48 protein-coding genes and 2 pseudogenes (2 of these 50 running past the window's edge) are annotated in these 56735 nt (G+C 72.2%); 20 read left to right on the plus strand and 30 right to left on the minus strand.

The features are described 5' to 3' along the window. A protein-coding gene (locus AMK21_RS27980) for an AMP-binding protein (protein WP_073881959.1) crosses the window boundary here: on the minus strand, positions 1–388 show its 5' portion. 1298 nt of this gene lie to the left of the window's left edge; 388 of the gene's 1686 nt are visible here — the first part of the coding sequence; its start codon is at positions 386–388; its stop codon lies beyond the left edge, outside the window. Next, complete coding sequence (locus AMK21_RS27985; RefSeq protein WP_073881960.1) at positions 385–1161, minus strand: SDR family oxidoreductase; 777 nt, start codon at positions 1159–1161, stop codon at positions 385–387. The genes AMK21_RS27980 and AMK21_RS27985 overlap by 4 nt, the downstream gene beginning before the upstream one ends. Positions 1162–1379: 218 nt before the next feature. On the opposite strand from AMK21_RS27985, the gene AMK21_RS27990 reads away from it, so the two are divergent. Continuing rightward, on the plus strand, positions 1380–2645 hold the full coding sequence (locus AMK21_RS27990) for an exo-beta-N-acetylmuramidase NamZ domain-containing protein (RefSeq protein ID WP_073881961.1): 1266 nt from the start codon (positions 1380–1382) through the stop codon (positions 2643–2645). 49 nt (positions 2646–2694) lie between these two features. Here the strand turns inward: AMK21_RS27990 and AMK21_RS27995 are convergent, their stop codons facing one another. Beyond that, a complete protein-coding gene (locus AMK21_RS27995; protein WP_073881962.1) occupies positions 2695–3177 on the minus strand; it encodes a GNAT family N-acetyltransferase in 483 nt (160 codons plus the stop codon). 277 nt (positions 3178–3454) lie between these two features. Between AMK21_RS27995 and AMK21_RS28000 the strand changes: the two genes are divergently transcribed. Together AMK21_RS28000 and AMK21_RS28005 are read left to right on the plus strand one after the other, a co-directional pair. Next, positions 3455–4078, plus strand: coding sequence for a hypothetical protein (locus AMK21_RS28000; protein WP_073881963.1), 624 nt, complete (start codon positions 3455–3457; stop codon positions 4076–4078). A gap of 84 nt (positions 4079–4162) precedes the next feature. Beyond that, entirely contained in the window at positions 4163–4903 is a 741-nt protein-coding gene (locus tag AMK21_RS28005; protein WP_073882111.1) for a 3-keto-5-aminohexanoate cleavage protein, read from the plus strand. A gap of 157 nt (positions 4904–5060) precedes the next feature. Here the strand turns inward: AMK21_RS28005 and soxR are convergent, their stop codons facing one another. Next, positions 5061–5552 (minus strand): redox-sensitive transcriptional activator SoxR, encoded by a 492-nt coding sequence (soxR, locus tag AMK21_RS28010; protein ID WP_073881964.1) that lies wholly within the window; start codon positions 5550–5552, stop codon positions 5061–5063. A 134-nt stretch (positions 5553–5686) separates the two neighbouring features. Here soxR and AMK21_RS28015 point away from each other — a divergent pair, with 134 nt between their 5' ends. Then, positions 5687–6148: a MaoC family dehydratase gene (locus AMK21_RS28015; RefSeq protein WP_073882112.1), complete on the plus strand. Its 462-nt coding sequence runs from the start codon at positions 5687–5689 to the stop codon at positions 6146–6148. 150 nt (positions 6149–6298) lie between these two features. Here the strand turns inward: AMK21_RS28015 and AMK21_RS28020 are convergent, their stop codons facing one another. The 3 genes from AMK21_RS28020 to AMK21_RS28030 form a co-directional block, all read right to left on the minus strand. Next, entirely contained in the window at positions 6299–6928 is a 630-nt protein-coding gene (locus AMK21_RS28020) for a TetR/AcrR family transcriptional regulator (protein WP_073881965.1), read from the minus strand. 88 nt (positions 6929–7016) lie between these two features. Beyond that, positions 7017–7307 carry a YiaA/YiaB family inner membrane protein gene (locus AMK21_RS28025; RefSeq protein ID WP_015607581.1) on the minus strand — a complete coding sequence of 97 codons (291 nt, stop codon included), beginning with the start codon at positions 7305–7307 and terminating at the stop codon, positions 7017–7019. A 97-nt stretch (positions 7308–7404) separates the two neighbouring features. After that, positions 7405–8556, minus strand: coding sequence for an acyl-CoA dehydrogenase family protein (locus tag AMK21_RS28030; RefSeq protein ID WP_073882113.1), 1152 nt, complete (start codon positions 8554–8556; stop codon positions 7405–7407). A 92-nt stretch (positions 8557–8648) separates the two neighbouring features. On the opposite strand from AMK21_RS28030, the gene AMK21_RS28035 reads away from it, so the two are divergent. From AMK21_RS28035 to ppk2, 4 genes and pseudogenes are all read left to right on the plus strand, one after another. Further along, positions 8649–9326 carry a TetR/AcrR family transcriptional regulator gene (locus tag AMK21_RS28035; RefSeq protein ID WP_073881966.1) on the plus strand — a complete coding sequence of 226 codons (678 nt, stop codon included), beginning with the start codon at positions 8649–8651 and terminating at the stop codon, positions 9324–9326. Positions 9327–9332: 6 nt separating this feature from the next. Next, a pseudogene (locus AMK21_RS36960) lies at positions 9333–9515 on the plus strand (hypothetical protein); the annotation flags it as partial. A 140-nt stretch (positions 9516–9655) separates the two neighbouring features. Continuing rightward, a complete protein-coding gene (locus AMK21_RS28040) occupies positions 9656–10639 on the plus strand; it encodes a DMT family transporter (RefSeq protein ID WP_073881967.1) in 984 nt (327 codons plus the stop codon). After that, positions 10605–11642 (plus strand): polyphosphate kinase 2, encoded by a 1038-nt coding sequence (gene ppk2 / locus AMK21_RS28045; protein ID WP_234422064.1) that lies wholly within the window; start codon positions 10605–10607, stop codon positions 11640–11642. Before AMK21_RS28040 ends, ppk2 begins: the two co-directional genes overlap by 35 nt. A gap of 4 nt (positions 11643–11646) precedes the next feature. Here the strand turns inward: ppk2 and AMK21_RS28050 are convergent, their stop codons facing one another. From AMK21_RS28050 to AMK21_RS28075, 6 genes are all read right to left on the minus strand, one after another. Then, entirely contained in the window at positions 11647–12726 is a 1080-nt protein-coding gene (locus AMK21_RS28050) for a Zn-dependent alcohol dehydrogenase (protein ID WP_073881968.1), read from the minus strand. 35 nt (positions 12727–12761) lie between these two features. Then, positions 12762–14156, minus strand: a complete 1395-nt coding sequence (locus AMK21_RS28055) for an aldehyde dehydrogenase family protein (RefSeq protein ID WP_073881969.1) — start codon at positions 14154–14156, stop codon at positions 12762–12764. Positions 14157–14311: 155 nt separating this feature from the next. Further along, positions 14312–15700: an ABC transporter ATP-binding protein gene (locus AMK21_RS28060; protein WP_073881970.1), complete on the minus strand. Its 1389-nt coding sequence runs from the start codon at positions 15698–15700 to the stop codon at positions 14312–14314. Between the two features lie 468 nt (positions 15701–16168). Then, complete coding sequence (locus AMK21_RS28065) at positions 16169–17578, minus strand: CitMHS family transporter (RefSeq protein ID WP_073881971.1); 1410 nt, start codon at positions 17576–17578, stop codon at positions 16169–16171. Positions 17579–17717: 139 nt separating this feature from the next. After that, a complete protein-coding gene (locus AMK21_RS28070) occupies positions 17718–19919 on the minus strand; it encodes a molybdopterin-dependent oxidoreductase (protein WP_073881972.1) in 2202 nt (733 codons plus the stop codon). Between the two features lie 162 nt (positions 19920–20081). Beyond that, on the minus strand, positions 20082–20693 hold the full coding sequence (locus tag AMK21_RS28075) for a TetR/AcrR family transcriptional regulator (RefSeq protein ID WP_199863301.1): 612 nt from the start codon (positions 20691–20693) through the stop codon (positions 20082–20084). Between the two features lie 195 nt (positions 20694–20888). Between AMK21_RS28075 and hmgA the strand changes: the two genes are divergently transcribed. The 4 genes from hmgA (at position 20889) to AMK21_RS28095 (ending at position 25748) form a co-directional block, all read left to right on the plus strand. Beyond that, on the plus strand, positions 20889–22208 hold the full coding sequence (gene hmgA / locus AMK21_RS28080) for a homogentisate 1,2-dioxygenase (protein ID WP_073881973.1): 1320 nt from the start codon (positions 20889–20891) through the stop codon (positions 22206–22208). Between the two features lie 60 nt (positions 22209–22268). Beyond that, complete coding sequence (locus tag AMK21_RS28085) at positions 22269–23129, plus strand: GntR family transcriptional regulator (protein ID WP_383850100.1); 861 nt, start codon at positions 22269–22271, stop codon at positions 23127–23129. A gap of 93 nt (positions 23130–23222) precedes the next feature. Next, positions 23223–24494: a type ISP restriction/modification enzyme gene (locus AMK21_RS28090; protein ID WP_073881975.1), complete on the plus strand. Its 1272-nt coding sequence runs from the start codon at positions 23223–23225 to the stop codon at positions 24492–24494. Positions 24495–24551: 57 nt separating this feature from the next. Beyond that, positions 24552–25748 carry a CaiB/BaiF CoA transferase family protein gene (locus tag AMK21_RS28095; protein ID WP_073881976.1) on the plus strand — a complete coding sequence of 399 codons (1197 nt, stop codon included), beginning with the start codon at positions 24552–24554 and terminating at the stop codon, positions 25746–25748. An 80-nt stretch (positions 25749–25828) separates the two neighbouring features. Here the strand turns inward: AMK21_RS28095 and AMK21_RS28100 are convergent, their stop codons facing one another. Continuing rightward, positions 25829–26092 (minus strand): hypothetical protein, encoded by a 264-nt coding sequence (locus tag AMK21_RS28100; RefSeq protein WP_073881977.1) that lies wholly within the window; start codon positions 26090–26092, stop codon positions 25829–25831. 241 nt (positions 26093–26333) lie between these two features. Continuing rightward, on the minus strand, positions 26334–27143 hold the full coding sequence (locus AMK21_RS28105; protein WP_073881978.1) for an SGNH/GDSL hydrolase family protein: 810 nt from the start codon (positions 27141–27143) through the stop codon (positions 26334–26336). 256 nt (positions 27144–27399) lie between these two features. Here AMK21_RS28105 and AMK21_RS28110 point away from each other — a divergent pair. Beyond that, positions 27400–28360, plus strand: a pseudogene (locus AMK21_RS28110) (DUF5925 domain-containing protein). A 32-nt stretch (positions 28361–28392) separates the two neighbouring features. Here the strand turns inward: AMK21_RS28110 and AMK21_RS28115 are convergent. Beyond that, entirely contained in the window at positions 28393–28812 is a 420-nt protein-coding gene (locus AMK21_RS28115; RefSeq protein WP_073881979.1) for a GntR family transcriptional regulator, read from the minus strand. Positions 28813–28895: 83 nt separating this feature from the next. On the opposite strand from AMK21_RS28115, the gene AMK21_RS28120 reads away from it, so the two are divergent. Beyond that, positions 28896–29816, plus strand: coding sequence for a GNAT family N-acetyltransferase (locus AMK21_RS28120; protein WP_073881980.1), 921 nt, complete (start codon positions 28896–28898; stop codon positions 29814–29816). Beyond that, positions 29797–30309 (plus strand): DUF402 domain-containing protein, encoded by a 513-nt coding sequence (locus AMK21_RS28125; RefSeq protein ID WP_073881981.1) that lies wholly within the window; start codon positions 29797–29799, stop codon positions 30307–30309. Before AMK21_RS28120 ends, AMK21_RS28125 begins: the two co-directional genes overlap by 20 nt. Positions 30310–30339: 30 nt before the next feature. Here AMK21_RS28125 and AMK21_RS28130 read toward each other — a convergent pair whose 3' ends face one another. Next, positions 30340–31833, minus strand: a complete 1494-nt coding sequence (locus AMK21_RS28130; RefSeq protein ID WP_073881982.1) for a trifunctional class I SAM-dependent methyltransferase/NUDIX hydrolase/VOC family protein — start codon at positions 31831–31833, stop codon at positions 30340–30342. Between the two features lie 324 nt (positions 31834–32157). Here AMK21_RS28130 and AMK21_RS28135 point away from each other — a divergent pair, with 324 nt between their 5' ends. Further along, positions 32158–33234 carry a lytic polysaccharide monooxygenase auxiliary activity family 9 protein gene (locus AMK21_RS28135; RefSeq protein ID WP_073881983.1) on the plus strand — a complete coding sequence of 359 codons (1077 nt, stop codon included), beginning with the start codon at positions 32158–32160 and terminating at the stop codon, positions 33232–33234. A 109-nt stretch (positions 33235–33343) separates the two neighbouring features. On the opposite strand, the gene AMK21_RS28140 is transcribed toward AMK21_RS28135, so the two are convergent. From AMK21_RS28140 to AMK21_RS28150, 3 genes are all read right to left on the minus strand, one after another. Continuing rightward, on the minus strand, positions 33344–34240 hold the full coding sequence (locus AMK21_RS28140) for an esterase/lipase family protein (RefSeq protein ID WP_073881984.1): 897 nt from the start codon (positions 34238–34240) through the stop codon (positions 33344–33346). 210 nt (positions 34241–34450) lie between these two features. After that, a complete protein-coding gene (locus AMK21_RS28145) occupies positions 34451–35461 on the minus strand; it encodes a DNA polymerase Y family protein (RefSeq protein ID WP_073881985.1) in 1011 nt (336 codons plus the stop codon). Next, complete coding sequence (locus AMK21_RS28150) at positions 35458–38970, minus strand: DNA polymerase III subunit alpha (RefSeq protein WP_073881986.1); 3513 nt, start codon at positions 38968–38970, stop codon at positions 35458–35460. The genes AMK21_RS28145 and AMK21_RS28150 overlap by 4 nt, the downstream gene beginning before the upstream one ends. Before the next feature lie 185 nt (positions 38971–39155). Here AMK21_RS28150 and AMK21_RS28155 point away from each other — a divergent pair, with 185 nt between their 5' ends. Next, a complete protein-coding gene (locus AMK21_RS28155) occupies positions 39156–40205 on the plus strand; it encodes a DUF3533 domain-containing protein (RefSeq protein WP_073881987.1) in 1050 nt (349 codons plus the stop codon). Positions 40206–40212: 7 nt separating this feature from the next. On the opposite strand, the gene AMK21_RS36355 is transcribed toward AMK21_RS28155, so the two are convergent. The 3 genes from AMK21_RS36355 to AMK21_RS36365 form a co-directional block, all read right to left on the minus strand. Further along, positions 40213–40599, minus strand: coding sequence for a hypothetical protein (locus AMK21_RS36355; RefSeq protein ID WP_234422065.1), 387 nt, complete (start codon positions 40597–40599; stop codon positions 40213–40215). 379 nt (positions 40600–40978) lie between these two features. Continuing rightward, complete coding sequence (locus AMK21_RS36360) at positions 40979–42430, minus strand: hypothetical protein (protein WP_234422066.1); 1452 nt, start codon at positions 42428–42430, stop codon at positions 40979–40981. Positions 42431–42548: 118 nt separating this feature from the next. Next, positions 42549–42977: a hypothetical protein gene (locus tag AMK21_RS36365; RefSeq protein ID WP_234422067.1), complete on the minus strand. Its 429-nt coding sequence runs from the start codon at positions 42975–42977 to the stop codon at positions 42549–42551. A 272-nt stretch (positions 42978–43249) separates the two neighbouring features. Here AMK21_RS36365 and AMK21_RS28165 point away from each other — a divergent pair, with 272 nt between their 5' ends. Further along, positions 43250–43747: a phospholipase gene (locus tag AMK21_RS28165; RefSeq protein ID WP_073881988.1), complete on the plus strand. Its 498-nt coding sequence runs from the start codon at positions 43250–43252 to the stop codon at positions 43745–43747. A gap of 58 nt (positions 43748–43805) precedes the next feature. On the opposite strand, the gene AMK21_RS28170 is transcribed toward AMK21_RS28165, so the two are convergent. Further along, on the minus strand, positions 43806–44891 hold the full coding sequence (locus AMK21_RS28170; protein ID WP_073881989.1) for a S1 family peptidase: 1086 nt from the start codon (positions 44889–44891) through the stop codon (positions 43806–43808). 350 nt (positions 44892–45241) lie between these two features. Here AMK21_RS28170 and AMK21_RS28175 point away from each other — a divergent pair, with 350 nt between their 5' ends. After that, positions 45242–46150 carry an alpha/beta fold hydrolase gene (locus AMK21_RS28175; protein WP_073881990.1) on the plus strand — a complete coding sequence of 303 codons (909 nt, stop codon included), beginning with the start codon at positions 45242–45244 and terminating at the stop codon, positions 46148–46150. A gap of 43 nt (positions 46151–46193) precedes the next feature. Here the strand turns inward: AMK21_RS28175 and fxsT are convergent, their stop codons facing one another. The 4 genes from fxsT to fxsA form a co-directional block, all read right to left on the minus strand. Next, the gene (gene fxsT / locus AMK21_RS28180; RefSeq protein ID WP_073881991.1) at positions 46194–50126 is read right to left on the minus strand and encodes an FxSxx-COOH system tetratricopeptide repeat protein; all 3933 of its coding nucleotides are present in this window, start codon (positions 50124–50126) and stop codon (positions 46194–46196) included. Continuing rightward, positions 50123–51469: an FxsC protein gene (fsxC, locus tag AMK21_RS28185; RefSeq protein ID WP_158070733.1), complete on the minus strand. Its 1347-nt coding sequence runs from the start codon at positions 51467–51469 to the stop codon at positions 50123–50125. Before fsxC ends, fxsT begins: the two co-directional genes overlap by 4 nt. Before the next feature lie 112 nt (positions 51470–51581). Further along, positions 51582–53897 carry a radical SAM/SPASM protein FxsBH, inactivated beta-hydroxylase extension form gene (fxsBH, locus tag AMK21_RS28190; protein WP_073881993.1) on the minus strand — a complete coding sequence of 772 codons (2316 nt, stop codon included), beginning with the start codon at positions 53895–53897 and terminating at the stop codon, positions 51582–51584. Positions 53898–53949: 52 nt separating this feature from the next. After that, on the minus strand, positions 53950–54117 hold the full coding sequence (gene fxsA, locus AMK21_RS28195; RefSeq protein ID WP_073881994.1) for an FxSxx-COOH cyclophane-containing RiPP peptide: 168 nt from the start codon (positions 54115–54117) through the stop codon (positions 53950–53952). A gap of 241 nt (positions 54118–54358) precedes the next feature. Between fxsA and AMK21_RS28200 the strand changes: the two genes are divergently transcribed. Further along, positions 54359–55258, plus strand: a complete 900-nt coding sequence (locus AMK21_RS28200) for a DUF4231 domain-containing protein (RefSeq protein WP_073881995.1) — start codon at positions 54359–54361, stop codon at positions 55256–55258. A gap of 7 nt (positions 55259–55265) precedes the next feature. Here the strand turns inward: AMK21_RS28200 and AMK21_RS28205 are convergent, their stop codons facing one another. Together AMK21_RS28205 and AMK21_RS28210 are read right to left on the minus strand one after the other, a co-directional pair. Continuing rightward, positions 55266–55745 (minus strand): hypothetical protein, encoded by a 480-nt coding sequence (locus tag AMK21_RS28205; RefSeq protein ID WP_073881996.1) that lies wholly within the window; start codon positions 55743–55745, stop codon positions 55266–55268. A 192-nt stretch (positions 55746–55937) separates the two neighbouring features. Beyond that, positions 55938–56735, minus strand: the 3' portion of a protein-coding gene (locus AMK21_RS28210) for a S1 family peptidase (protein ID WP_073881997.1). The gene runs 102 nt beyond the window's last position; the window shows 798 of its 900 coding nt (coding positions 103–900); the start codon falls outside the window, past its right edge; its stop codon occupies positions 55938–55940.

A 56735-nucleotide genomic window follows, 5' to 3' on the forward strand; every position in this document is an offset into this window, starting at 1 on the left:
CGGCGTCCTTCAGTACGTGCCCGACCTCGCCGGCCTTGTACATCGGATTCAGCGGTACGACGGTGGCCCCCGCCTTCCACGCGCCGAGGAGCGCGAGGACGAAGTGCGGGCTGTTCTGGAGCATGATCGCGACCCGGTCGCCGCGCCGCAGGCCCCGGGCGGCGAGGTGTCCGGCCACCGAGTCGGAGAGCGTGTCGGTCTCGTCGTAGGTCAGGCGCCCGTCGAAGTAGGCGAGGGCCGGGTGGCCCTCGGGGGCCCGGCCGACCGCGTCCCGGAAAGCGTGGAGCACGGTCTCGGCGGGGTGTACTTCGGCGCGCTGGGCGTCGCTGAGGAGGGCGAGCCACGGCTTGGCCGCGTATCGGGAGACACCGGATCCCGTCTCGCTCATGCGCCGCTCACCTCCTCCCACTTCTGCTGGAGGCGGTTCATGTTGCCCATCCAGCGGTCGGGATCGGCGGCGCGCGCCTGGTAGTACCCGGCGACCTCGGGGTGCGGCAGGACCAGGAAGCGGTCGGCCTCCATCGCGTCGAACAGCGCGTCGGCGACGGCGTCCGGCTCGATCGCGCCGGGTGCGAGCACCAGCTCGCCGGCCGAACCGGCGGCGGTGAGCATGTCCGTACGCACGCCCTGCGGGCAGATGGCGTGCACCTTGATGCCGCGGTGGCGGTAGGTGAGCGAGAGCCACTCGGCGAAGGCGACGGCCCCGTGCTTGGTGACGCTGTAGGGGGCCGCGCCGATCATCGTCAGCAGCCCGGCGGCGGACGCGGTGGTGACGAAGCGACCGCTGCCGCGCTCCAGCCACTGCGGCAGCAGGGCCTTGGCCGCCCGCACATGGGCCATCACGTTGACGTCCCAGGCGGCGGCCCAGACCTCCTCGTCGGCGAACGCGTCGCCGGGCGAGGCGAGTCCGGCGTTGGCGCAGTAGACGTCCACCGTGCCGCCCAGCGCGTCCCTGGCCGCCTCCACGACATCCGACGCGTCCCCGGCGACGGCGGTCCCGCCGATCTCCTTCGCGAGCGGCTCGATGCGCGCGAGGTCCAGGTCGTTGACGACCACCCGCGCGCCCTGCTCGGCGAACCCGCGGGCCAGAGCGGCGCCGATGCCGCCTCCGGCCCCTGTGACCACCACGCCGGCGTCTCGCACCGTATCCGCCGTAACCATCGTCGTCCCGCCTTCCGTATGCCTGCTCCGCGGCCCCCCGCATCGGCAGACTAACCGGTCGGTATGTGATCGGGGAAGGGTCGGGAAGCGCCCCGGGCAGGTCGGCGGGGGCGGCGGTCCGGCTCGGGGAACCGGCGCGGCCCGGGTCGTTCCGTGCAGCCTGCGGTCGCGCTAGCGTGCGGGGCCATGACAGTCGGCGCGCTTATGGAGGTAGCGGAATGAGCCTGTCCCGACGTGGTGTGCTGGCCGTGGGAGCGCTCGCGGCGACGGCGGCCGGCACCGGTGGAGCCGCCGCTGCCGCACGTGGCCCCGGGCCGCGACCCGGGCGCGACCGGGTCCGTACCGGCTTCGACCGGCTGGCGGCCGACGGCTACCGGCTGCTGCGGGGCCAGAAGGTCGGCATCGTCACCAACCCGACCGGCATCACCGCCGACGTACGGCACATCGTCGACGTGATGCACCCCGACCCCCGCGTGAACCTGACCGCCGTCTTCGGCCCCGAGCACGGCTTCCGGGGCACCGCGCAGGCGGGCGGATCGGAGGGGCGGTACGACGACCCGGCGACCGGGCTGCCGGTCTACGACACGTACCTCAAGAGCGGGCAGCCGCTCGCGGACGTCTTCACCGCGTCGGGCGTGGACACGGTCGTCTTCGACATCCAGGACGCGGGCGCGCGCTTCTACACGTACATCTGGACGCTGTACGACTGCATGGAGGCGGCCGCGCTCGCGGGCAAGCGCCTGGTGGTGCTGGACCGGCCGAACCCGGTGACCGGGCGGGCGGCGCTGGGGCCGGTGCTGGATCCGGCGTTCGCCACCTTCGTCGGCCGCCGGGAGATCGCCCAGGCGCACGGGATGACGGTGGCGGAGCTGGCGCTGTTCTTCAACGCGGAGTTCCTGCACGAGAACCCCGCGCGGCTGGAGGTGGTGACGATGTCGGGGTGGCGGCGCTCGGACTTCTTCGACGCCACCGGGCTGCCGTGGGTACCGCCGAGCCCGAACATGCCGACGCCGGAAACGGCCCTCGTCTACTCCGGCACCTGCCTCTTCGAGGGCACGAACCTCTCCGAGGGCCGGGGCACCACACGGCCCTTCGAGCTGCTGGGCGCGGAGGGCATCGACCACCGCTGGGCGGCCGCCGCGAACGCGCTGCGGCTGCCGGGGGTCGCCTTCCGTGAGGCGTACTTCGCGCCGACGTTCTCCAAGTTCCAGGGGAAGACGGTGGGCGGGGTGCAGGTGCACGTCCAGGACCGGGAGGTCTTCGACCCGGTCCGTACGGGCGTCGCCCTGCTGGTGACGGCGAAGCGGACGTGGAGCGGGTTCGCCTGGCGCCCGGACCACTGGATCGACAAGCTCACCGGCAACACCAGGGTCCGCACCATGATCGACGCGGGGGCGGACACGGACGAGGTGGTGAACGCGTGGCGGGCGGACCTGACGGCGTTCCGGGCGAAGCGGCGGAGGTATCTGCGGTACGGGGGGTAGTGCGGGCGGGGCCGGGGCGCTCGCACAAACGCGCCCCGGCCTGCCTGTCTCAGCCCGTGAGGTCCAGGTCGCCGAGGTACTCGCCGTCGTCGGTCAGACCCCGCTTGCGGTAGCCGAGCTTGAGGTAGAACTCCTCCGGGCCGCCCTCACCGGGATGCCAGGTCACGGTCGAGACCGTCCCGCCGCGCCGGCGGATCTCCTCGTTCACCGCGCCCACGGCGAACCGCCCGTACCCGCGGCCCTGCTCCCCGGCGGCGACGGCGAGCCGCCAGAGACCGGAGCGCCGCGGGGCGTCCGGCACGTCGGCGTCGTAGTCGAACGTGACGTCGAAGAAGGCCATCACGAAGCCCACGACGCGGTCACCGTCACGGATCAGCCGGGGCCAGGCGACGTCGGGATGCACGTAGGCCTCGGCCAAGGACTGCGCGACCGGCGAGACGAACTTTCGCTGCGCGGGCGCGACTTCCAGCCGACAGGCGTCGAGCACCGTGTCGGGCGTGACCTCTTCCAGGCGGGGAGAGACTGCTGTCATAACGGCACCCAACCGCACCCGCCCGGGCCTCGGCCACCGATTTCCCTGGTCGGTGGGTGGCTGCGAACGGCTGCCGGGTGCCGGAGCCCCGACGGCCCCCCGCACGGCCGCGCGCCGTCGCACCACCCGTCCGCGCGCCGTTCCGCTTCCGTCCGTGGTCCCCGCCCGACATGGGGAGTCTCAGCCAATGGACGGTTTCCATCTTTCGATGGAGCCGAAACGGGCAGGCGTACGTCCACTCCTTGACGCCGACGGACGAACGACGGAGGTGGCAGACGTGGCCGGTTTCCGGAGTCTGGCGAGACAGGTCCGTGATCCGCTGGGCGATCTGGCGCTGCGGCGGTACTCGCTGCGCAAGTGCCTGGAGAGGTTCGCCCCGTACGGTCACCGGGCGACCTGGGACCATCTGTGCGCCCGGCACGGGATCGATCCCGAGGACCGGGCACCCGATCCGGCGCGCCTGCTGGACGCCCTGGAGGAGCTGGAGGAGGCGCGGGCCATCTGGCTCGCCTACGAGGCGGGGTTCGCCGAGCGGCGGCGGCGCGAGAAGCACGAGGGCCTGCGGCGGCCCGGCGCCTTCGACGACTGGCACCGCCGGACGTGGGGTGGCCACGGGGTGGCGCGCTGCGCGGATCCGGGGGTCCACCCGAGCGAGCCGCTCGCCGAGGTGCTGCGCCGGCTGATCGCGGCGCTCGGCTCCGGGCCCGGCTCCGCATGCCCGGTCTGTGCGGACACCGGGATCGAGTGGCGCCAGGAGAGGGAGCGCGGGCACGAGCCGTGGTCGGGTCCGGTGTGCACGGCGTGCGGGATCGCGGTGCCGCAGCCGGTGCTGACGGACCGCACGCTGGCCAGGGCCCGGCTGGTGCGGCACCGGAGGCTCGCCGCGGCGGCAGCGGTGTAGGACACGTCCCCGGGCTGCCGGGAGGACGTCACCGGGACCTGAGTATCAGCATCAATGTCAGTGGCGGATGTCACCATCGGGGACATGATCCAGGTCTGCCTGAACGGCCGGCGCGGTGCGGATGCCTCGGCGGCCGTGCCCCCGTCCCCCGAAGCGCTGGCCCGGTCGGCGGCCGAGGCCGTCGCCGCCGGTGCCACCGACATCCATGTGCATCCGCGGACCCCCTGTGGGCGGGACACGCTCTCGCCCCGGGCGGTGGCCGCGACGCTGACGGCGATACGGGCGGCGGTGCGCGTCTCGGTCGGGGTGACGACGGGCGCCTGGGCCGAGCCGGATCCGCGACGCCGGGTGGAGCGCGTACGGGCGTGGTCGGTGCTGCCCGACCACGCCTCGGTCAACTGGCACGAGCCGGGCGCCGAGGAGCTGGCCGCCGCACTGCTGGAGCGGGGCGTGGGCGTGGAGGCCGGGCTCTGGTCGGGCACGGAGGGGCACCGCCTCTTCCGCCGGTCCTCCCTGGCACCCCGGGTCCTGCGGGTGCTGGCCGAGGTCACCGACACCGACCCGGCGACGGCGACCGGCTCGGCCCGGCTGCTCCTGGCCGAGGTGGGCACCGCGCACGGCCGCCCGGTGCTGCTGCACGGGGAGGACGGCGGCGCGTGGCCGGTGGCGGCGCTGGCCTTCCGGCTCGGCCTGGGGGCACGGATCGGCGCGGAGGACGTGACGGTGCTGCCGGACGGCCGCCCCGCGCGCTCGAACGCGGAACTGGTCGCCGCGGCGGTGCGGTTACAGCAGGCGGCATCCGGGAACGGCCGCGTGGCCCACTAGGGTCCTTCGTTTGGATCAGGCCGGATCAGCGAGCGGGGTCCGGGCGTGCAGCTGCAAGGCGGAGGATCGAGGCATGGCGGAGCCATGGTGATTGACGACAACGCGGCAGATGTGCGTGCCGGGGCCCGCGAGCCCGGCCTGATCCAAACGAGAGGCCCTAGGCCCCGTGCTCCTGCTCCTCCGTCAGGTCCGGCCTGCGCTCGGGCATCAGGCGCGAGCCGGTGATCCGTTCACCGGAGATGTCGTCGGGGTTGGACAGCACGCAGTTCTCCAGCGACAGACAGCCACAGCCGATGCAGTCGGTCAGATGGTCGCGCAGCCGGTGCAACTGCGTGATCCGCTGGTTTAGTTCCTGGCGCCAGGCCTCGGAGAGGCGGGCCCAGTCCTCCCGGTTCGGTGTGCGCTCCTCGGGCAGGGAGGCGAGGGCGTCCCGGATCGTGGCCAGCGGGATGCCGACGCGCTGGGCCGCCCGGACGAAGGCGACGCGGCGCAGTGCGTCGCGCGAGTAGCGGCGCTGGTTGCCGCTGGTGCGGCGGCTGCTGATCAGGCCCTTGGACTCGTAGAAGTGCAGAGCGGAGACCGCGGCGCCGCTGCGCGCCGAGAGCTGGCCGACCGAGAGCTCGTGGAGTGTCTGTGGGATCTGTGGCACTCCTCAGACCCTACTGCTCCCCCGGCGGACGCCACCCCGGATCGTTGACAGGAAGCCACCGCGCAAGGATGCTGAGCAAGCGCTTAGACATCGCGCCGGACGGCGCGGCGAGCCGGAAGGCAGGGACCCGGAACATGGCAGAGCCGAAGATCTTCACGTCCGCACAGGAGCTGCGCGACGGAGTGGGCGAGCAGCTCGGACACAGCGACTGGCTGGAGGTCGACCAGAAGCGGATCGACCTGTTCGCCGACGCTACCGGCGACCACCAGTGGATCCATGTGGATCCGGAGCGCGCGGCGGCCGGGCCGTTCGGCACGACCATCGCGCACGGCTATCTGACGCTCTCGCTGCTGCCCGCGCTGGTGCCGCAGGTGATGCGGGTGGAGGGCATGAAGATGGGCATCAACTACGGGACCGACAAGGTCCGTTTCCCCTCCACCGTCCCGGTCGGCTCACGGCTGCGGGCCACCGCGGTGCTCACGAGCGTCGAGGAGGCCGGGGGCGGCGTGCAGATCACCGCGCTCGTCACGGTCGAACGCGAGGGCAGCGAGAAGCCGGCCTGTGTGGCCGAGTCGGTGTCGCGCTACTACTTCTGAGCAGCGCCGCGGACGTTCCGGGAGGCGCTCACACGCTCACCGCCTCCCGGACCGCCCGCGCCCGCGCCCCCTCCCCCTCCCCCGACGACGTGACCCGGCCCGCCTCCATCACGTAGTACGCCCCACCGTCCGCCCGGGCCAAGACAACCCTCAGAGTTGAGGCGGGGCTCCGACCATCCGCAGGACGAGGCCGGCGTAGAGCGCGCCGACCTCGTCGGGCGTGCGGCTGCCCTGGGCGTTGAACCAGCGGGCCACATCGATGCAGAGGGACAGCACGGCGAGGGTGGTGCCGGGGATGTCGGGGACGTCGAACTCCCCCGCCTCCACCCCCTCGCTGATGATCCGGCGCACCACCGCGTCGCTCCTGCGGCGCAGTTCGACGATCTCGGTGCGGTGCCCGGGGCCGAGGGCGTCGAGCTCGTACTGGACGACGCGCGCGGTGGTGTGGCGCTCGGCGTGCCAGCGGACGAAGGACCGTACGGCTCCGGCGAGCCGGTCGGCCGCCGTGCCGTCCCGGTCGGCCTCGGCCTGGAGGACGTGGAGCGCCCGGTCGTGGCCGATCTTGCTGATCCGGTGGAGCAGCTCTTCCTTCGTCTTGTAGTGGATGTAGAGCGCGGCCGGGCTCATCCCGGCCCGGCCGGCGATGTCGCGGGTGGTGGTCGCGTGGTACCCGCGCTCGGCGAAGGCGTCGACCGCGGCGACGAGGAGCCGTCTGGCCGCCTCGGGCGTGACCTCGCCCCAGGGAGCGTCGTCGCCGCTCGTCTCCTCCGCCGTACTCATCTCCCAGAGCCCCTCTCCGTCAACAGGACGAACACCATACCCCGAACCTGAGCAAGCGCTTAGGGGCGTCTCATGGGGCGGTGCGGATTCAGAGCTTCTGGAAGGGGTCGTGCTCGGCGAGGATCTTCTCCAGGCGGGCCTGGTCGACCCGGCTGACGATCTGCCCGGCCTCCTGCCGGTCCCTGATCACCTTGGCCAGGGTGAAGCAGGAGGTCACGAGGTAGAGCACCCCGATGGCGAGGAAGCCGCGCACCCAGGCGTCGGCGTCGAGGAAGAAGATACCGAGGGCCACCGCGCCCATCGCCACCAGGAAGGAGGCGACGGCCTGACCGTAGAAGGCGGCGGTGCTCTGCTGCTTGACCGATGTCGTGTCACTCATGGGCTCAGCATCCGCCGACGTGGCGTGCGCCACATCCGTGCGCGTACTCAGCCGGGTACTCAGACAGGCGTGCGAGCCGGGGTGGCGGCGGTTGCGGTCAGAACGCGGAGACTCCCGTCAGCGCGCGGCCGATGATGAGCTTCTGGATCTGGCTGGTGCCCTCGTAGAGCGTCATCACGCGGGCGTCGCGGAGCAGCTTGCCGACCGGGTACTCGTCGATGTAGCCGTAGCCGCCGAAGACCTGGATGGCGTTGTTGGCGCAGCGGACGGCGGCCTCGGAGGCGTACAGCTTGGCCTGGGAGGCGGCGGTGGCGAACTCCTGGCCCCGGTCGACGAGGTCGGCGACCCGCCAGGTGAGCATCCGGGCCGCCTCGACGTCCACGGAGATGTCGCTGAGCAGCTCCTGGACGAGCTGGTGGCCGGCGATGCCCTTTCCGAACTGCTCGCGCTCACCGGCGTACCGAACGGAGGCGTCCAGGGCGGCCTGGGCGATGCCCACGCAGCCCGCCGCGACCGACATCCTGCCCTTGGCGAGGGCCGACATGGCGACGGTGAAGCCCTTGCCCTCGGAGCCGAGGAGGGCGGTGGCCGGTACGCGGACGTCCTGAAGGACCAGTTCGGCGGTGGCCTGGCCACGCAGGCCGAGCTTGCCGTGGATGGTGCGGCGGGCGAGGCCGGGGGTGTCGGTGGGGACGAGGAAAGCGGAGACGCCGCGGTGGCCGGGTGCGTCGTTCGTACGGGCGAAGAGCAGAACGACGTCGGCCCAGGTGCCGTTGGTGATGAACATCTTGGTGCCGTTGATGACGTAGTCACCGCCGTCGCGTACGGCCCTGGTGGCGAGGTTCCCGGCGTCCGAGCCGGTGCCGGGCTCGGTGAGGCCGAAGCAGCCGATCGCCTCGCCGGAGGTGAGCCGGGGCAGCCACTGCCGCTTCTGCTCCTCGCCACCCCAGGACGCGATGGCCTTGGCGACCAGGCCGAGCGAGACGGAGACGATGCCGCGCACGGAGGAGTCGCCGCGGCCGAGCTCCTCGGTGACCAGGCAGTACGTGAGGTGGTCGCCGCCGGAGCCGCCGTACTCCTCGGGGACGGTGAGGCCGAGGAAGCCGAGCGCGCCGAGCTTCTTCACGATCGACCTGTCGACGTTCTCGGCCCGGTCCCAGGCGACGGCGTGCGGCGTGACCTCACGGGCCACGAACTCCTCGGCCAGCCGCCGGACGGCTTCCTGCTCCTGGCTGAGCTCCAGGTTCATCGCGCGCCACCCCACCTTCTCGTCCACCACTTCTCGTGGACCACTTAATTAGCACTGCTAGTTTCTTGTTCGCAGCGCCTACTATGAGCCGCATGGCCCGACCGCGCAAGCCCCTCCTCAGCAGAGACCGCATCATCGAGGCGGCGAGCGCGCTCGTGGACGCCGAAGGGCTCGACGCCGTCTCCACGCGCCGGCTGGCGGCCGTGCTGGGGGTCAGCGGGCCATCGCTCTACAACCACTTCCGCAACAAGGACGAGATCCTCGACGCGGTCGCCGACGCCGTCTCCGTACAGGTCGACCTGTCGATGTTCGAGGCGTCGGACCCCCGCGACTGGAGGGAGGCCCTGCACGACTGGGCGCTCTCCTACCGGGCCGCCCTCGCCGCGCACCCGCACATCGTCCCGGTCCTCGCCCGGGGCCCGGGGCGCCGCCCGGCGGGGCTGCGGGTCGCCGACGCGGTGTTCGGGGCGATGGTGGGGGCGGGGTGGCCGCCGGCGCAGGCGACCCGGATCGGGGCGCTGATGCGGTACTTCATCACCGGGTCAGCGCTGGGCTCCTTCGCCGGGGGCTTCGTCGACGACGAGAGTGCGTACGACCCGGCCGACTACCCGCACCTGGGCCAGGCGCACCTGCTGGCCGACCACCGCCGCCAGGTCGACGAGGGGGCGTTCGAGACGGGGCTGCGGGCGCTGCTGGACGGGCTGGCGCTCCAGTACGAGGAGTACGCGCGGCCCACGGAAACGGTTCGGCGGGCGCCCAACCGTCCTTGACGCGCCCTGGGCCCATGGACCGTTCACCACGACCCGCCGGCCGCCGGCCGCCCGACGTGGGCCCGCCCGCATGACGCCACCGCGACGCGCCTCGCCGCGCCGGCCGCCCTGCTCGCGGACGGGACCCGGGCCTCCTTCTGCCTCGCCCTGCTCGACGGCCGGGCCTGGACCGCCGGGGAGCCGGCCCGGTGAGAGGGTCGCGCACCTGCTGGAGGAGCTGGCCTCGCACGTGCTGCCCGGCGCGGGCGAGCCGGGAGGGGCGGCCCGTCGATTGACGGTCCCCGGCAATTCGGTGGGGGACGAAGCGTTTCGGCTTTACGGTCGTGGCCATGACGACGACCTCGGCCGCCCCGGCCGAATCCGCCCCCGCCCGATCCTGGCGCGCCACCGCCGCCGCCTGCACCACCGTGGTCCTGTGGGCCTCCGCCTTCGTCTCCATCCGCAGTGCGGGCGAGGCCTACTCCCCCGGCGCCCTGGCCCTCGGGCGGCTGCTGTCGGGCGTGCTGGTGCTCGGGGCGATCCTCCTCGTGCGCCGCGAGGGGCTCCCCGGACGCGGGGCCTGGCGCGGGATCATCACGTCCGGGGTGCTGTGGTTCGGGCTCTACATGGTGGCGCTCAACTGGGGCGAGCAGGAGGTCGACGCCGGGACGGCCGCGATGCTGGTGAACATCGGGCCGATCCTGATGGCGCTGATGGGCGCCCGGATGCTCGGCGAGGGGCTGCCCCGCCGCCTGCTGCTGGGCATGGGCATCTCGTTCTCCGGCGCTGTCGTCGTCGGCCTCGCGATGTCCGGGCACGGCAGCTCGTCCGTGCTGGGCGTGGCGCTCTGCCTGCTGGCCGCCGTGGTGTACGCGCTGGGCGTGGTGAGCCAGAAGCCGGCGCTCGCGTACGGTTCCTCGCTCCAGATCAACACCTTCGGCTGCCTGATCGGCGCTGTCGCCTGCCTGCCGTTCACCGGGGTGCTGATCTCCGAGGCGGCCGACGCGCCGATGTCCGCCACGCTGAACATGATCTACCTGGGCGTCTTCCCGACCGCGCTGGCCTTCACCACCTGGGGCTACGCGCTGGCCCGGACCACCGCGGGCCGGATGGGCGCCACCACGTACGCGGTGCCGGCGATCGTGGTGCTCATGGCGTGGGTGCTGCTGGACGAGGTGCCGACCCTGCTCGGTGTTCTCGGCGGGCTGCTCTGCCTGGCCGGGGTGGCGGTCTCCCGGAGCCGTCAGCAGACTGGGCCCACACGCGGAAATCCGGCCCGGCCGGTGGAGGGAAACCGTCATGACGCGGAGTACCGGGGAGCACGGCGACCGTAGCGGCCGTAGCAGCAGTGACGACCGTTACGGGACGAAGAAGAAGGCCGCCCGCGAGGAGGCCGCGCGGGCGGCCCGCTACGGCGGGCCGTACCTCGACGGCTTCCGCGTGGCCGACAGCGGTGACGACGACCCGGTCCTGGTCGAGCCGGACGGCCACGCCCGGGACGCGTGGCGGGAGGACTACCCGTACGCGTACAAGCTCCGGCGCCGCGACTACGAGAACGCCAAGCGCGCCCTCCAGATCGAGCTGCTGAAGCTCCAGCACTGGGTGAAGGAGCGCGACGAGCGGCTGGTGATCCTCTTCGAGGGGCGGGACGCGGCGGGCAAGGGCGGCACGATCAAGCGGTTCACCGAGCATCTCAATCCGCGTGGTGCCCGAATAGTGGCGCTGGAGAAGCCGACCGAGCGTGAGCGCACCCAGTGGTACTTCCAGCGGTACGTGGCGCATCTGCCGAGCGCGGGGGAGATCGTCCTGTTCGACCGCTCCTGGTACAACCGGGCCGGGGTGGAGCGGGTGATGGGGTTCTGCACGACCCGTGAGTACCTGGAGTTCATGCACCAGGCGCCCGGGTTCGAGCGGATGCTCGCCCGGGACGGCATCCACCTGGTGAAGTTCTGGTTCTCCGTCTCCCGCAACGAGCAGCGCAACCGGTTCATGATCCGGCAGATCGACCCCGTACGGCGGTGGAAGCTGAGCCCCGTCGACCTGGCCTCGCTGGACAAGTGGGACGAGTACACCGAGGCCAAGGAGCTGATGCTCTTCCACACCGACACGGCCGACGCGCCGTGGACGGTGGTGAAGAGCAACGACAAGAAGCGGGCCCGGCTGGAGGCGATGCGGCATGTCCTGGACCGCTTCGACTACCCGGGCAAGGACCCGGAGGTGGTCGGGGTGCCGGACCCGCTGATCGTGGGCCCGGCCTCCCGGCTGTTCGAGGAGGGCGAGATGGACGCCCGGCTGCTGGGGCCGGTGACGTCGACGTCCCGGACGACGGACTTCTGAGCGCTTAGAAGACCACCAGTGCCCGGCCGCCCTTGCCCGCGATCATGTTGTCGAAGGCGGCGGGGATGCCGTCCAGGGCGATGCGTTCGGTGACCATCATCGACAGGTCGAAGCGGCCCGCGCGGATGTGGTCGGCCAGCGCCGGCAGATCGCGGGCCGGGTCGCTGTTGCCGTAGACGCAGCCCGTCAGGGACCGGCCCCAGTGGAAGATCTCCAGGGCGTTGAAGGTGACCTCCTGGTCCTTGCCGCCGATCCCGACGACCGTCGTACGTCCGCCGCGCCGGGTGGACTCCCAGGCGGCCCTGATGGTCGCGGGCCGGCCGACGCACTCCACGGCGACGTCCGTGCCCTGGCCGCCGGTGAGTTTCCGGATCTCGCGCGGGGTGGTGGCGGAGGCGATGACGTAGTCGGTGGCTCCCGCCTGCCGGGCCAGCTCCTCCTTGGCCGGGGAGACGTCGACCGCGATGATCCGGGAGGCGCCCGCGATCCGGGCCGCCTGGAGCACGGCGAGGCCGACGCCGCCGATCCCGAAGACGACCACGCTCTCGCCCTCGCGGACCTTGGCGCTGTGGTGGATCGCCCCGTAGCCGGTGAGGACCGCGCAGCCGAGGAGGGCGGCGTCGGTGAGCGGGATGCCGTCGGGGGCGGGGAGGACGCAGTTCGCGGCGACGACGGTCTCCTCCGCGAAGGCCGCCACGTTGAGGCCGGGGTGGAGGTCGGTGCCGTCGGCCGTACGGGCGTGGAGGTTGGCGGTCCCCTTCAGGGCGTCGGCGCAGAGCCAGACCTCGCCGATCCCGCAGTGGAAGCAGGCGCCGCAGGAGGGCGCCCAGTTGAGGACCACGCCGTCGCCGGGGACGACATGCGTGACGCCCTCGCCGACCGCCAGGACCGTACCGGCGCCCTCGTGGCCGAGGACTGCGGGCACCGGCACCCGCATGGTGCCGTTGGTCAGGGACAGGTCGGAGTGGCAGACCCCCGCCGCGGCGAGCGCGATGCGCACCCGGCCGGGGCCGGGCTCGGGCAGGACGATGTCGGTGATCTCCAGCGGAGCTCCGACGGCGGGCAGTACGGCGGCGCGGACCACGAGCAGACTCCTTGTACGGGGAGGGATGCGGGCGTTCAGAACTGGAGCGACTTGGTCTGGAGGTACTCCGCCAGACCGTGCGGACCCAGCTCGCGGCCGACGCCGGACTGCTTGTAACCGCCGAAGGGGGCCAGGGGGTTGAACCGGCCGCCGTTGATGTCGACCTGTCCGGTGTCCATCCGGCGGGCGAAGGCCACCGCTTCCTCGTCGTCGGCCGCCCACACGGCTCCCGCGAGCCCGTACACGGTGTCGTTGGCGATACGGAGGGCGTCGTCCACGTCCTCGTAGCGGAGGATCGAGACCACCGGGCCGAAGATCTCCTCCTGGGCGATGGTCATGTCCGGGGTGACGTCGGCGAAGACGGTGGGGCTGACGTAGTAGCCGGTCTCCAGGGGCGCGTCGGGGCCGCCCGCGACCAGCCGCGCGCCCTCTTCCATGCCCTTGCGGATGTAACCGCTCACCCGGGCCTGCTGCTTGGCGTTGACGAGCGGGCCGACCCGCTCGCCGGGGGCGTACTTGAGGACGGCGTGGGCCGCGAGCTCCACGGCCTCCTCGTACCGCTCGGAGTCGACCAGCATCCGGGTCCAGGCGCTGCACGTCTGGCCGGAGTTGGTCATCACGTTGGCGATGCCGACGTTCACCGCCTTGGCGAGGTCGGCGCCGGGCAGGATCACGTTGGCGGACTTGCCGCCGAGTTCGAGGGCGACGCGCTTGATCGCGGCTCCGGCGGTGGCGCCGATCTGCCTGCCGACGGCGGTCGATCCGGTGAACGAGACCAGGTCGACGCCCTCGTGTTCGGCGAGCGCCTGGCCGGCGACCGGGCCGAGGCCGGTGACGAGGTTGAAGACCCCGGCGGGCAGCCCGGCGGCCTCGGTGGCCTCGGCGAAGAGCTGGGCGGTGAGCGGGGTGTCCTCAGCCGGCTTGAGGACGACCGTGCAGCCGGCGGCGAGCGCGGGGGCGACCTTGGCGACGATCTGGTGGAGCGGGTAGTTCCAGGGGGTGATCGCGCCGACGACCCCGACCGGCTCCAGCAGGACGGTGGAGTTGCCGATCCTCTCCTCGAAGGCGTACGAGGCGGCCAGTTCGGCATACGAGGCGGCGACCAGGACCGGGACGCCCGCGTGGACCATCTGCGAGAGCGGCAGCGGCGAGCCCAGCTCGGCGGTGATCGTCTCGGCCAGCTCGTCCTTGCGGGCGGCCAGCGCGTCACTCAGGGCGGAGAGCCGGGCGGCGCGTTCGGCGGGCGGGGTGGCGGCCCAGCCGGGGAACGCGGCGCGGGCGGCCTTCACCGCCGCGTCGACGTCCTCGGCCGTGCCCGCCGGCACGTGGCCGATGAGCTGCTCGTCGGCCGGGTTCACGACCGCGATCGTGTCCTGGCCGATGGCGGGCCGCCACGCGCCGCCGATGTACATCTGGTCGTGGGCCTTCATGGCTGTTTCCTCCCGGACGGGCTGTGCCGGCGCTCTGGCGGGTACGAGGTGCCCTCGCACCCGCCCCCAAACTAGCGCCGTTAGTTTTCCGGCGCCAGGGAGCTTCCGGAGACGCCGGTCACGCCGGGAGACGCGCCCGGTCCGAGGGGGAAGCCTCAGCCGTCCAGCCCTGGCACGTCCTGCGGCAGCGGGCAGATGCGGCGGCCGTAGTGGTCGAAGACGTACAGGTGGGCCAGGTCCACCAGCAGCGGCACCTGGCCGCCGGTCCGCAGCCGCATGTCGGGGCCGGTGCGCACCACCAGGTCACCGGCGATCACCGAGGGCCGGTCCGGGCTGCGGACCGCGGTGGGCTCCGGGGCGGGTTCGTCGAGGGCGACGACCGGGCCGCTGATCCGCGCCCCGGCCCGCCCCTTCAGCCGGTCCAGGACACCGAGGCCTCCGAAGCCGCCGAGGCCGCCCTGGCTGCCGCCGGAACGGCCCGCCGCGGCTCTGCGGCGGCGGGGCGTGGCGCGGGGCTGGGCCGATTCGAGGTCCGGAACGATGGCGGCCTGCGAACCCGTGTTGAGGTGGACCAGCGCCTCGTGCCCCTGGTACTCGACGTGCTCCACGATCCCGCTGAGCGCCACCTCGCCAGGGCGGGCATGGCTGGGCGGGGCGATCCGGACCGCCTCCGAACGCAGCCCGACGATGATCCGGCGGCCCTGCTGGATGCGGAGCAACTGGTGGTCGGGGCTGAGGGGTTCGGGCAGGGCGAGGCGCTGCCGGCCGAGGTCGATCGACATCCGCCCCTCCAGCGGGGCGTGGACGACGGCCTGGAGAAGGTTGATCCGCGGGGTGCCGATGAACGCGGCCACGAAGACGTTCTCCGGCAGCGCGTAGACCTCCCTGGGCGGGCTGACCTGTTGCAGGACGCCGCCGCGCATCACGGCCACCCGGTCCCCGAGGGACATCGCCTCGGCCTGATCATGCGTCACGTAGATGGTGGTGACGCCCAGTTCCCTGGTGAGCAGGGCGATCTCGGCGCGCAGATGACTGCGGAGCTTGGCGTCCAGGTTGGAGAGCGGCTCGTCCATCAGGAAGACGGAGGGCCTGCGGGAGACGGCCCGGCCCATCGCCACCCGCTGGCGCTCGCCGCCGGAGAGCTGAGCCGGGTAGCGGTCGAGTACGTGCTCGACGCCGAGCATCCGGGCCGTGGCCTCGATCCGTGCGCTGTTGTCCTCGCGCGGGCTCTCCAGCTTCAGCGGGAAGCCGATGTTGGCGCGGTTCGTCATGCTCGGGTACAGCGCGAAGTTCTGGAACACCATCGCCATACCGCGTGTCCGCGGCGGCATGTGGTTGGCGAACTCGCCGTCGAGCAGCAGCTCGCCCTCGCTGATCTCCTCCAGCCCCGCGATCATGCGCAGCACGGTCGACTTGCCGCAGCCGGAGGGGCCGAGCAGGACGACGAACTCGCCGGGGTCGATGGAGAGCGTCAACCGGTCGACGGCACGCCGGTCCCGGCCGTAGCTCTTGCTGACGTGGTGCAGGGAGATGGCGCGCGTCATGAGGTGTCCCCGGGATGAAGGTGTACGAGGTGTACGTCGCGGTGGGGAGCGGCTGTGGAGGGAAGTTAGCCCACCGGGCGGGGTGTGGGAATGACTCGCGCGAAGGTTGGGACGTGTGGGGCGTACGGGGTTGGGTGGGGCTGTGTCGCGGACGCGGTTCCGGTTGGCCAGGGACGCGTGGTCAACCTGTTCCCTTTTTCCCGGTCGCGTACGGGCATGGGCTCCGCCGGTGCGGAGGAGGCCCGGGCCGCTCGTCCGCCGCGCAGGCCCAGCCCCGCCGCCGCCAGCAGCAGGCCGCCGAGCAGGGCGAACGGGGCCGCAGCATCGGGGTCATCACCAGGCGGCAGGCGATGGTGGCGGCGGCCCGCGGGCTGAGCAGCAGTGCCGGGGGCGATCCCCCGGTGCTCGCCGACCGGCGGGTAGGCGGTGAGGATGTCGGTGGCATCGGGGCCATCGGCGCCGGTGACATCAGATCGTGCCGAAGAGGATGCCTGCCCCGAGCACCACCAGCGAGGTGAGCACCGCCCACTTGACGGTGAAGCGGGTGTGGTCGCCGAACTCCACCTTCGCCATGCCGACGAGCACGTACACGGCGGGGACCAGCGGCGAGGACATGTGCAGCGCCTGGCCGGCCAGGGAGGCGCGGGCGATCTCCAGCGGGGAGACGCCGTGGGCCGCTCCGGCCTCGGCGAGCACGGGGACGACGCCGAAGTAGAAGCCGTCGTTCGACATGAAGTAGGTGAGCGGCAGGCTGAGCAGCCCGGTGACGATGGCCATGTGCGGACCCATCGCGTCGGGGACGGCCCCGACCACCCAGTCGGCCATGCTCTCGACCATACCGGTGCCGGTGAGGACGCCGGTGAAGACGGCGGCGGCGAAGACCATGCCGGAGACGTTGAGGACGTTGTCGGCGTGGGCTGCGATCCGGGCCCGCTGGTCGGGCATGTGGGGGAAGTTGACGGTCAGCGCGAGGGCGGCGCCGAGGAGGAAGAGCACCGGGATCGGCATCAGTTCCATGATCATGGCGGTCAGCAGGGCGATGGTCAGACCGGCGTTGAACCAGTAGAGCTTGGGCCGCAGGGTGGAGCGGTTCGGGTCGAGGCCCTTGAACTCCTCCTCGTCCTCCTCGTCATCGTCCTGCGTGAGGCCCGCCGAAGCCGAGCCGCCGGACGCCTTGCGCGGACGGTCCTCCCCGGCGCCGCCCGCCCCCGCCGGCACGGCCTCCTGCTCCGGCTCCCCTACCAGCGCCTCGTCCAGCGTGAGCATGCCCAGACGCTTGCGCTCGCGCAGGCCCAGCACGTACGAGAGCAGGAAGACGGCCAGCAGGCCGACGGCCAGCGCCGGGATCATCGGGATGAAGATCTCGGCGGCGTCCAGCTTGAGCGCGGTCGCGGCGCGGGCGGTGGGGCCACCCCAGGGAAGGGTGTTCATGACGCCGTTCGCCGTGGCCGCCACACCGGTCATCACGACGAGGCTCATCTTGAGGCGTTTGTAGAGCGGATACATCGCCGAGACCGTGATCATGAAGGTGGTGGAGCCGTCGCCGTCCAGCGAGACGATCGCGGCGAGCACCGCCGTACCGACCACGATCCGCATCGGGTCCGCCTGGCAGAACCGCAGGATGCCCCGGACGATCGGGTCGAAGAGGCCGACGTCGATCATCACGCCGAAGTAGACGATGGCGAACATCAGCATGGCGGCGGTCGGCGCCAGGTTGCCGACGCCGTCGATGACGTAGTCGCCGAGCTTCGCTCCCTGTCCGACGGCGACACAGAACAGCGCGGGGATCAGTACCAGCGCCGCGATCGGCGACATCTTCTTCGTCATGATCAGGACCAGGAAGGTCGCGATCATGGCGAAGCCGAGGATTGTCAGCATGGGGGATACCTAACGTTCGTCCTTGAACTCCCACCGGTCTCGGCGGTCGGTCCGGACGACGTTAGGGGCCTCCCCGAAGAGTCAACAAGACGTCTACGCGTGAGCAATACGAGCAAAACTCCAGGTCAACGCGGTGGCGTTACGGGGACGGGGTCACCGTCACCGGAATGGCGTTCAGTACGGCGGTGCCGGACAGCGGGTCCAGGAGGGTGCCGTCGAGCAGCTGGTTCACGTTTGCCCCGGGGTGGGCGGCGGCGACCGCCATACGGGTCCCGGGGCGGCTGTGGCCCCAGCCGTGCGGAAGGCTCACCACTCCGCTGCGTACGGTGTCCGTGATCTCGGCGGGGGCCTCGATCCCGCCACCCGCCGACTCGATCCGTACGGTGGCGCCGTCCACGAGCCCCAGCCGTGCCGCGTCGTCGGGGTGGACCTGGAGGGTGCAGACATTGGAACCGCCGCTGAGCGAACCGACGTTGTGCATCCAGCTGTTGTTGGAGCGCAGATGGCGGCGGCCGACGAGGACGAGCGGGGCGGGCCTTACGCCCAGCGCCCGGTGCAGGCGGGGCAGGTCGGCGGCGATCGGGGCGGGGAGCAGTTCGATGCGGCCGGAGCGGGTGCGCAGGATCTCCGGGACGCGGGGCTTCAGCGGGCCGAGGTCGATGCCGTGCGGGTGGGCGAGGAGCTGCTCCAGCGTCAGACCGTACGGGCCGAGCCGCAGCATGAGGTCGAGGCGGCGTTCGGGGCCGCTTCCGCCGGTGAGCTCGTCGGCCAGCTCCTTCGGGGCGCCCGCCTTGGTGATCGCGGTGGCGATGGCGAGGTCGTCGACGGCGGAGGGCGGGGCGCCGTGCATCCCGCTCACCGCGAGGATCAGTCGGGCGTGGATCTCGCTCTCGTCCATCCGGCCTTCCTCCAGCGGTACGGGGGCCGGGGTGTAGCGGACCTGGTTGTGCACGGCGAAGGAGTTGAACGCGAAGTCGAAGTGGGCGCTCTGCGAGGGCGGCGGCGGGGGCAGCACGACGTCGGCGTGGCGGGAGGTCTCGTTCAGGTACGGGTCGACGCTGACCATGAAGTCGAGGTGACCGGCGAGCGCCGCGTCCAGCCGGTCGCCGTCGGGCGCGGAGAGGACGGGGTTGGCGGCGAGGACGACCAGGGCGCGGATGCGGCCCTCGCCCGGGGTCTCGATCTCCTCGGCCAGGGCGGCGGTGGGGAGTTCGCCCTTGGCCTCGGGGTGGCCGGAGACCCGGCTCGCCCAGCGGCCGAGCGCGAAGCCCTTGCCGGGAACGGGGCCCTTGCCGGGGGCGGCGGGGCGGGGTGCGCGGGCCGTCGCGGAGAGGGGGAACAGCGCACCGCCGGGGCGGTCGAGGTTGCCGGTGAGGATGTTGAGGACGTCCACCAGCCAGCTGGCGAGCGTGCCGTGCTCGACGGTGCAGCTGCCGATCCGCCCGTAGACGGCGGCGGTGGGTGCGGCGGCCAGTTCGCGGGCGAGGGCGGTGATGGTGGCCGCCTCCACATCGCAGGCGGCGGCGACCGCGGCCGGGGTGAAGTCGGAGAGGGCGGTGGCGAGTTCGTCCGCCCCCTCCAGATGTTCGGCGAGCGGGCCGGGGTCGGCGAGCTTCTCCTGGAGGAGGACGTGGGCCATGGCGGCGAGCAGCAACGCGTCGGCTCCCGGCCGGATCGCGACGTGCCGGTCGGCGAGGCGGGCGGTCCGGGTGCGGCGCGGGTCGATGACGGTGAGGGTGCCGCCGCGCCTCCGCAGCGCCCTGAGGCGGCCGGGGAAGTCGGGGGCGGTGCAGAGGCTGCCGTTGGACTCCAGCGGGTTGGCGCCGATCAGGAGGAGGTGGTCGGTGCGGTCGAGGTCCGGTACGGCAATGGCGTGCGCGTCTCCGAAGAGCAGCCCGCTGGAGACGTGCTTGGGCATCTGGTCCAGGGTGCTCGCGGTGAAGACGTTGCGGGTGCGCAGGGCCGCGAGGAGCAGGGGCGGGTACAGGGAGCCCGCCATGGTGTGGACGTTGGGGTTGCCGAGGACGACGCCGACGGCCTGCGGGCCGTGGGCCTCGACGAGGGCGGGTACGCGGGCGGCGATCCGGTCGAACGCCTCGTCCCAGGTCGCCTCCCGCAGCTCCCCGTCCTCCCCGCGCACGAGCGGGACGCGCAGCCGGTCGGGGTCGGCGTCCAGGCCTCCGAAGGACGCCCCCTTGGGGCAGATGAAGCCCCGGCTGAAGATGTCGTCGCGGTCGCCGCGCGCACCGGTGACGGTGGTCCCCTCGATGGTGAGGGTGAGGCCGCAGGTGGCTTCGCAGAGGGGGCAGATACGCGGTGCGGTACGGGATGCGTGGGACATGGGCCCTCCCCGGGGCGACGGCGGTGGCGGCGCTGACGGCGCGCGCTTGCGGCCGGGCGAGGGACGAGCGACCCGGCAGGGTGAGCATACCGACCGGTACGCATGGCGGGGAGGTGCTGGAGGCGGGCACTTGGCACCCCGCCCCCGAGGCCCCCGGCGCCCTCAGTCCAGGATCTGCGCGAGGTACGCCCGTACCAGCGTCCGGGTCTCGGCGACGATCGCCGGGTCGCCCGACGGGTCCGTACGGAAGGCGAGTTGGAGCAGCGCGTCCGCCGCCTCGACGCTCACCAGGATGGCCCGCAGCAGCTCCGGGCCGGGGTGGCGGCCGAGGTGTCCGGCGAGGAGGTCGGCGAGCCGGCCCGCGAGGCGGCGGTTGGCGTCGTCCGACGCCTCCTCGGCGGGCGACGGGGGCCCGAAGTCGACCAGGGCGAAGCCGGGCACGGTCCGCTTCATCGCCAGGTACTCGTCCAGCACCGCGTCGATCGCCCCGCGCCAGTCCTCGGCGGGGAGGGAGCCGAGCCGGGCGGTGATGCGCTCGGCGTAGAGGTCCAGGTTGCGCAGCGCCAGGGCGTCGACCAGGGCCCGTTTGTTGGAGAAGAAACGGTAGACGGAGCCGATGGGCACCTCGGCGCGCAACGCGACGTCGCGGGTGGAGAGCTGCTCGTAGCCGGTCTCGTCGAGCAGTCCGGCGCAGGCGTCGAGTATCCGGGCGAGCCGGTCGGCGCTGCGCTGCTGCACGGGGGCGCGGCGGAGGTTCGGGTTCGGGTGGGGCACGGACCCATGATGCCGTGCACCTCCCGGGCGCTCTCCGCAAGCCCCTCGGAAGCCACCCCACGCCCCGGACCGGTGACCGGACCCCCCGAATGGCGTGATCGAAGCCGTTGACGCGCCCGCCTTCTATTCCTACGGTGTCCCATAGGATTCGTTGTCCGGCGGATCCGAGGGCTTCGTGGGCACCGGGAGTGCGGGATGAGCGGCATCGAGCAGGCGAGGAAGACGGCGGAGGGACTGACGTACTCCTCCGGTTTCGGCAACGAACACAGCTCGGAGGCGGTGCCGGGGGCACTGCCGCACGGCCGTAACTCCCCCCAGCGCGCCCCCCTCGGGCTCTACGCGGAGCAGCTGAGCGGCTCCGCCTTCACCGAGCCCCGCGCCGACAACCGCCGCTCCTGGCTCTACCGGATCCGCCCCTCCGCCGTACACCCGGCCTTCACCCGGACCGACAACGGTGATCTGCGCACCGCGCCCTTCACCGAGAGCGTGCCGGACCCGAACCGGCTCCGCTGGAACCCGCTCCCCGACCCCGCGCCCGGCACGGACTTCGTCAGCGGCCTGTGGACCTTGGGCGGCAACGGTGACGCCACCCAGCGCACGGGCATGGCGGTGCACCTCTACCACGCCAACTCCTCCATGACCGACCGGGTGTTCAGCGACTCGGACGGTGAACTGCTGATCGTCCCGGAGCGCGGCGGGCTGCTGCTCCGCACCGAACTGGGCCTGCTGCGGGCCGAACCGGGCCATGTCGCACTGATCCCGCGCGGCGTCCGCTTCCGGGTGGAGCTGCTGGAGGAGACCGCACGCGGGTACGTCTGCGAGAACTACGGCCGCCCGTTCGTGCTCCCGGACCTCGGGCCGATCGGCGCCAACGGGCTGGCCCACGCCCGGGACTTCCTGGCCCCCGTCGCCGCGTACGAGGACGACGACCGGCCGGTGGAGGTGGTCAACAAGTTCTGCGGGAACCTCTGGTCGGCGGCGTACGACCACTCCCCGCTCGATGTCGTCGCCTGGTACGGCACCCACGCCCCGTACGTCTACGATCTGCGCCGGTTCAACGTCATCGGCTCGATCAGCTACGACCACCCCGACCCCTCGATCTTCACGGTGCTGACCTCACCGTCGGAGACCCCCGGCCTGGCCGGTGTCGACTTCGTCGTCTTCGCCCCGCGCTGGCTGGTCGGTGAGGACACCTTCCGGCCGCCGTACTTCCACCGGAACGTGATGAGCGAGTACATGGGGCTGATCGAGGGCACGTACGACGCGAAGGCGGACGGCTTCGTCCCCGGGGGCGGCTCGCTGCACAACATGATGTCCGCCCACGGGCCGGACCGCGAGACCTTCGACCGGGCGAGCGCGACGGAGCTGAGGCCGCAGAAGATCGAGGACGGCCTGGCCTTCATGTTCGAGACCCGGTGGCCGGTCATCGCGACCCCGCAGGCGGCCGGGGCCGGCCATCTGCAGCGCGGTTACGACGACGTGTGGCAGGGTCTGAGCCGCAACTTCCGGCCGTAGACGGGCCAGGCGGCCGGAGGGGCCCGGAGGGGCCCGGAGGGACGGGACGGGGACGACGACGTGACAGAGAGCCATGAGACGACCACCGAGGCTGGGACGGCCGAAGCGGGGGCGTGCGCAGACGCGGCGGCACGGAGGCGATCCGGCGTGAACGCGGTGGGCCGGGCGCACCCGCCCGCCTTCGCCCCCGACTCACTCGTCCTCAACCGGAAGCTGCCGCTCTGGTACCAGGTCTCCCAGTCCCTGCGGGCCTCCATACTCGGCCGCCCGCAGGACGCCTCCCCCCGGCTGCCGACCGAGGAGCAGCTCGCCGCGCACTACGGGGTCAGCGTGCTCACGATGCGCCAGGCGCTGAAGGAGCTGGAGACGGAGGGGCTGATCAGCCGGCACCGGCGGCGCGGCACGTTCATCGAACCGCGCGCCCGGCGGGTCTCCCCGGTCCGGCTGCTGGGCTCGGTCGACGCGATCGTCGCCCAGCAGTCCGGTGAGGCGACGACGATTCTCGGTCACGGGGCGGTGCCGGTGCCGGGTGACCTCGCGGAGTTCTTCCCGGAGTGCGGCGAGGTCGTCAGCTACCGGCGGCTGCGCCGTGACGGCGAGAGCGACGAGCCCACCAACTGGGCGGAGAACGCGGTACGCCCCGATGTCGCCGCCCGCATCGACGTGGCCGACCTCGAACGCTGGCCGATGACCAAGGTGCTGCGCGACGTCGTCGGCGTTCGCATCTCCCGGATCACCGACACGGTGGAGGCCCGGCTCGCCGACCCGGTCACCGCCGAGCTCCTCCAGGTCCCGCTGCTCAGCCCGATCCTGCACTACACGGGCGTGACGTACGACGTGGAGGGACGCGTCGTGGATGTGGCCCGGATCCGCTACCGGGGCGACCGGTTCTCGTTCTCCGTGACGGTGGAGGCCCACTAGGGGGCGCCCGGCCCCGCCGTTACGATGCGAACGGGTCGCGGCGGACAGGGCCGGCCGGCAGGGGCAGGGTCAGCGGACTGGGAGGGCGGCTCGGTGGCAGCGCGCAGGACGGCGGCGACGGCGGCGGCCGGATCGGGCGAGGACACGCGGTCCGTGGAGCTGGACGAGCTGATGCCGTGGTCGGTACGGCCGCTGAGAACCGGCCGCTCCTGGGTGAGCGGCCCCGACCCCGCCGCCCTGCGGGCCCGTTGGGAGCGCCTGGCCGCCGCCGAGGGCGCGGAGCAGGAGCGGCTGTTCTGCCCGAGCCGCTCCCGTACGCCGCACACCCCGGTCGCCGCCCTGCCCGGCCGGTCCACCGGCACCGGTCGCTTCGCCCGTGAACCGGGCGCCTGCCCCGACCCCGTACGGATCGCGCACGGCCCGTTCGACGAGCAGTGGCTGCTCCCCGACCACCGGCTGATCGACGCGGCCCGGCCGGAGCTGTGGCGGGTCGGCGACGAGCGGCAGCTCTTCGCGGTCGAGCACGGCTACGTGCCCCGGACCGCCGGGCCCGCCCTGTCGGTGACCCACCTGCTCCCCGCCGGGCACGCCCCCGCCGGGCGGCCGGGCCGGATCCGGCCGCTGTACCGGCGGCCCGACGCCACCGACCCCAACCTGGCACCGGGTCTGCTGGACGTGGTGCGTACGCGGCTGGGGCCGAAGGAGGCCGGCCCCGAGTCCGTACTGGCCTGGATCCTGGCCGCCGCCCTGCCCTCCCCCTCCGGCTGCCGGGTCCCGCTGCCCGCTGACGCCGAGGTGTGGGCGGCCGGGGTGTCGCTCGGCCGGGAGCTGGTGCGGCTGCAACTGCGGGGGGCCCGGGGCGGGGAGCGGCCCCGGCTGCCGGGCGGGCGCAGGCCCTACGTGCGGGCGGCGCTCCCGCCCAGGCCCGCCGGGATCGTGTACGACACGGAGGCCGAGGCCCTGGTCATCGGCGATGGCCGGATCTCGCCGGTGCCTGCGGGGGCCTGGGAGTTCACGGTGGGCGGTGTACGGGTGCTGGAGCTCTGGTTCGAACGCCGGGCGGCGGCAGCGGTGGGCGCGTTTCCCGAGGGCGCGGGGGCGGACGGGCTGGACGCGGTCGGGGCGCGCGGGTGGACCCCGGAGTGGACCTCGGAGCTGCTGGAGCTCATCACCGTACTGGCCCTCCTGAACGGGCTGCGGCCCCGGCAGGAGGCGTTGCGGGCCCGGCTGGAGCGGGCGTCCCTGATCTCCCGGGACGAGCTGCGGGCGGCCGGGGTGCTGCCGGTTCCGCCCTCCGTACGGCGGCCCGCCTCGGTCCTCGGCCACCAGGAGGAGGGGCCGGAGGGGCAGTTCGCGCTGCTATGAGCCTGCTGTTGAGGGGCGGGAGTGGCAGATGTCCGGTCAACAAGGTAAGCACGGGCCATGAACACATCGCCACTCCCCCTCGACGGCATCACCGTGGTGGCCGTCGAACAGGCGGTCGCCGCTCCCTTCGCCACCCGCCAGCTCGCCGACCTCGGCGCCAGGGTCATCAAGGTGGAGCGCCCCGACGGCGGCGACTTCGCGCGCGGTTACGACACGGCGGCCCGCGGTCTCGCCTCGCACTTCGTCTGGTGCAACCGGGGCAAGGAGTCCCTGGCGGTCGATCTGAAGGACCGGCGCGGCCTGGCGGTGGTGCGTGAACTCGTCGCCGGGGCCGATGTATTCGTACAGAACCTGGCCCAGGGCGCGGCGGCCCGGCTCGGGCTGGACGCCGCCACGCTCTGTGCGGCCCACCCGCGGCTGGTGGCCGTGGACATCTCCGGCTACGGGGAGAGCGGACCGTACGCGCACAGGCGGGCCTACGACATGCTCGTGCAGTGCGAGGCGGGCCTGGTCTCCGTCACGGGGACGGCCGAGCAGCCGGTGAAGGCGGGCGTTCCGGCGGCGGACATCGCGGCGGCCATGTACGCGTTCTCCGGGGTGCTGGCAGCGCTGCTGCGGCGGGGGACGACCGGGCGGGGCGGGCCGGTGGAGGTCTCCATGCTGGACGCGCTGGCCGAGTGGATGGGGCACCCGCTGCACCAGGGGATGCACGGGGCCGCTGCGCCGCCGCGTACGGGGCTCGCGCACTCGGTGATCGCGCCGTACGACGCCTACGCGACTGCCGACGGTGAACAGGTGCTGCTCTCCGTGCAGAACGACCGGGAGTGGCGTCGGCTCGCCGAAAAGGTGCTCGTCCGGCCCGAGTTGGCCGACAACCCGGACTTCGCGACGAACACGGCGCGGACCGCGAACCGGAAGCGGACCGACGAGGTGGTGGGGCGGGCGCTGGCACGGCTGACGGGTCAGGAGGCGCTGGACGCGCTGGACGCGGCGGGGATCGCCTGTGCCCGGCTGAACACGGTGGCCGATGTGGCGGCGCACCCGCAGCTCGCGGCGCGGGACCGGTGGCGGGAAGTGGAGTCACCGGTCGGGCCGTTGCGGGCGCTGCTGCCGCCGATCACGCTGCCGGGCGGCGCGGAACCTCGGATGGGTGCCGTACCGGCGCTGGGTGAACACACCGATGCGTTGCTGCGGGCCCTGGGGATGACGGACGAACAGACATCGGTGCTGCGCCGGGACGGAGTGATCGCCTGAGCCACCCCCTTGAGGCGGCAGACGTCAGGACGTGGGCCGCCCCGAGCGGTGGGCCGGCCCAGTGGTTGACGCGGCGTCGGTCAGTGGCGGCTGCCGAAGAGCGAACGCCGCAGTCGCCGCAGCGGCGCGAAGAGCGACACACGGGCGCTCCTGCTCCGGCGGGTGTGCGCGGCATCACGCGACGTCAGCTCGCGCATCAGCAGCGTCGCTTCCGCCGACTCGCGCTGCGGGACGACAGGGCCGCCGAGCACCGCGAGATGGCGGTCGAGGCGCGTACTGGTCGCACCGCTTCCGTATGTGATGGCAGGCACCCGAGGCCTGCTCCGCACCGTTATCTGTTCCATGTCACTCCCCACCCGTACGAGGGCACCCGGTCCGGGCAGGTTAACCCTATCGCCCCACGGTGACACACCGGTATCCCGCCCACAGGATCGAGCACACACATACGGAGGTTGACGACCAGTTACCGAATCCGCACGATTCCAGGGCGACTTCGGACAGTTCGGATGGAATGTTCGACGGGACGGGAGGCCCCGACGCCGGGACCTCCCGCACAGGGCGGCGAATAACGCCGCAACTCGCCCGTCAGGCAGCCGACTTGAAGACGGGCAGATAGCCGCCCGACTGTCCGGCGGCGGTGGGGTGGTAGGACTCACCGATGTTGAGCCAGTTCACGCTGTGCAACCACGAGTTGCCCGAGCAGATCTCGTGCCCGGTAAAGGTCGTCCTGACGTCACCGAAGGTGAAGCCGTGATCGGCGGCGCGCTTGGCGGTGGCGGCGTTCAGGTAGTCGGACGCGCCGTTGATGGCGGAGCGCTCCTTCTCGCTGAGGCCGGCCACGCAGTTGCCGCTGAGCTGGTAGAAGCGGGGGTAGCCGAGGACGACGACCCGGGCGGAGGGGGCCTTGGCCTTGATGGCGGAGTACACGGAGTCGAGGCGGCCGGGCAGGGTCGAGTCGACGTAGGCGCGGGCGGTGGCGATGCGGTTGAGGCAGGTGGCCTCGGACTGCAGGACACAGGTCGTCATGACGTCGGCGAAGCCCGCGTCATTGCCGCCGACGGAGATCGAGACGAGGTCGGTGGAGGCGTTGAGGGGTCCGAGCTGACCGCTCGTGACGTCGTTGGTCCTGGCGCCCGAGCAGGCGGTGAAGGCGAAGCTGGCGGGGGAGTTGGCGTTGGCCCAGAGCCTGGGGAAGGCACGGGTGCTGCGCTTGCAGTCGCCACTGGAGCTCTCGTAGCTGCCGGCGCCGACGCCGGAGGAGTACGAGTCGCCGAGAGCGACATAGTCGACGGCTTGGGCGGAGGAGTCGGCGTTCGCGATCCCCGCACCGGTCAGGGCGAGGGCGGCACCGAGCAGGAGCGAGGACGAGAACGCCACGAGTCTGGACATTTTCATGGGGGACTCCTTGAGCAGGGGGTATCTGCGTTACTCCGTAGTAGCAGCGCACCCCCTTCTCTGGAAGTGTTCATGCCAAAAATAAGTGGTGAGTGCTTCCGTCCGCCCCCAGGAGTTCAACGGGCGCGCCTTGACGCGCCGGTGCCGTGGCGTCATCTCCGGCCCGCGTACGGTGACGGCGCGTCCGGTAGTGGCGGCGGGCCTGACCGGCGAAACCTGGGTGCGTGGGGTGGTCCCGTGCCGGATCATGGGCGCCATGTCTGCCAACCCCGAGTCCGCTCTGCCGATCCGGCTCACCGTCGACGACAGCGACTCCCCCTCCGACGTCGTCGACGCGCTCTTCCTCGGCCGCTTCGCGACGGGCGAGCAGCCGTACTCCCGGTGGAACCGGGGCGCGGACGTCACGGTCACCGCGACCAGCGCCGAGCTGGCAAAGAAGGTCCTCGGGCAGGCGACCGACGGCGCGAGGGACGAACCGGAGCCGCAGCCCGACAACGTGACCATGGGCTTCTGGTACGTCTCCCCACGCCGCGGCCCGTACCGCACCACCCGGCGCATCACCGCCGGGAGCTGGGACGAGGTCCGCCCCAACTAAAACCGCCCCGGTGGCCGATGCCATGGACCGGCTGATGCGGGTCACCCCGGACGACATCGCGGGCCGGCTGCTCCTGCTGCACGGGCCGCCCGGCACCGGCAAGACGTCCGTGCTGCGCACCCTGGCCCGCTCCTGGCGCGACTGGTGCCGGGTCGACTGCGTACAGGACCCGGAACGGCTCCTCAACGACGTCGGCTACCTGATGGACATCGCGATCGGCGAGGACGACGGCACGGCGAAGGGCCGGTGGCGGCTGCTGCTCCTGGAGGACTGCGACGAGCTGATCCGCGGCGAGGCCAAGCACACCGCGGGCCAGGCACTGTCCCGGCTGCTGAACCTGACGGACGGTCTGCTCGGCCAGGGCCGGAACGTGCTGGTGGGGGTCACCACCAACGAGGACCTGGAGCGGCTGCAGCCGGCGGTCGTCCGGCCGGGGCGCTGCCTGGCCCGGATCGAGGTGGGCCCGCTGACCCGCCCGGAGTCGGTGGCCTGGCTGGGCACGGAGGAGGGCGTGAGCCGGGAGGGCAGCTCGCTCGCGGAGCTGTACGCGCTGCGCCGGGGGACCGGCCCCGCGTCGGTGCCGAAGCAGGACGCGGGGGCGGACGCGGGGCTGTACCTGTAGCCGGTACGGGGGTGGGCGCGGGCGCGCGGGCCTCAGTCCCCGTACGCGGCCCGCACCGCGTCCTTGGCCAGTGCCAGGGCCTGCTGCCGGGTGAGGCCGAGCCGCTCGGCGGTCTCGGCGTACAACTGTGCGGCGGTCGCCGCCTTCTGCTCGGCCGCTCCCCCGGCGGCCGCGACGAAGGTCCCGTTGCGGCCCCGGGTCTCGATCACCCCGTCGGCCTCCAGGGCGCGGTAGGCCTTGGCCACGGTGTTGGCGGCGAGGCCCAGCTCCTCGGCGAAGCCGCGTACGGTCGGGAGCCGGTGGCCGACCGGGAGCACGCCGGAACGGGCCAGTTCGGAGAGCTGGGTTCGCAGTTGCTCGTACGGGGCGATGCCGGAGTCCGGGTCCAGGGCGATCTTCTGGGTCTCAGGCTTCTCGGTCGCGGGCTTCTCGGTCGCGGGCTTCTCAGTCACCGGCCGATTGTCCCCCACGGGCGCTGACACGGCGGGAAAAAAGGGAAGGCGGTCGCGGCGGGGCCGCGCGTAACCTCCGCCGCATGACTGTGATTGTGCGCGATTTCCGGCCGTCCGACGCGGAGGCGTGGACCCGCGTCCGGCGGGCGACGGTCCCCTACCTGGTGTCCACCCCCGAGCAGGTGACCCACGATCTGGCCCACGCTCATCCGGACCGGCACCACCGGCTGCTGGTGGCCGAGCGGGACGGCGAGATCATCGGCACCGCGCAGGCCGGCATCGCCCACGACAGCACGGAGCCGGGTCAGGGCTCCTGCACCCCGCACGTGCTCCCCCGCCACACGGGCCACGGGGCGGGCTCGCTGCTGCTGAGCACGGCGGAGGAGCATCTGGCGCAGGCGGGGGCCACGGTCGTGCACGCCTGGGTGCTGGACACGCCGGAGAGCCTGGAGTTCGCCCGCGGCCGGGGCTACCGGCCGGGCCGCTCCGCCCACTTCCAGCACCTGGACCTGACGGGCGGCGCCCTGCCGCCGCTCCAGGAGGTCCCGGCGGGCGTCGAGCTGAGGCCGGGCTCCGACTTCGTCGACGATCCCCGGCCGCTCTTCGAGGCGGACGCCGAGGTGACGCTGGACGAGCCGAGCGACATCCCCACCGAGCTGGACGACTACGAGGACTGGCTGACGAACACCTGGCGTCACCCGACCTTCGACGCCGCCCTGACCACGGTGGTCCTGGTGGACGGCCGGGTGGCGGCGTTCAGCGCGGCCGGCACCGACGGGAGCCGGACGTACTCCAGCTACATGACCGGCACCCTGCGGGCGTTCCGGGGGCAGGGTCTGGCCAAGCTGGCGAAGAACGGCTCGCTGCACCGGGCGCGGGCGGCCGGGTACACGGACGCCTACACCGCCAACGACACGGGCAACGGCCCGATGCTGGCCATCAACAAGTGGCTCGGCTACACGGTCTGCGCCACGGAGGTCCGCCATGCCCGCACCCTCGGCTGAGCCACGCACACCTCGGTCCAAGGGCGTGGTCGTCGCCCTGACCAAGGCGGGCCGCACCAAGATCAGGTACCCGGCGGAGCTGGTCCGCGACGACGGCACCCGGGTCACCGTCCGGGCGCCGTGGGCGGCGCCCGGGGTGCGGGACTTCGGCTTCGTCCGGTTCGAGCCGGGCGATGTGTTCACCGAGCACTACTGGCGCGACCGGTGGTTCGCCGTGAAGGAGGTCCGTACCGGTGGCGGCGAGTTGAAGGGCTGGTACTGCGACATCACCCGGCCGGCCGTCCTGGCCGACGGGGTGCTGGCGGTCGAGGACCTGGACCTGGACCTGTGGGTGTCGGCGGACGGCTCCTCCGTACTCCGGCTGGACGAGGACGAGTTCGAGGCGAGCGGCCTGGCCGCACGCGACCCCGAGGCGGCCGGATCGGCGGCCGAAGCCCTGGACGAGCTGGAGCGGCTGGCCGGGACGGAGGGCCTGAGGGGACTGCTGGCCTGACCAACCCCTCACCTCACCGCCGACGGCGCTTCAGGGGCGGGGCTCCGACGTCACGACCAGCTCCACCTCGTACCCCGCCTCGTCCTCCAGATAGGCGGCGCAGTGGCCGTCACCCCCGGCGTACGGGTGGCGGTCGGGGTGGAGCAGCCGCCAGCCGTGCGCGGAGGCCTCGGCCGTCAGGGCGTCCAGCGTGGCCCGGTCCGCGACGTGGAACGCCAGGTGGTTGAGGCCGGGGCGGCGGCGGTCATGGTGGCCGGCGGAGAGGTCGGGCGACTGCTCGACGACCACGTAACTCTCACCACGCCGCCAGCTGCGGCCGTTCGCCCAGCGCTGGTACGGGAGGTGGCCGAGCCGGGTCAGCAGCCAGCCCCAGCGGCGCTCCGCCCCCGCGACGTCGGGCACCCACAGCTCGATGTGGTGCACCCGGCCGGTCCGCTCGGCGGCGGGCGGCAGCGCCACGGCCCGGAGCGGGCCGTCAGGCCGGTGGGCGATCGGGTCGCCGTCCTCGTGCCAGTGGATCATGAAGTGCTCGCCCGCCCGGTAACCGTCCAGGCCGGCACGGCAGTACGCCACCATGTCGTCCGGCAGGGCGTCCAGCGGGAACCAGTCCAGCTCGGAGCACTTCTCCGGCTCCGCGTTGCGCGGCGGGTGCTCCGCGTCGTACTCCGCGACGAAGAACCAGCCCATCCGCGCCCCGCCGCCGGGCCCCCGGTGCTGCATCACCAGTGCGACCCGCACCTCGTCCGGATCCAGGACGACACCGATCTCCTCGGCGGCCTCCCGGATCATCGCCTCGCGGACGTCCTCCCCGTCCTCGGCGTGGCCGGAGGGCATGTGCAGCAGGCCGTCCGCGTAACCGGTGTCGGCCCGGCGGGCGAGCAGGACATCCGGGCCCCGGCGCAGGATCAGGTGGACGTCGACCACTTCGGTGTGGCGGTGGCGCGGCTCGGCGCGGACCACCAACGCGTACCGCTCGTCGTCGACCTCCTTGCCCCACAGCCGCGCGTCACCGGCCAGGTCCTCGTGGTGGACGCGCTCGGTGTGCGGGGCGAGCAGGGCGGTGACCCGGGCGGCGGAGAGCCCGACACCGCCCCACACCCCTTCGATCAGGACCAGCCGCCCGCCCGGCTTCAGCAGCCCGAACCAGTGGGCCAGGGCGGCCGCCGGATCGGGCAGCAGCCAGACGACGTGCCGGGCCAGGATCACGTCGAACGCCCGCTGCCCCACCGGCGGCAGGCCCGCGTCCCCGACCAGGACCTCGGCGCCGGTCCCGGCGAGCTTGGCCCGGGCCAGCTCGGCCATCCCGGGCGAACGGTCGACGGCGGTGACCCGGTGGCCCTGACCGGCGGCGAGCAGCGAGAGGCTCCCCGTACCGCATCCCAGGTCCAGCACGTCACCGCGGGTGGCGGGCAGCCAGCTCTCCAGCCGCCCGGCCCACGCGTCGCGTACGGCGGGGTCGAGAAGCCCGTGGTCGGGCTCCTCGTCGAAGGATCCGGCCGCCGCGTCCCAGTCGATCGTCGTCATGCCGTCGATACTCCCAGCCACCACTGACAGGGCCGGATCTCGTGGGATGTTTCCGGCCGTTCCGACACCGTACGGCGACCCGCCGGTACACCAGCGGCCAGGCCAGGATCAGCGCCACGATCGCGTGGACGGTGATGGAGAAGGGGGTGTTGACCAGCCCCCCACCTGAGCGCCCACTTAGCCCCTCCTTAAAGGCACCATAAGGATCCCCTCCACCCGTCCCAGCAGGGTTTTTGACCCTTCCGAGCGGCTAGCTTGCTGATCGCCGGGACGGATTGAAGACCTGGCGCCCCACCGTTGTGCCGCTTTGAAGGAGAACCCTCCATGACCGCTCGTCGCAAGGCCGCCGGGATCGTCGCCCTCGGCTTCGCACCGTTCGCGCTGGCCGGCCTCACCGCCACTCCGGCGCTGGCCCACGGTTCGCTCACCGACCCGGTGAGCCGGGTGTCCGCGTGCTTCGCGGAGGGGCCGGAGAGCCCGGTGTCGGCGGCGTGCAAGGCGGCGGTCGCGGCGGGCGGTACACAGGCGCTGTACGACTGGAACGGGGTGAACATCGCCAACGCGGCGGGCAAGCACCGTGAGTTGATCCCGGACGGCAAGCTGTGCAGCGCGGCCAACGACAAGTTCAAGGGGCTCGACCTGCCGCGCGCCGACTGGCCGGCCTCCCCCGTGAAGGCGGGCAAGCACACCTTCAAGTTCCGGGCCACGGCCCCGCACAAGGGCTCCTTCGAGCTGTACCTCACCAAGCCCGGCTACGACCCGACGAAGCCGCTGGCCTGGTCGGACCTGGAGGCGAAGCCCTTCGCCGAGGCCACCGACCCGGCGCTGGTGGACGGTTCGTACGTGTTCGACGGGACCGTCCCGAACGCGGCGGGGCGGCAGCTGATCTACACGGTGTGGCAGCGCTCCGACTCCCCCGAGGCGTTCTACGCCTGCTCGGACGTGGTCTTCGGCGGCGGGTCGGCGGGCGGCGCGGGTGGCGGTGACGCTCAAGAGGAGAAGCCCGCCGGTGAGGCGCCGAAGCCTCAGGAAAGTGCTCCCGCGCCCGCCCCCTCCGCCCCCTCCGAGGACGCGATCACCGAGGGCGCCGAGAAGTCCTCCGTCGAGCACAACGGGCACGGCGACGACGACGCGAGGACGGGGGCGAAGATAAACGCCGCCGCTCCCGCCGCACCGGCCGCCGAGCCCGAGGCCGAGGCCGACGCCGATGCCGCTGCCGCTGAGGGCAACGCGCCGCAGACCAACGCGGCCGGTCAGGAGGATGCGCTCGCCGAGACCGGTGGTTCGTCCGCCAGCACCTACCTCGCGATGGGCGGGGCCGCCGCGCTCGCCGTCGGTGCGGCCGCGCTGTTCTCCTCGCAGCGCCGTCGGGCCACCGCCTCCGGCCGTCACAGCCGCTGATCCACGCGTAGGCCATGAAGCGTCGGCCATGAACACGGGCCGAGGTCGCTGTCCGCCCCACCGGACAGCGACCTCGGCCCGTCGTGCCTCGGACGTCGTACGTCGTACGTCAGCCGATCACGGAGGAGCAGGTGGTCGGGGTGGCGCGCGCCGGGTCGAGGGCGTTCGCCACCTCGTGGAAGGCGATCCGGTCGATGGTCCCGATCGCCACGTGCTCGGACAGGTCCAGCGGGCACAGGTCCTGGAGCAGGACGTTGCGTACGTTCGGTCCGTCCAGGTACTGCGTGCGGTACGGGGTCACCACCTGGTCGTACTTGGTGGCGATGACGGTGTAGCGGACGCCGGGGACGGTGTCGCCGCCCGCGGTGAGCTTGGTGATGAAGGGGGATCCGGCGACCTGGTCGGCGAGGCCGGGAGTCTTGTCGCTGATGAACTTCTCGACGCCGGGGAAGTACGGCAGCAGCTTGGTGAGGCCGAGCAGCGTGGTGCCGTGGTTGTCCGGGGCGAGGCCGATGAGGGCGTTGACCTTGGGGGCGCCGCCCAGGAACTTCAGGTAGTAGTTCGGCATCATGCCGCCCTGGGAGTGGCCGACGATGTCGGCCTTCGGCGCTCCGGTGGAGGCGAGCACCTTGTCGACGAACACGTCGAGCTGTTCGGCGGACTTGTCGATGGGGCCGAGGCCGTGGAAGAACGGCACGCCGGGGAGCTGGCCGTAGTCGAGGGAGAAGACGCAGTAGCCCCGGTTGACCAGATAGGGGGCGAGGAACAGCCAGTTGTCGACCGAGTTCCCGAAGGTTCCGTGGACCAGGACGACGGGGCGCGGATGGGCGGCGGAGGGCTTGCAGGAGTAGTCGTTCCAGCCACGGGAGGTGGCCGCCGCGGCGGCGGTGGGGGTGGCCGCGGTCGCGGTCGCCGTGGGGGCGACGAGAAGGGTGACGGCGAGGAGCAGGGCGGCGAATACGCTGCGCGTGCGTGGGGTGCGCGCAGCACGGAACCAGGGCAGCATCGTGTGGTCTCCTTGCGGCTCAAGGGAGGTGCGATGGCGGTGCGCCCTGTGGCCCGGACCACAAGTTTTATGTGCTCATGCCAAATTACGCATGAGTAAGGTCGGGTGGGAAGTTACGCGTCGGTAAAAAATGATGCGGCCTCTTCGCAGATCAGCTAGTGGTGCCCCGGCCCTGATCCGCCGGCCCCCTCGGCGTGTCGACCGCGTCATTCAGGCCGCGAGTCCCGCCGGCTTCACCGCACCCGGCCCGAACCTCTCCCGCAGCCGGTCCGCCACCTCCTCGATCCGGCGCGACCGCTCGTCCGCCGGGTCGAAGGTGAGCTGGCGGGAGGCCCGGTCGGCGTCGGCCAGCCCCTCCGCGCGCAGCGCGATCCCCCGCACCCGGGCCCGCTGGAGCCCGAAGGACTCGTGGATCCGGTAGGCGAGCGCGGTGAGCGCGGCCGAGTGCGCGGTGGGCTCCCCCAGCGTCCGGCTCCGGGTCAGCGTCGCGTAGCCGGCCCGGTCCGCGTACCGCACCGAGACCGCCAGCGACCGGCACACCTGCCCCTCGCCCCGCAGCCGCGCCCCCAGCTCCTCGGTGAGCGAGAGGAGGGCACGGCGGTGCTGCTCGGGGGCCAGTTCGTCGCGGGGGAAGGAGCGTTCGGCGGCGATGGAGCGGGCGGCCGCGTTCGGGACGACCCGCGTCCGGTCGATGCCCCGCGCCCGTTCCCACAGCTCACGCCCGGTGCGTACGCCGGTGATGCGCTGGAGCGTGGCCAGGGGTGCGGTGGCGATCCGGCCGACGGAGTCGAGCCCGTAACCGCACAGGGTGCGCGCCGTGGCCGCCCCGACGCCGTCCAGGGCGGCGGCCGGGAGCGGCGCGAGGAACGCCGCCTCCTCGCCCCGGCCCACCACGAAGGTGGTCCCCGGCGCAGCCCGCCGGGCGGCCATCCGGGCCACCATGGGGTTGGTTCCCGCACCGATCGCGCAGTCCACACCGTGCAGGGCGAGCGCCCGGACCCGGATCACCGAGGCCAGACCCTGCGCGTCCCGCCCGAAGTAGCGCAGCGCGCCGCCCACATCGGCGAGCGCCCCGTCGGGCGGTGCTGCCTCGACGACCGGGGTGAACGCGTCGAGCAGGGCGAGCAGCCCGGTGTAGCCGGCACTGCCGGGGGGCCCGCCGGCGGTCCTGCGGAACCGCAGGTACAGGACGTCCGGGCCTCCTCCCGCTCCGTCGTTCATCCCGCGCTCCCCTGCGACTGGTGCCACAACTTCCTTCCGGTGGGCGGCCCTTCGCCGGGTGGCTGAAGGTCGGCCCAGGGGTTCATCTCGTAACCGGTCTCCATCCGTATACGACGCCCGGGCCCGGGCGCCTCCTCCTCGCCGCCCTCCTGCGGCGCCTCCTCCGCGAGCCGCGCCGCCACCGCGTCGAGCCCTCCGGTGCGGCGCAGTTCGGCCAGTTCGGCGAGGTTCCAGGCGGCCGCGCCCACCACGCTCAGGCTGCGCGCGCCGCGTCGCTGCACCACGCCGCGCACCAGCAGCAGCCAGGAGTGGAAGACGGTGTGCGCGCAGGCGGCGTGGCTGTCGTCGAAGAACGCCAGGTCGGCCAGGCCGCTGCCGTCGTCCAGGGTGGTGAAGATGACCCGGCGGCCGGAGCGGACCGGCGGCGTCTGGGTGGCCACCTTGGCCCCGGCGACCAGCACGGTCTCACCGTGCCGGGCCTCGCGCAGCCGCTTGGCGGAGACCACGCCCAGCTCCTCCAGGAAGGACTGGTGATCCCCCATCAGATGGCGGGAGACGTCCATGCTCAGCACCCCGAGCTCGGCGCTCAGCCGCTCCGCCTCGCTGAGGTCGGGCAGCCCGACGGAGCCCGTGCGGTGCCCGTCCCCCAGCGGGAGCTGCCCGCCCGGGGCGCCGGAACCGGAGCTCCGGTGGGCGCGGTGCAGCTCGGAGAGGTGCAGCAGCAGGTCGCGGCGGTTGGCACCGAAGGCGTCCAACGCGCCGACCTGCGCGAGCCGTTCGGCGACCGGGCGGCCCGGGCGGGCCCGCTGCCAGAAGTCCAGCAGTGAGCTGTACGGCTGCCCCTCCTCGATCCGGGCGGCCTCGGCCTCGCTGATGCCGTGGACGTCGGAGAGCGCGAGCCGCAACCCCCACACCTCTTTCCGCCTCCCATCATCAGACACCAGTTCGATTCGATGGGCGACCGCCGACCGGTTCACATCCAGCGGCAGCACCGGCACCCCGCGCCGCCGGGCGTCCGCGAGCAGCAGCCGCTTCGGGTACATCCCGGGGTCGTGGGTGAGCAGACCGGCGTAGAAGGCGGCCGGGTGGTGCGCCTTGAGCCAGGCGGACTGGTACGTCGGCACGGCGAACGCGACGGCGTGCGCCTTGCAGAAGCCGTAGCTGCCGAACGCCTCGATGATCTTCCAGGTGTGGGCGATCACCTCGGCGTCGTACCCCCGGGCGGCCGCGTGGCGCGCGAACCAGACCCTGATCCGGCCCTGCGACTCGGGGTGGGAGAGCCCGCGCCGCACCCGGTCGGCCTCGCCCCGGCCGCAGCCGGTCATGATGGCGACGATCTCGATGATCTGCTCGTGGAAGACGACCACGCCGTAGGTGCCGCGCAGGGGTTCTTCCAGGTCGGGGTGGGGATAGCTGGCCGGCGCGCGGCCGTGCCGGGCCTCGATGAACGGCCGCACCATGTCGGCGGCGACCGGCCCGGGCCGGAACAGCGAGATGTCGACGACCAGGTCGTGGAAGGTGGCGGGCTGGAGCCTGCCGACCAGGTCGCGCTGGCCTGGCGACTCGATCTGGAAGCAGCCCAGCGTCTCGGCGGTGCGGATCAGCCGGTACGTCTCCGGGTCGCCCGGCAGTACGGCGTCCAGATCCACCTCCGCGCCCGAGGCGCGTTTCACCTCGGCGACGGCGTGAGCCATCGCCGACTGCATCCGTACGCCCAGCACATCGAGTTTGAGCAGCCCGAGGTCCTCCACGTCCTCCTTGTCGAACTGCGCCATCGGAAAGCCCTCGCCGCTGGTGGGCATGACCGGCGTACGGTGCAGCAGCCCGGCGTCCGAGAGCAGGACCCCGCACGGGTGCATGGCGACGCCGCGCGGCAGCGCGTCCAGCCCCTCCACCAGCTCCCAGAGCCGCCCGTACCGGTCCTGGTTCCGCGCGACCTCCTTCAGCTCGGGCAGCTCCTCCATCGCGGCGCGCGCGTCGCGGGCCCGGATGTGCGGGAACGCCTTGGCCAACCGGTCGGTCTCGGCCGGGTCCATGGAGAGCGCGGCGCCGACGTCCCGGATGGCGTGGCGCACCCGGTAGGTCTCGGGCATGGCGACGGTGGCGACGCGTTCGGGTCCGAAGCGTTCGATGATCCGGCGGTAGACGTCGAGCCGGCGGGCCGATTCGACGTCGATGTCGATGTCGGGCAGGACGAAGCGGCGCTTGGACAGGAAGCGCTCCATGAGCAGCCCGTGTTCGAGCGGGTCGGCGTGGGCGATGCCGAGGAGGTGGTTGACCAGGGAGCCCGCGCCGGAGCCGCGCGCGGTGACCCGGATGCCCATCTCCCTTACGTCATCGACGACCTGAGCCACAGTCAGGAAGTACGAGGCGAAACCGCGGTGGGCGATGATGTCGAGCTCCTCGTGCATCCGGTCCCAGTACGCGCGGTCGCGGTCGTAGCCGCGCAGCACCATCCCGGCGGAGGCCCTGGAGGTGAGCACCCGGTGCGCGGTACGCCGGCCGGCGCCGACCAGGTGCGGCTCGGGGAAGTGGATGGAGCCCATCCCGACGTCGGCGGCGGGGTCGACCCGGCAGGCGTCGGCGGTGTGCCGGGTCTCCGCCAGCAGCCGGGCCGCGGCGCCCTGCCCGAGACCGGCGGCGGAGGCGATCCGCTCGGCGGTCTCCCGCATCGCGCCCTCGCCCTTGAGCCAGCGCTCACCGCTGTCCAGGGGCGAGCGGCGCGGGTCGACGGGGACGAGCCTGCGGGCGGAGTCGAGCACGTCGGCGATGGGGCCCTGCCCCGGGTCGGCGTACCGTACGGCGTTGGTCAGCACGGCCCGTACGCCCTGGTCGGCGGCGAAGCCGAGGGTACGGGCGGCCAGCCGCAGCGATCCGGGCCCGGTGCCCGGGCGACCGTGGTGGACGGCTTCGAGGCGCAGGTCGTCGCCGTACATCTCCCGCCAGGGCGCGAGCAGCGCGGCGGCCCGGTCGGGGCGGCCCGCGACGAGCGCCCGGCACACCTCGGAGGCGGGCCCGAGCAGCACGGTCAGCCCGTCGGCGGGCAGCGCGGCGAGGCCGACCAGGGGCGGCCCGGTGACGCCGGGCCGCCCGGACCCGTCGAGCGCACCGATGGCACCCCCGGCACCCCGCGCGTGGGCGGCGGTCACGAGCCGGCACAGCTCGGCCCAGCCGCGTGCGCCGTCCCGGGCGAGGAAGGTGACACGGGGTGCGGATTCATCGACAAAGGCACCGCCGCGCGCGGGGGTACGCGGGCGCACGACAGCCGGCCCCACCCCCTCCGCGTACGAGGCCACCGCGAGGTCCACCCCGAAGACCGGCCGGACCTCGACGCCCTTCTCCTGGCAGGCCTTGGCGAACCGGACCGCCCCCGCGAGGGTGTCACGGTCGGTCAGCGCGAGAGCGCGCATCCCCCGCTCGGCGGCACGCTCGGCGAGCCGCTCGGGGTGCGAGGCCCCGTACCGCAGGGAGAACCCCGAGACGGTATGAAGATGCGTGAAACCGGACATCCGCACCTCCTGAACCGTTCCGTCCGCTCTGCCACTCACCACCCCCTGCCCTCCACCATAGACCAGCTTCGAACATTCGTACGATATCCAGTGTGCACCCGGCGGCCCGCGGCGGCTTCTGCGCCCTTGAGCCATTCGGCCCCACCCCGCCTGCGCCCCCATCAGCCCGCCCGGACGGTGGGGGCATGACTTTCGTCGACGAGGTGAAGAACGCCGTCACTCCACGGGCCGCCCTGCTCGTCATCGGCGTACTCGGACTCCAGCTGCTGTTCATCGCCTCCTACATCGGCGCGCTGCACAAGCCGAAGCCGACGGATGTGGCCTTCGGGGTGGTGGCCCCGCAGCAGATGTCCCAGCAGCTCGTCAGCCGGCTCGACGGACTTCCCGGCGGACCGTTGGACCCCCGCACGGTGAGCGGCGAGGCCGAGGCTCGCGAGCAGATCATGAACCGCGACATCGACGGCGCCCTGATCGTCTCGCCGGAGGGCCGCACCGACACCCTGCTGGTCGCCTCCGGCGGCGGGACCGTCCTGTCCAGCGCCCTGGAGCGGATCCTCACCCAGGTCGAGGGCTCCCAGCAGCGGACCGTACGGACCGTGGACGTGGCACCGGCCTCCGCCGAAGACTTCGACGGGCTCTCGTCCTTCTACCTGGTGGTCGGCTGGTGCGTCGGCGGCTACCTCTGCGCCTCGATCCTGGCGATCAGCGCCGGAACCAAGCCCGCCAACCGGCAGCGCGCGCTGATCCGGACCGCCGTGATGGCGCTGTACGCGGTCGCGGGCGGCATCGGCGGCGCGATCATCATCGGCCCGATCCTCGGCGCCCTGCCGGGCAGCGTCTGGGGCCTGGCCGGCCTCGGAGCCCTGGTCGTCTTCTCGGTCGGCATGATCACACTCGCTCTGGAGGCCCTCACCGGCATCGTCGGCATCGGCCTGGCCGTCCTGATCATCGTCATCGCGGGCAACCCGAGCGCGGGCGGTGCCTTCCCGCTGCCGATGCTCCCGGACTTCTGGCGGGCGATCGGCCCTGCCCTCCCACCGGGCGCGGGCACCTGGGTGGCCCGCTCGATCGCCTACTTCCGGGGCAACGCGGTCACCGGCCCGCTGCTGGTGCTCTCCGCCTGGGCGGTGGTGGGGACGGCGCTGACCCTGCTGCTGTCGATGCGGCGGGGTGCCGGGCGCGATGACGGGAGCGCGGGGACGGCGCCGTCGGCCGGCGGGTCGACGGCGGTCTGAATCCGCTTCACACCCGGCCGCTCACACACCCGGCCGCTTCACACCAGGCCGTCTCCCAGGGCGGCGGCGACGTCCTGGCCGCCCCAGCTCCGCTGCGGAGTACGCCACAGGACGTGGACGCCGAAGACTCGTGGACCGTGGCGGGCGCCCACTCCTCCACCGGAGGACCGGCCAGGACGAGGCAGAGCCGGTCGGCGCCGACGGCCAGGGCGTGGTTGATCTCGCGGAGGCGGGCCGCTCCCGAGCGGAGATCGGCGTACGAGGTGAGGTCCGCGCCGAGCACTTCGTAGAGCAGGTGCTCCTCGTCGGTCACACAGGCGACGTCGACGACCGGGTGCTCGGGCTCCGGCTGCCGATCCGCGCGCAGAAGGGCCGCCTTCAGTTCGAAGCGCACCGCCTCGTGGGTCTTGCAGGTGCGGTCCGCTGCGGCCGAGGTCTCCAGGAGCTGGGGAAGACCCGTGCTCGACTCCGTCTTTTCCGGTGCGGCGGGGGCGGCTGTCGTGGTGGTATGGGTTCAGCTTCCTCGGGCTCGGACGGCGGGGGCGTTTCGGACGACTCGAACGGCTCGGGCGGCACAGGGTTCTCGTGCCCGGGAACGGGGAGCTGGCCCTCCGTCACCGGGCCGGTCGCGGCGTGGATGCGTGCCTCGATGGTCCTCCGGGCCTTGTCCAGGTCCTCCGCCCAGCCGCTGCGCTCCAGCTCGGCCCGGAACCGGTCCAGGTCCGGCGAGCCGGCAGCCGGAACGCGGTGGGCGGCGAGGTCCCGCAGGGCGTTCAGACGTGACCTGTCCGGGGAGCCGAGGACACGCCAGACGTCCAGCCAGTCGTGCTGGTCCAGGCGCAGGCAGCGGTTGGCCATGCCCTTGAGCTCCGAGAGCCGCGGGCGGAAGTCGTCCGGAACGCTCCCGTCGGCCAGTTCCGCGACGACTCCGAGCGCGGCCGCGCAGCGCGGGGCCATGGTGGGCGAGATGGGCCTGCGGCCGCGTTCGTCGACCGTGACGAAGCTGACGCCGGAGAGGTGGCGGAGCACCCAGGCGTCCAGTTCCGCACCGGCGGTGGGCGGCGCGGAGCCGTGGCGTACGGCCATGAGCAGGGGGCGGTCCATGGGGGTGAGATGGCCTCGACCCGGTAGTTGCCGCCGGTGGCGTGGCCGACCACCCGGATCCGGACGTCCGAACCGACCGCCGGGATGCCGCTCTCCGCCGCCGGTACGGATTCGGTGCCGGCGCCGGCCCGGGATTCGGATTCGGTCCCGGAGTCGGGGACGCGGAGCCGCGGTGCCGCCGGGCCGCCGCCTGTGTCCGTCAGAGCAGCGGGGAGCGGCGCGGTGTGCAGGACGGTCAGGCTCTGTGTGCTCCTGGTCAGCGCGATGTAGAGCTGGCGCAGCCCGGAGGGCCCCCGATCGGCGATGGTGGCGGGTTCGACGACGAGGACGTGGTCGTACTCCATGCCCTTGACCTGGCGGGCGGCCAGGACGGAGACCGCCTCCCGTTCCTGCTCCGTGATCCCGTCGGCGGCGTCCAGATGCCGGCCGATCCCTTCGAGCCAACCGGAGTCGTCGGGCACGATGACGGCCACGGAACGCAGCGTGCGTCCGTCATTGCTGCCCACCAGACGGACGACCTGGGCGACCGTGTCGCCGAGCAGCTTCCACGGCTCGGTGGCAACCGTCCGTACGGCGTCCGCTCCGGCCGCCCGCACCGCCCGCGGGTAGGGAAGAGCGGGGGCGACCGCGCGGGCCAGCGGGGCGACGAACTCCATGATCTCGGCGGGCACGCGGTAACTGGTGGTCAGCTCTTCGACGCGCCAGTCACCGTGGTCGGACAGGAGCGTGCCCAGCCGGTCCCATCCGGGATACGGATACGGGCCGGTGGCTTGGGCGAGATCGCCGAGCACGGTCATCGAGCCGCCCCTCGCGACCCGGCGGCGCAGAGCACGGGCCTGCATGGGGGTCAGGTCCTGGGCCTCGTCGACGACGATGTGGCCGTAGCGCCGCGGAGGCTCGCCGGTGATGAGGTGGCGGAGCTCCTCAAGGCAGACCTGGTCGTCCAGGGTCCACGGATCGTCCTCGGCCCGGTCGGCCCGGGGGCGGTGCAGCGCGGCCTGCTCCTCCTCGTCGAGGATGCCGTCGGCACAGGCGCGTAACAGCTCGGGCGAGTCGTAGAGGCTGCGCAGGGCCTCCCGGGCGCCCGGTGAGGGCCAGGCGCGGTCGATGAGGCGTTCCACCTGGCGGTTGCGTTCCAGGCTGCGGCGGATCGTGCCGTCCGCGCCACGGCGCGGGGCGAGGGCGGCCAGTTCCCGCAGGAGCCGGTCGACGAGGAGGCTGCGGAAACGGTCGCGGCGCTCACGGTGGGCCCCCGCACCGCCCGTGCTCGTCGAAGTAGTCCTGCCGCAGGGTGATGTCGCCGGGCGTCTGCGGTTGTACCGCGGCCCACTTCGTCGCCATCGGGCTGGTCCACAGCACGACGACGGTGTCCCGGGTCCGGACGTCGGGGACGGCCCTGCGCCCGATGTACCAGGGCCTGGGCTCGCCTCCCGGCTCGTCCGGCGCGTCCACACGCCCGGTGACCAGTGATTCTCCGCCGAGTCCGTCGTACGCCGCCGCCTTCTCCTCGGCGTCGAGCCGGTTGGCGATGCCGTCCTTGTTGCTGGCGGCGGCCGTGGCTGCCGCCGCCCCGGTCATCTCGGCGAGCCGCTCGGCGTAGCAGTCGTACGCGCGGTCCACGGCCTTCTGCTCGTCGGCGATGACCTGGTCGCGTGTGGTGGTGTTCATCCGCTGTCCCCCTCCCTGGCAGCGGCCGGTGGAACGCCGCTACGGGCCCGAACCCGCACCGCCAACTTGACCATCGGAGACGGTTTTATGACTGCCGGTCAGGAATATGCTCCGGAGTCGGCCCCCCATCTGACGTCCACCCCAATTCCTGATGTCAGGTCGGCGCGACGACTAGTCATGACAGGTGCATGGCGACATTCTGGAGCGGCCTCGTACCACCCGACGAGGAGCACAGCCAGGACAGCCCCTTTCCACCCCCACGGAGGTCGCTCATGCGTCGTCGATTCATGGCTCCGCTCGCCGCAGTCGCCCTGTCTCTCCCGCTCGCCCTGATCACCACCCCTTCCGCCTCGGCCGCCCCCGCAGACAAGCCCCAGGTGCTCAGCTCCTGGACCCAGACGAGCGCCTCCAGCCACAACGCCTGGAACACGGCCCGCAAGAACCAGGGCGCCTGGGCCGCGTACGGCTTCGACTGGTCGACGGACTACTGCAGCAGCTCCCCCGACAACCCCTTCGGCTTCCCCTTCCAGACCGCCTGTGCCCGCCACGACTTCGGCTACCGGAACTACAAGGCCGCCGGTACGTTCTCCGCCAACAAGGCCCGCATCGACTCCGCCTTCTACGAGGACCTCAAGCGTGTGTGCGCCGCCTACTCCGGCGCCAAGCGGACGTCGTGCAACAGCACGGCCTGGACCTACTACCAGGCCGTGAACGTCTTCGGCATCGCCCCGGCAAAGGCGGACTCCGGCAACCTGGCCCAGGCCGCCTGAGCGCAGGAAAGGCCCCCGGACCGGGGGCCTTTCCTTGGTGCCGTGGTCCGGTGTTACGTCAGCCGATCTCGGCCCCGTAGGCGGCGAGCGCCTCAGGGACCGGCTGGAAGAACGTCGTGCCGCCCGAGGAGCAGTCGCCGCTGCCGCCCGACGTCAGGCCGAGCGCGGTGTCGCCCGCGAAGAGGGCGCCGCCGCTGTCGCCCGGTTCGGCGCAGACCGTCGTCTGGATGAGGCCGTTGACGATGTCGCCGTTGCCGTAGTTGACCGTGGCGTTCAGCGCGGTGACCTCACCGTCGTGCACCTGGGTGGTGGAGCCGCTGCGGGTGACCTGCTGGCCGACCGTCGCGTCGCCCGCCTGGGTGATCGCCTGGGTGGAGCCGTTGTAGAGGTTGACCTCGCTCGGGTGCGCGATGTCCGAGGTGTACTTGACCAGGCCGTAGTCGTTCTCCGGGAAGCTGGAGCCCTCGTTCGCCCCGATCTCCGGGCCGCCCTGGGTGTCCGACCAGCTGGTGACCGACTCGGTGCAGTGGCCGGCGGTCAGGAAGTACGGCTCGCCGTCCTTGACCACGTTGAAGCCGAGCGAGCAGCGGGAACCGGAGCCGAAGATCGCGTCGCCGCCCGCGATCAGCGGCTTGAACTCGCCCGCCGTCTTGTTCAGTTCGGCCTTGCCGCCGAGACCCTCGACCACGGCCGAGAGCTGCTTCCAGGCCGCGCCGTCGACCGTGCTGTCGGCGGTGACGAGGACCTTGTTGCTCACCGGGTCGACGGCCCAGGATGTGCCCGGGATCGTCGCCTTGTCGGTGAGGGTCTGCCGGGCCGACTTCAGCTCGGCGAGGGAGTGCTCCACGACTCTGGCCTTGCCGCCCGCCCGGCGGACCTGCTCGGCGGCGCCCTCGTCGACGACGTTCACGACGAGGGCCCTCGTCTTGCTGTCGTAGTACGAGCCGGCCGCGTCCGCGCCCAGGTCCCGGTCGAGCGTGGTGGCGAGCTTTCCGGCCGCGTCCGCGTTGAGCGTCTTGGCCGTGAACTCGGGTACCTCATCGCTGGCGTTCGCAGACTGGAACGTGAAACCCGCTACGACCAGGGCGGCCACGGCCGATCCGGCCACCGTCGCGCGCTTCCTGGATATGCGTCGATGCTTCAACTTCGACCTCCTGTGGGGCCGTGCACGGAGCAAGTGGGGTGCTCGTACACGGAGGATGGGGCGCTCACTATTCCGACAGGGCCGGTAGCACACAAGGCCGACTTCCGGACGTGCACACGACACCGACGCTTCACCCGCGTGATGTTCACTTACCGCGGGTCATGCCATGTCGGTTCCGTTCGCGAACACTCGGTGCAACCGCCGACGGCCCCTGGGTGAGGACTAGTCCTGTCCTGTTTTCGCCCCCACAACGGGCTGACCGGACGTCGACGAGGAGTGTCAGTCACCGCCCTGATGGGTCATCATCAAAAGGTCGGCAGACGCCGGGTGACCGAGCTGAGGAGGCGCGGGTGCGCAATCGGGTGCGCGCGGCGGACGGGCGGCATCTGATGGTGGAACGGCGGGGGGACCCCCGGGGCAGACCGGTGTTCCTGCTCCACGGGACGCCGGGCAGCCGCCTCGGGCCCGCTCCCCGCGGCATGGTCCTCTATCAGCGCCGTACGCAACTGATCACCTACGACCGCCCGGGGTACGGCGGCAGCGACCGGCAGGAGGGCCGCCGGGTCAGCGATGTCGTCGAGGACGTCCGGGCGATCGCCGACTGGCTGGGGCTGGAGCGGTTCGCCGTCGTGGGCCGCTCCGGCGGGGCCCCGCACGCGCTGGCCTGCGCGGCGCTGCTGCCCGAGCGGGTGACCCGTACCGCCGCTCTGGTCACGCTGGCGCCCTGGGGCGCGGCCGGTCTCGACTGGTTCGACGGGATGGCCGCGTCCAACGTGCTCGCGTACTCCACGGCCGCCGCCGACCCGGACTCCCTCGCGGAGTCCTTCATCGTCCGCTCGGCACAGATCCGGCAGAACCCGGTCCGGCTCCTGGACGATCTGCGCCGGGAGCTGACCGACTCCGACCGGATGGTGGTCAACGACGCGGGAATCCGGTCCATGCTGCTGCGCAACTACAGCGAGGGGCTGCGCACGTCGGCGTACGGCTGGATCGACGACGCCATCGCGTTCTGCAGTCCCTGGGGGTTCGATCCGGCCCACATCACCGGCCGGGTGCTGCTCTGGCACGGGGTGAAGGACGTGTTCTCGCCCGTGGGCCACTCCCGTTGGCTCGCCGGGCAGATCCCGGGCGCCACCGCCGTACTGGAACCGGCGGCGGCGCACTTCGACGCGCTCTCCGTGCTCCCCCGCATCCTCAACTGGCTGCTGGACGAGCGGGAGCCCCCGGGCGAGCCGCTGCCCGCCACCGCGCCGGGGTGACCCGGTCGGCCGGGCCCGCCGCAACGGGCCCGGTCGCCCGCTCTCACACCGCCAGCGGTTCCAGTTCGCGCCGGAAGCGCCGCTCGTCCCGGGCGCGCTGGGTCAGCGGGTGCTCGTCGCCGAGTTGCCGGGCCAGTTCGCCCAGCAGCTCACTCCGCAGCTGCGCTGCCTCGTCCTCGCGCCCCATCGCGTCCAGCGTGACCGCCATGTTCGAGATCATCGCCAGGGTCTCGGGGTGGTGGGCCCCCAGCGCCGCCGTCAGCTGGGTCGCCAGCCGCTGTTCCGTCTCCAGCACCAGGGGCAGATCGCCGCGGTCCGCCGTGGCGTTGGCCAGGTTCATGACGCAGAAGAGGGTGTTCGGGTGTTCCCGGCCGAACCGCTCCCGCATCGAGGCCACCACGTGCGCCAGGATCTTCTCCGACCGCTCCGCCTCCCCGGTCCCCGAGAGGTAGACGGCCAGGTTGTTCTGGGCGGCCAGGGTGTACGGGTGCTTCTCCCCCGGCACCTTCATGTACTGGTCCACGACCTCCTGGGCCGTGTCCCTGGCCTGGACCGCGTCACCGGCGGCGAACAGGTCGGCCGCCAGGTTGAGGTCGCAGGCCAGCGAGTCGGGGTTGGCGGAGGTGTACTTGGCCCGGTACCGGGCGCGCGTGGCGACCGTCAGCCGGTGGGCGTCCTCGAACCGGCCGGCCCGTCGTAGTGACACCGCCAGGCTCTTGGCCGCGCTCAGCGTCGTCGGGTAGGTGCGGCCGAGCGTCTCCTTGAAGCTCTCGTAGGTGCGGCTGAGCAGGCCCACGGAGTCCTCGTACCGGCCGACCTCCCGCAGGTCGCGGGCGAGGTTCATCGCGGAGGAGAGGGAGTAGGGGTGCTTCGCGCCGAGCACCTCGGTGCGCCGGTCGTAGACGTCCTGGTCGATCTCGCGGGCCCGGGCGTACTGACCGATGCTGCGCAGGTTCAGGGCCAGGTTGTTGGCGGCCGCCAGGGTCCTGGGGTGCGAGTCGTGGAAGATCTGGCTGAAGCCGTCGTGGGCCTCGGTGGCCAGCTCGATCGCCCGGCCGTAGTCCCCGAGCAGCCCCAGGTCGATCGCCAGGCTGCTGGTGGTCATGTACGTGTGCGGGTGCTCGGGGCCGAGCACCTCCCGCTGCCGACGCAGGGTGAACTCGTCGAGCTCCTTGGCCTCCACGTACCGCCCCCGTGTACGCAGGATGTTGGAGAGGTGGAAGCACAGGTAGAGGTACTGCAGGTCGCGCTCGCCCAGCATCTCCAGCCAGGTCTGCCGCAGCTCCTCCCCCAGCGTCCCCGCGGTCCTGACGTCACCGCGCTTCCACAGGTAGCGGACCCGGTCGATCAGGAGCCTGCGGGTCTCCGGCTCCTTGCAGTTGCGGGCGTCGGAGGGGCCGAGATGCGGCCAGATCGTGGCGAAGCGCGGCCACGTCTCCGGGTTGTCGATCGGCTCGTCGTCGTCGGGCCGGGCGCCGGCCAGGATGCGGTGGACGACGTGCCGGGCCTCGCGCTGCTCCTCCTCGCTGAGCTGGGCCTTGATCACGGCCTGGACGAGGCGGTGCACCTGGATGGAGTTGGAGACCTGGTCGACCTTGGCGAGGGCGAACCGGCCGACCTCCCGGATGACCCTGCCCAGCACCAGCTTCTCCTGGAGCGAGGAGTCGTACGGCTTCAGCGCCTCGATCATCTCCTTGCTGTAGAGGAGGTTCGCGGAGATCGGCTCGGGGGCGAAGAAGGCGCAGAGCTGGAGGAGGCGCACCGCGGCGGGCGAGCGTTCCTGGAGCCGGGCGATGGAGATGTTCCAGGTCGCGGCGACCGGTTCCGGGTAGCCGGCGGGCTGGTTGAGGGCGAGCACCTGGGGCGCCTGCTGGGCGAGCTGTTCGAGGTAGGTGTCGATGGGGGTGGCCGTCTCCGCGATCCAGGCCGCCGCCTGCTCGACGGCGAGCGGCAGGTCCCCCAGGGCGGTGGCCACCTGGTCGGCGTCCTCGTCGGTCAGGCCCGAGGCCCGGCGCTGGAGGTGCTCGATCGACTCCTCCCGCAGGAAGACGTCGACAGGCAGCGCGTCCCCGTGCTGGGACCAGCTCTGGTTGCGGGAGGTCACCAGGATGTGGCCGGAGCCGCCCTGCGGGAAGTAGCGGCGCAGCGTCTCGGGGTCGTCGGCGTTGTCGAAGACCAGCAGCCAGCGCTCCGAGGGCACCCCGCGCCGCAGCAGGTCGACGGCCTCCTGGGACGCGGCCGCCATGTTCTCGCCGCCCTGGGCGCCGAGCCGGACGGCGAGTTCGGCCAGCGAGGCGACCACGTCGTCGCCCTGTTCGGACGATATCCACCAGACCAGGTCGTAGTCGGCCATGAAGCGGTGCACGTACTCCAGAGCGACCTGGGTCTTGCCGACGCCGCCGAGTCCGTACAGGGTCTGGGGCTGCGGCAGGACGACGGCCATGCCGCCGCCGAGCTGGTCGCGCATCCGCTCCAGGACGAGGGAGCGGCCGGTGAATCCCGGGTTGCGGGGCGGTACGTTCCAGATCCTGGGGACGGTGCCGGGGAAGCGCGGTCCGGGCGAGACCCCGTCGGCGGGCTGCACCGGCCGGTCCAGGGCGCGCATCAGGGCGGTGGTGGCGTGGACCTCGTCCAGCCGGAAGAGGTCGACCGGGTTGCGGTCGATGTACGGGGCGGACAGCCGTACGTCTCCGACCCGCAGCGGCAGCAGCTGGCGCCGGCCGCCGCCCGGGTCCTCGGCGACGGCCCGCTCCCACAGGTCGACCGCGCGCTGCGACTTGAGGTAGGCGCTGGAGAGCAGCACCACGGTACGGGCGGCGCTCGCGGCGGTGAGGGCCGGTTCCGGGGCGACCGGTTCGGCGGAGACGTCGCGCGGGACGACCCGGAAGCCGGCCCGGGTGAGGACCGATTCGATCCAGTCGGCCCACATCCGGTTCTCCGCCACGTAGCTGAGGAAGAGGTCGGCGGGCAGGGCGGGCCGGCGCCGGGTGAAGGCGTCGCGGATCCGCAGGCGTACCTCTTCGCCGACCGGGGGCATCGAGGTGATCTCGCGGTCGGTGATGACCGCGGCGAGCCGTTCGAAGGCGGAGAGGAGGGAGTTGGTGAGCCCGGCCTCGTCGCCGAAGGTGGCGAGCGTCTCCTCGTAGGCGTAGTACGGGCGGTAGGGGATCTCCACCGCACCCCAGTAGGCGGTGAGTTCGTCCCCGGACAGGTCGCGGGGCAGCCGGTCGAACTTGAGCCGGGCCAGCGCCCGTCCGGCGTCCGCCTTCTCCTTCTCGCCCTCGTCGATGCGCATGGGGACGGGGAAGATGGAGATGGGCCGGCCGGTGTAGCGCTCGGCGATCTGGCGGGCGACGGAGGCGGCGCCGTCGATGGACTGGTCGCTGAGGGTGAAGCAGTCGACGAGGACGTCAGGGAGGTGGACGGTGCAGATGTCGGCGATGTCGCTGAGGCCGGTCCGGCTGTCGATGAGGACGTAGTCGTAGTTGGACTTCATGTCCTCGCGCAGCGCGTCGAAGAAGTGGCCGCCGCCGAGCCGGTCGTAGAAGTTGTCCCAGTCGAAGGTGGAGACGGTCGCGCTGTACTCGCGGTTCTGGCGTCCGGCGGAGACGAAGTCGAGGGTGCCGCCCTGCGGGAACTCCCAGCCGAGCGCCTCCGGGGTCAGCGATACGGCGTGCGGCTGGATGCGGGCGTAGTCGCGGTGCCAGTCCTCCGCGCGTTGGGCGGGGCTGGTCGCGGCCCAGGCGTACTCGGTGATCAGGTCGATCACGCCGGTGGTGGCGCCGAGGGTGGCGGGGTCGAGGAAGGGGTGGAAGAACCGGTGGAGTCCGGGTGCCTCCAGATCCCAGTCGACGGCCAGCACCCTTTTGCCGTTGGCGGCGAGGATCCAGGCGGTGTTGGCCAGGGCCATGGTGCGCCCCGTGCCGCCCTTGTACGAGTAGAAGGTGACGATGCGCCCGTCACGACCGGCACTCATAGGTCCTCCGCTTCCGTCGCAGGGTCGTGCGGATCGGGTGTGTAGCTGGTGTGGCCCATGGGGCCCGTCAGCCGGGTCCGTTCGCCGTGCCCTCCGCCGGTGACCGGCGGGTAGGCCTTCGCGTGCTTCAGGTACTGCTGGGCGGCGACCTCGACGACCTGGGGCAGGATCTGGCCGAACGCCTCCATCGTGGGCACCCCCCTGGCCGCGGCGCGGCAGAAGGTCCGTCCATGACGCATCTTGGCCGGCATGGTCGCTTCGAGCTTCTCGGTCAGTTCGGCCTCCGCCGCCCGGCTCTGGTGGTCCTCTCGGCTCCACGGCACGATCATGGTCACCCAGGGCCGGTCCTCCGCGTCGAAGGCGGCGAGCCTGCGGCGGCGGTCCTCGTCCTGGAGAGCCCAGCGGTCGACGAGGAGGATCTCGGGGGTGGTGGGCGGCGACTTCCCCTCGGGCCTGCCCGACTCCTCGTCGAACGAGGTGATCTGCGCCTGGTAGTTGAGCGAGCGCACCAGCTCCTCGGCGACATAGGCCAGCGGGCGGGCGGCGGCCGGGTGGTAGGGGTTCCAGTCCTGCGGGTGGTCGCCGTAGTAGTCCCCGTTGCGCCCGTCGGGCAGGTCGTGGCGGGTGGGTGCGGCGATGGTGATCCGCATCGGCCGGGGGGCGCCGACCCCACTGCTGGGGGAGCCGAAGGCGCTGGGGGCGAGGCGGTAGTCGACGGGTCTGCCGGTGTCGATGCGTACGGTGTCGGCGACCCGGACGATGCGCTTGGCCAGTTCGTAGACGGCCCGTTCGTATTCCTGGGCGAAGAGTCTGAGCTTGATGAGGCCGTAGAGGCCGTCGGTGACGTACCGGTCGCCGAAGTCGCGGTGGTTGAACTGTAACCGCTCGGCCGATCCCGGGAGTTGGCTCGGCGGCACCGGTACCCACAGGGCCGGGACGATCGCCTCGGCGGGCTGGTTGGAGCGGGCCCGGTGGTGGATGGCGCGCTGCTCGAAGGCGTGCCACTCCTTGCCGCACATCTCGCTGGCGAAGTAGCGCGGCGAGAACAGCGGGACGAAGACCCGGCAGGTGGCGAGGGTTTCGCCGAGCCGTTCCGACCAGCCCTCGCCGGAACGTATCTCGCGGTCCATGAAGCCGGGGGACGCGCCGGCGGGAAGATCCGTCATGGCCAGCACATGGCCGCACAGGTCACGGAAAAGGCGTTCGACCCACATATCGGGGTCCGTTCCGCTGCCGTGGCCCGGCGTGTGGGCGTAGCTCAGAAAGAAGTACGGCCGATGGTCCGCCGCTCGCTGCTGCGTCGATGCGTGCACACGACCCCCGTCCTGTGTGAGCACTCGCATTTGAGGAGTAGGAAAGGAAATGCGAGCGAATTCATCATTCCGGAGCGGACTACGCTCCACCCCCCTGCCGTTCGGTCATTGAACGCTACTTTTCAGTCAACCGTTCCCCTGTTCACCGCATTGCGGCGCGCTCCGTATCGGTCTTGCAACCGTTCCTCCCGGATGTCCCGTGTGTACCGTTGATCTCTTTGCGCATCACAGCGAGCAATTGCTTTCCGTCGACGGTCGTTTCGGCCGCCTCTTCGATCATGTCGAGCGCTTGCGGGACCCCGGCGAGGAACCGTGGTGCGAAGAGGCCGAGCCCGACCCGCTCATGAGTCTCCGACAACAGCCGGGAGAACGGAACGGGCTCCTCCTGCCAGGGCATCCGATGATCCCAGGAACCGTCCGAGGCGTACAGGTCCGTGACCTCGGCCAGGGCCCGAAGTTTCGCCTGCCGGAATCCGCGCAGCAGGGCGGCCGCCAAGGCGTGGGCATCACCCCCGGCCGCGATGCCGAGCGCCCCGTACCCGTGGCGGCCGGTCCGGACCGGCGCGCCCCCGGCGAGCGGGGTGAGCGTGGTCAGGACGGTTGCCGCCTCGGCCGCCTGCTCCGGGACGGTCCGGGCCAGCAGCTCCCAGGCGGCCGCGAGGGAGGCGGACCAGGCGTCGGCGGCCGACGGGGAGAGCCGTTCGGCGGCGGGCGTGCCGAAGCAGGTGCGGTACGGATCGAGATCGTCCAGTACGCGTGTGGGTACGGGACCGGGCCCATCGGCGGCCTGTACGGGACCGGGCCCCCGGGCCGCCCCGAGGCGGCGTACGGGCGACCAGCGCGGGCCCTCCCCGGCCCCCCGCGCGATGTGCAGCGCGCCCCCTTCGGTGCGGACGGTGAACCCCTCGCCGTCGGCCCGCACCAGAGCCGTGCCCGCCTCGCCCGTCCCGCCGGCCCGGACCTCCCCGAGGGTGGGCAGGAAGAGGCGGCCGGCGCGGTGGACCACCGGGACGGCCAGGTCGAGCCCGGCGTGCACGGCGGCGGCGGCCACCGAGGCGGCGAGCCGCTCCACCGGGGGGCCTTCCACCGGCCGGCCGGCCCGTACCGCCTCCAGGGTGTCCAGCAGCCAGGTGCGGGTGTAGGGGTGGGCGAGGACCAGGTCGAGGGCCGTCTGCCCGGCCGGGTCGCTCTCGACCTCGGCGGCCAGCGCCCACGCCGACTCCCAGACCTCCCCGCCGCTGCCGTCGAGGCCGTCATGGAGGGCGGCGAGCAGGGTGCGGGTCAGATCCTGCTGGGCGGCGAGCAGTTCCCACGGGTCGCGGACGGCGGGCGCCTCGGTGGCGGCGGCGGTCCGGTCCTCGATGCCCCGGATCAGCGCGGCCAGGTCGGCGCAGTAGACGGACGGGTTGTCGAAGCCGCCCGGCGAGCGGTAGCGGTGGGTGTAGAGCCCGCCGCCGCACGAGCGTACGACGGGGCAGCGGCGGCAGGTCTCGCTGACGCCGGCCAGGCCGAGCTGGCGCGCGCGGACCCCGGGGTGCGCCGCGACCTCGTCGAAGCTGTGGGTGAACACGTCGAACCCGGTGGCCGCGGCGCCTTCGTAGGCGCTCTTGAGGGAGTCCACCTGTTCCAGCCGGCCGTCGGTCTCGACGACGACCAGGTCCGTGGGGGCGAGTCCGAGGGACTCGGTGAGGCTGGGGCCGCCGCTCAGGGTGGAGAGCACCGAGGAGAAGAGGCGGACCGGCACCGGGCGCCCCTGCTCCTGCCAGCGGTCGAAGATGGTGAGGAGCCAGTCGGCGTAGGCGGTGGGGGATCCGTCCGGGCGTGGCGGCGGCTCGCCCCAGGTGGCGTGCGGGAGGAGGAAGTCGATGAGCGGCGGTTCGAGTTCGGTGAGCGCGTCGAGGACCGCGACCGGGTCGTTGGCGATGTCGATCGTGCACAGGAGGCCGAGGTCGAGATGGCGGTAGCGGTCCTGCCGGAGCAGTTCCACGGCCTTGAGGACCAGCGGGTGGCTGCTGCGCCCGTCGGCATAGCGGCGGTGGCGGTCGTTGGCGGCGCGGTCGCCGTCGAGGGAGATCCCCACCTTGACGTCGAACTCGTCGAACAGGTCGAGGTAACGGGGGCTCAGCTGGAGGCCGTTGGTGTGGATGCGCAGATCCAGCTCGGCGAGGCCCGCCAGGGCCGAGGTGAACTTTTCGCAGACGCGGCGCAGTCGGGCCGGTCCCGCGAGCAAGGGCTCCCCTCCGTGCAGGATCACTGACACGGAGGGCAGGGCGTGGGTCCTGGCGTGCTCCGCCAGGCGTTGAGCCGTCCGGGAAACAACATGGTCAGAGATTGTCTTCGGCTGGGTTCGCCAGCTCTGATCAGCATGTTCGTAGACATAACAATGATCGCAGGCAAGATCGCACCTGCTGTGAACCTTCAGAACGATTTCGCGGAATGGGACCGCGGGTCCTGTCATTCCACCAGTCTAGTCCAGCGTTCCGCACCGAAATCCGACAGTGCGGCGCGCCTCAGAGAGCCGAGTTGAAGGTGGAAATCCGAGGGGGGCGGCCGGCGGCCGTGGGGATCACTCGCGCAAGCTTCCGAGCGGCGGAGCCACCGGAAATGTCGATCTTGGCGAGCGGCACACGACGTGTCTTCGCATCAGCGAAGAGAGGGGATGATTCGTAGGTCTTCACGGCCGTCCTCAGGGGGCTCGTTCCGGTCAGGGGGACAACACCGGCAGTTGCACCATTGCAGTGCCTGGCGGCACGACTTTACTCTCATGACCTAGGTGTGCAACTCGTGTCGCACCCTCGTAAGCCGAGCGACATACGGGACTGCTCCAAATGGTCCGGAATCCTTCATTCCGACAACGGAACCCCGACTGCATGGGATACGGGAGTGAACATGACGGCGATTCCCGGACCTCTTCAGAGCATGGTCTTCAGGAACGCCGACCTGCCCGCGCTCTTCCACCGTACGGACGCCATCGCGGTCTCCCGGCAGCGCGAGGCCGTGAACACCACCAGGGTCCAGCTGGCACTGCTCGTGGCGGGCACGGTGCCCGCCGCGCTCCCATGGCACGCCGAGGACGGCCTCGCCGTCCAACTGCTCCACGGCTCAGCCGTGTTGGCGTACCTGGGTGTCCTGTTCACGACCTACCTCGCCTCGCGCCGCAAGGCGAAGTCGCACTGGCAACTCAACCGCTCCGCAGCGGAGTTCATCAAGTCCCTCTGCTGGCGCTACGCGGTCCACGGTTCGCCCTTCGAGACCGCGGCCCCGCACCCCGAGGCGCTGTTCGCCAACCGGCTGGAGGAGGGGCTCCAGGAACTGAGGAAGGTGGGCTGGGCCGATCCGCGCGAGGTGATGACGGACGCCGACGGGGCGGTCATCACGGAGTCCATGCGGGAGTTACGGGACAAGGCCTTCACCGTACGCAAGGAGACGTATGTACGGGACCGGCTCATCGAGCAGCGGCGGTGGTACCGCAGACGGCGGCTGGTCTCCCGGCGCGGCGCGCTCGTCTGGTCCGGGGCGGTCGTCGCGCTGACCCTGCCGGCGCTGGCGCTGAGCGTGCTGCAGACCTTCGGGGTGGGGCGCTCCCTCGGGCTGACCGGGGTGCTGTCCGCAGCCGCGGCGGCCTGTCTCGCCTGGAACGAGCTGCGCCGCCACCACCCGCTGATCTCCGCCCACTCCCTGGTGGAGGACGACCTGGAGTCGATGCAGGCCGCGATGGAGACCACGCTCACCGAGCGGCAGTGGCCCGTGGCGGTCTTCGAGACCGAGCGGATCGTCTCGCCGGAGCACACGGACTGGCTGGTGCGGCACCGCACCTGAGCGGCCGTCACCCCCGCTCCACGCCGTCCCGCCAGATGACGGTGACCGGGCGGCCCAGCGTACGGGCGTACGTCACGATGTCTCCCGTGCCGCCGAGGCCCCGTGCCGGGCGGCCGTCCCAGACGGCGAGCAGCAGGTCGCAGTGGTCGGCGATGTAGGCACCGGCCGCGTAGTACGCCTCGTCGGTTGAGTGGGAGAAGTCCAGCCGGACCTCCTGGGCCGCGCGGGACTTGAGGAGCCGGTAGCGGGCCAGGTCGGCGGTGGTCTCGAAGCAGGCCTCGTAGTCGCCACTGGGGATCACCACCGTCAGCTTGGCGCCGCAGTCGAGGGCGAGGCCGGCGAAGAGCTGGTCGGCGCCGACCGCCAGGCTGGAGAGCGCCTCAGTGGCACCGTCGAGTCCGCACAGGGCCGCACGCAGACCGGCGAGGACGTGGGTCCGGGCCGCGTCGGGGATGGAGCGGTGACCGGTGATTCCGATGCGATTCACGGACCTGGAACCCCCTGGTGTCGGCGCTTCCCGTGCGACCGGTCGTGGCGACATCCTCTCAAGAGCCTGGGGGCGCGCGGGAGCCCCCGTCCGGAATTCCGGACGGGGGCTCGTATGTACGGACAGCGCCGGGCGCGACCGGTACGTCGGCCGGGGAGCCTGGTGCGCCGGTCGGGTGGGCCGGTGCGCCGGTCAGTAGACGCTGACGCCGTAGGCGTTCAGGGCCTCGACGACCGGCTGGAAGAAGGTCGTACCGCCGGAGGAGCAGTTGCCGCTGCCGCCGGAGGTGAGACCGATCGCCCGGGTGCCGGAGTAGAGCGGGCCGCCGGAGTCGCCGGGCTCGGCGCACACGTTGGTGCGGATCATGCCGTACACGACATCGCCGCCGCCGTAGTTGACGGTGGCGTTGAGGCCGGTCACCGAGCCGCTGCGGGTGCCGGTGGTGGAGCCGCGGCGGGTGACGGCCATCCCTACGGTGGCGTTGGCGGCACTGGTGATGTCCTGGCCGCCGACCGAGCCGTCCTTGGGGATGGTGTTGTTCGTGTAGCGCACGATGCCGTAGTCGTTGTTCGGGAAGCTGGAGCCGGAGGCCGTCCCTAGCACGGTGGTGCGGGCGGAGTTGGCGTACCAGGTGCCCGTACCGTTGGTGCAGTGGCCGGCGGTCAGGAAGTAGTAGGTGGAGCCGCTGCGGACGTTGAAGCCCAGCGAGCAGCGGCCGGTGTTGGAGTAGATCGCGTCGCCGCCGGAGATCAGCTTGCTGAACTTCCCGGGCGTGCGCTCGATCGTGAGGGCGGAGGCGTTGGCGCCCGCGGCCTTCTTGATCTGCGCGATCTCCGCCTGGGTGACCGTGCTGTCGACGGTGACGACGAGGCGGTTGGTCTTCGGGTCGATGTTCCAGGCGGTGCCCGCGATGTCGGCGCCGAGCACGGCGTCGCTCGCGGTGGACAGCTGGGTGGCGCTGAACGTACCGGTGGGTTCGGCACTGGCGGT

Origin of the sequence: Streptomyces sp. CB00316 (assembly GCF_001905595.1) — a bacterium.
GTDB lineage: Bacteria > Actinomycetota > Actinomycetes > Streptomycetales > Streptomycetaceae > Streptomyces.

Bases quoted from the DNA above. Each gene is read 5' to 3' on its own strand.
- AMK21_RS28015 (WP_073882112.1), top strand. From the start codon at position 5,687: ATGGCAGAGCCGAAGATCTTCACGTCCGCACAGGAGCTGCGCGACGGA.
- AMK21_RS28030 (WP_073882113.1), bottom strand. From the start codon at position 8,556: ATGAACCTGGAGCTCAGCCAGGAGCAGGAAGCCGTCCGGCGGCTGGCC.
- AMK21_RS28020 (WP_073881965.1), bottom strand. From the start codon at position 6,928: ATGAGTACGGCGGAGGAGACGAGCGGCGACGACGCTCCCTGGGGCGAG.
- AMK21_RS28060 (WP_073881970.1), bottom strand. From the start codon at position 15,700: ATGACGCGCGCCATCTCCCTGCACCACGTCAGCAAGAGCTACGGCCGG.
- AMK21_RS28120 (WP_073881980.1), top strand. From the start codon at position 28,896: ATGACTGTGATTGTGCGCGATTTCCGGCCGTCCGACGCGGAGGCGTGG.
- fsxC (WP_158070733.1), bottom strand. From the start codon at position 51,469: ATGCGAGTGCTCACACAGGACGGGGGTCGTGTGCACGCATCGACGCAG.
- fxsT (WP_073881991.1), bottom strand. From the start codon at position 50,126: ATGAGTGCCGGTCGTGACGGGCGCATCGTCACCTTCTACTCGTACAAG.
- AMK21_RS28135 (WP_073881983.1), top strand. From the start codon at position 32,158: ATGACCGCTCGTCGCAAGGCCGCCGGGATCGTCGCCCTCGGCTTCGCA.
- hmgA (WP_073881973.1), top strand. From the start codon at position 20,889: ATGAGCGGCATCGAGCAGGCGAGGAAGACGGCGGAGGGACTGACGTAC.
- AMK21_RS28155 (WP_073881987.1), top strand. From the start codon at position 39,156: ATGACTTTCGTCGACGAGGTGAAGAACGCCGTCACTCCACGGGCCGCC.
- AMK21_RS28040 (WP_073881967.1), top strand. From the start codon at position 9,656: ATGACGACGACCTCGGCCGCCCCGGCCGAATCCGCCCCCGCCCGATCC.
- AMK21_RS28145 (WP_073881985.1), bottom strand. From the start codon at position 35,461: ATGAACGACGGAGCGGGAGGAGGCCCGGACGTCCTGTACCTGCGGTTC.
- AMK21_RS27985 (WP_073881960.1), bottom strand. From the start codon at position 1,161: ATGGTTACGGCGGATACGGTGCGAGACGCCGGCGTGGTGGTCACAGGG.
- AMK21_RS36365 (WP_234422067.1), bottom strand. From the start codon at position 42,977: ATGAACACCACCACACGCGACCAGGTCATCGCCGACGAGCAGAAGGCC.
- AMK21_RS28105 (WP_073881978.1), bottom strand. From the start codon at position 27,143: ATGAAAATGTCCAGACTCGTGGCGTTCTCGTCCTCGCTCCTGCTCGGT.
- AMK21_RS28055 (WP_073881969.1), bottom strand. From the start codon at position 14,156: ATGAAGGCCCACGACCAGATGTACATCGGCGGCGCGTGGCGGCCCGCC.
- AMK21_RS28035 (WP_073881966.1), top strand. From the start codon at position 8,649: ATGGCCCGACCGCGCAAGCCCCTCCTCAGCAGAGACCGCATCATCGAG.
- AMK21_RS28095 (WP_073881976.1), top strand. From the start codon at position 24,552: ATGAACACATCGCCACTCCCCCTCGACGGCATCACCGTGGTGGCCGTC.
- AMK21_RS28005 (WP_073882111.1), top strand. From the start codon at position 4,163: ATGATCCAGGTCTGCCTGAACGGCCGGCGCGGTGCGGATGCCTCGGCG.
- AMK21_RS28065 (WP_073881971.1), bottom strand. From the start codon at position 17,578: ATGCTGACAATCCTCGGCTTCGCCATGATCGCGACCTTCCTGGTCCTG.
- fxsBH (WP_073881993.1), bottom strand. From the start codon at position 53,897: ATGACAGGACCCGCGGTCCCATTCCGCGAAATCGTTCTGAAGGTTCAC.
- AMK21_RS28130 (WP_073881982.1), bottom strand. From the start codon at position 31,833: ATGACGACGATCGACTGGGACGCGGCGGCCGGATCCTTCGACGAGGAG.
- AMK21_RS28025 (WP_015607581.1), bottom strand. From the start codon at position 7,307: ATGAGTGACACGACATCGGTCAAGCAGCAGAGCACCGCCGCCTTCTAC.
- AMK21_RS28200 (WP_073881995.1), top strand. From the start codon at position 54,359: ATGGTCTTCAGGAACGCCGACCTGCCCGCGCTCTTCCACCGTACGGAC.
- AMK21_RS28100 (WP_073881977.1), bottom strand. From the start codon at position 26,092: ATGGAACAGATAACGGTGCGGAGCAGGCCTCGGGTGCCTGCCATCACA.
- AMK21_RS28165 (WP_073881988.1), top strand. From the start codon at position 43,250: ATGCGTCGTCGATTCATGGCTCCGCTCGCCGCAGTCGCCCTGTCTCTC.
- AMK21_RS27995 (WP_073881962.1), bottom strand. From the start codon at position 3,177: ATGACAGCAGTCTCTCCCCGCCTGGAAGAGGTCACGCCCGACACGGTG.
- AMK21_RS28150 (WP_073881986.1), bottom strand. From the start codon at position 38,970: ATGTCCGGTTTCACGCATCTTCATACCGTCTCGGGGTTCTCCCTGCGG.
- AMK21_RS28125 (WP_073881981.1), top strand. From the start codon at position 29,797: ATGCCCGCACCCTCGGCTGAGCCACGCACACCTCGGTCCAAGGGCGTG.
- ppk2 (WP_234422064.1), top strand. From the start codon at position 10,605: ATGACGCGGAGTACCGGGGAGCACGGCGACCGTAGCGGCCGTAGCAGC.
- AMK21_RS27990 (WP_073881961.1), top strand. From the start codon at position 1,380: ATGAGCCTGTCCCGACGTGGTGTGCTGGCCGTGGGAGCGCTCGCGGCG.
- AMK21_RS28070 (WP_073881972.1), bottom strand. From the start codon at position 19,919: ATGTCCCACGCATCCCGTACCGCACCGCGTATCTGCCCCCTCTGCGAA.
- AMK21_RS28140 (WP_073881984.1), bottom strand. From the start codon at position 34,240: ATGCTGCCCTGGTTCCGTGCTGCGCGCACCCCACGCACGCGCAGCGTA.